We start from the raw sequence: 42,644 nt of genomic DNA, 5'->3' as shown, positions 1-42,644 counted from the left end.
CGGCTCACCCACCCATCGCCGAGCTCGGCGCGGACGGCACCGCGACGATCACGACGGACGCCGACGCCCGCCTGCGCCTGCCCCCGGGCTGGACGGCCGACCGCGTCACCGAGACCGGCTGGGCCGTCCGTCCCGGACCGGCGCTGCCGCCCGGACGGCTCGGCGTCGTCACGGTCGAGCGGGACGGCGACGGCGTGGTCCCCGTCGTGGCGCACGTCCGCGTCGTACGTCCCCTGGCACCGGGGGAGTACGCGCTCTCGGAGCTGCCGATGACCGCGTTCGTCAACGAGGACGGCCCCGTCGAGCGCGACCGGTCCAACGGCGGGGGCAACCCCGGCGACGGCGGCCCCCTGCGCGTGGCCGGGCAGGAGTTCGAGCGCGGTCTCGGCACGGCGCCGTACTCCGAGGCCCGCTTCCACCTGGGCGGGCGCGCCGGCAGGCTGACGGGCGCCGTCGGCGTCGACGACGAGTCGGCCGGGCGGGCCAGGGTCAGCGTGCTCGCGGACGACCGCGAGGTCTTCGCCGCGGTCGTCGAGGCGGGCAAGCCCGTCATCACCTTCGACGTGGGGATCGAGGGCGCCCGGACGCTGTGCCTGCGCGGCGAGGCCGCGGGCCCTGAAGACGCCGGCGTGCACGTCGACTGGGTCGACAGCAGCGTCCACGTCACATCCGTCAACCGCCAACCCTGCCGGCCGGCGACGACCGGAGCACCCGAGCGCGAGGAAACATCATGAAACACACCTGGACGGCCGCCCTCGCCCTGACCGTGGCGGCGACGCTGCTCACCGCCTGCGGCGGGACCGGCGGCGGCTCGAACGAGAAGGTCACCCTCACCTACGCCAACTGGAGTGAGGACCAGACGCCGGCGATGGAGCAGATCGCCGCCGAGTTCGAGAAGCAGAACCCGAACGTCACCGTCAGGATCCAGACGCTGCCGTGGACCGAATACTGGTCGACGCTGCAGGTCGGCGTCGCCGGCGGCACCGCCCCCGACGCGTTCTGGATGCTCGCCGACCACTTCCGCGAGTACGCCAAGGGCGGCGCGCTGGTCGACCTGTCCGACACGGTGAAGTCCGCGGGCATCGACATGAGCGTCTACCCCAAGGCCGTCTCGGACTCCTACACCTACGAGGGCAAGATCTTCGCGCTGCCGAAGGACTTCGACACCAACGGCATCTGGTACAACAAGGCGCTCTTCGACGCCGCGGGCGTCCCGTACCCCGACGACACGTGGGGCTGGAAGGACGCGCAGGAGGCGGCCAAGAAGCTCACCGACCCGGACAAGGGCGTGTGGGGCATCGCCGCGCCGATCGACCCGCAGGGCGGCTACTACAACACGATCCTGCAGGCGGGCGGCACCATCCTCAACGCCGACGGCACGGCCGCCGACTTCGCCGGGCCGCAGGCGGTGGCCGGGCTGAAGTTCTGGACCGACCTGCAGGCCGCCGGCTCCTCGCCGACGCTGAAGCAGCTGTCGGACACCGAGGCGGTCGCGATGTTCGAGAGCCAGAAGGTCGCCATGTACTTCTCGGGCGCCTACTGGGCGCTGCGGTTCAGCAAGAACCCCGACCTGAAGGGCAAGGTCGACGTCGCCCCGCTGCCCCAGGGCGTCAAGCGCGCGACCGTCACCAGCGGCATCGGCAACGCCGGGTACGCCGGCAGCGAGCACCCCGAGGAGCTCAAGAAGTTCCTCGCCTTCCTCGGCGGCGCCGAGGCGGCCGAGATCCAGGCGGCCACCGGAACGGTGCTCCCCGCCTACAAGGGCACGCAGGAGCCGTGGCTGAAGTCGATGCCGGAGTTCGACCTGCAGGTCTTCATCGACGCCATCGACTACAGCGTGCCGCTGCCGGTCGCGGGCGACACCGCCGAGTGGCAGGGGCTCGCGGCGCAGTATCTCGCTCCGGCCTGGGAGGGCGCCAAGCCCGTCGAGACCGCGGCGAAGGAGTACCAGGACGCCGTCAACCAGGTGCTCGCCAAGCAATGACGAACGTGACAGCGAAGCCCGCGCGGCGGCCGGCCGGCCGCCGCGCCGGCGGCACCCAGCCCAGCGGGTGGTGGGCGGTGGCGTTCGTCGCCCCGGCCACGGCCGGCCTGATCGCCCTGTACGTGTGGCCCTTCCTGTCCACGCTGGTCAAGAGCTTCCAGGACGTCCCGGCGTTCGGGCCCGCCACCTTCGTGGGCGCCGGCAACTACGCGAACCTGCTCGGCGACGCCGAGGTCTGGAAGGCGTTCGGGAACTCCGCGCTCTACACCGTCATCGTCCTGCTCGGCATCCCCCTGGCGGTCGCGCTGGCCGCGCTGATCGAGCAGGCCGGGCGGGGGCGCACGATCTACCGGGTGCTGTTCTTCCTGCCGGTCGTCACCCTGCCCGTCGCGATCGGCATGGTGTGGCGGTTCATCTACAACGGCGACTTCGGCCTGCTCAACTACGTGCTGTCGTGGTTCGGCGTCGACGGCCAGTACTGGGTGGCCGACCCCCGGTTCACCATCTACGCGTTCGGCGTGGTGGGGATCTGGATGGGCCTCGGCATCAACCTGATCATCCTCGGCGCCGGTCTGCAGGCGATCCCCAAGGCCGTCTACGAGGCCTCCGCCCTCGACGGCGCCGGGCGAATCCGGCAGTTCTTCCGCATCACCGTGCCGCTGCTCAGCCCGAGCATCTTCTTCGTCACGATCCTCACCGTGATCGCCGCCCTGCAGATGTTCGACCTGATCTTCATCATGCTGCGCAGCGTGAACAACACCGCGCTCGCCGACTCCAAGACGATCGTCTACCTGTTCTACGAGAAGGCGTTCGTCCAGTTCGAGCAGGGCTACGGCGCCGCGATCGCGATCGTGCTGCTCATCGTGATCATGATCGCCACCGCTCTGCAGTTCCGTCTTCAGAAATCGTGGGTCTTCTATGGCTGAGCCCGCCGTCCGCCGCGCGCAGCGGCGTCGCACACCGACGTCCACCTGGCCGATCCACCTCGTGCTGGGCGTCGCGGCCGTCGTCATGGTGGTGCCGTTCGTGTGGCAGCTCCTCACCGTCTTCAAGACGACCTCCGAAGTGAGCCGGGTCCCGCCGACGATCTGGCCGAACGAGTTCAGCGCGCACGCGTTCGAGACGTTCTTCTCGACCGTGCCGTTCTGGTCGATGTTCGCGGTGTCCGTCGGCGCGCTGGTGCTGCGGGTCGCCGGGCAGGTCGCGGTCGCCGCGCTGGCCGGCTACGCCTTCGCGCGCATGTCCTTCCCCGGCCGTGACGCGCTGTTCGGCCTGTTCATCGCCATGCTCATGGTGCCCAGCCAGCTCTTCCTGATCGGCCAGTACCAGCTGATCCGCGACCTCGGCATGCTGGACACCCTGCCCGCCCTGGCGATCCCCGGCCTGTTCTCGGCGTTCGGCACCTTCCTGATGCGGCAGGCGTTCCTCAACCTGCCGAAGGACTTCGAGGAGGCCGCCCGGCTCGACGGCGCGAACCCGTTCCAGATCTTCTGGTACGTCATGCTGCCCATGGTCAAGCCGATGCTCGCCGCGCTGACCGTGCTGACCGGGCTCTACTCGTGGAACGACCTGCTCTGGCCGCTCATCGTCTCGCCCTCGGGGGAGAACCGCCCGCTGCCGGTGGGCCTGGCCGGTCTGCAGGGGCAGTTCGGCACCGACTACCCCACCCTCATGGCCGGGGCGCTGGTGTGCTCGATCCCTCTGGTGATCGTCTTCCTGGTCCTGCAGCGCCAGTTCTTCCGGGGCATCGCGAACAGCGGGCTCAAAGGATGACGACACCTCCCCGCACCGACGCGACCGCGGAGAACCACGCACAATGAACGACACCCAGCCCGCGCCGATCCACCTGCGCGCCGGCGGCACCAGCCTGGTCGTCGCCGTCGACGGCGGACGGCTGCCGCGCATCCTGCACTGGGGGCCCGACCTCGGTGACCTCGACGACGCCGCCCTGGCCGGGCTCCAGCGGGCCGCGCTGCCCGCCATCGGCGACAGCGCCGTCACCTATCCCCAGCCCGTCCCCGTGCTTCCCCAGCTCGCCGAGGGCTGGCTCGGCCGTCCGGGCCTGGCCGGCGACGGCGACGGCCGCCGCTGGGCGCCGTACTTCCGGCAGGCGACGCACGAGACCGCGCAGACCGCCGACGGGGGCGTGCTGCGCAGCCACGCGCGCGACCCCGAGTTCGGGCTCGCGGTCGACGTCGAGATCCAGGTGCTCGCCGGCAGCGGGCTCGTCCGCCAGCGGGCCACCCTCAGGAACGACGCGGCGGAGCCGTACCGCCTGACCTCGCTCGAACGGCGCTGCCCGTGCCGTCGGACGCCACGGAGATCCTCGACCTGACCGGCCGCTGGTCGCTCGAACGCGTGCCGCAGCGGCGGCCGTTCCGCGTGGGCGAGTGGGTGCGGGCCTCGCGCGGCGGCAAACCGGGGCTGGAGCACACACTGCTGCTGGTCGCCGGCGAGCAGGGGTTCGGGTTCGGGGACGGGCTGGTCTGGGCCACCCACCTGGCGTGGAGCGGCAATCAGGTGCTCGCGGCCGAGCTGACCCCGGCGGGCACCCGGCACCTCGCGGCCGGGGAACTGCTGCTGCCCGGTGAGGTGGTGCTCGCCCAGGGCGAGGAGTTCCGCGGCCGCTGGCAGTACGGGTCATGGGGCTCGGGGCTGGACGAGCTCGCCGCCCGCTTCCACCGGCACCTGAGGTCCCGGCCGCGGCACCCCCGCACGCCCCGGCCCGTGGTGCTGAACACCTGGGAGGCCGTCTACTTCCAGCACGATCTCGACACCCTGCTCAGGCTCGCCGAACGCGGAGCCGAGCTGGGCGCCGAGCGGTTCGTGCTGGACGACGGATGGTTCCTCGGCCGCCGCGACGACACCAGCTCGCTCGGCGACTGGACGGTCGATCCCGCCGTCTGGCCGAAGGGCCTCCAACCGCTCGCCGAGCGCGTCCGCGTACTCGGCATGGACTTCGGCCTCTGGTTCGAGCCCGAGATGGTCAGCCTCGACTCCGACCTCGCCCGCCGCCACCCTGAGTGGATCTTCGACGCCGGGCACGGCCCCGGGCTGCCCTCCCGGTACCAGCACGTGCTCGACCTCGGCCACCCCGGCGCGTACGACCACGTGTTCGAGCGGATGAGCGAGCTGATCGGCTCGCTCGGCATCGCCTACATCAAGTGGGACCACAACCGGTACCTGCTCGACGCCGGCCACGCGCCCGGCGGCCGGCCGGGGGTGCGCACCCAGGTGGAGCAGGTGTATCGGCTGATGGAGCGGCTCAAGGCCGCCCACCCCGGCCTGGAGATCGAGTCGTGCGCCAGCGGAGGCGGACGTATCGACCTCGGCGTCCTGGAGTACGCCGACCGGGTGTGGCCGAGCGACTGCAACGACCCGCACGAGCGGCTGGAGATCCAGCGCTGGACGGGGCTGCTGGTCCCGCCGGAGATGCAGGGCACGCACATCGGCGCCGCGGAGTCGCACACCACCCACCGCGCCCATCCGCTGGACTACCGCGCGGAGAAGGCGCTGTGGGGGCACCTCGGCATCGAGACGAACCTGCTCACCGCCGACGACGAGACCCTGGCCGCGCTGGCGCGCTGGGTGGCGTTCCACAAGGAGCACCGGGCGCTGCTGCACACGGGCCGGGTGGTGCACGCCGACCTGCCCGACGCGGCGTACCGGCTGGAGGGGGTCGTGTCGGGCGACCGGTCACAGGCGCTGTACGCGTTCAGCGTGGTCGAGCGGCCGGCGACCTGGCCGCCGGGACGCATCCGGCTCCCGGGGCTGGACGACACCCGCGACTACACGGTCGAGGCCGTCCACCCGGGATCCGCTCCCGCGGCGGGCGCGGTGCTGCCGCCGTGGCAGCGCGCCGGCGTCACCCTGCCCGGACGGGTGCTGCGCCTGGCCGGCGTCGAAGCGCCGTCGCTGGACGTCGACAGGTCCGTGGTGCTGCGGGTGGTGAGCACGGCGCCGTGACGCCTCAGCCCTTGGCCCGGTTGCGGTACTCGCTGGGACTGGCCTCGTGCATCCGCCGGAAATGGCGGGAGAAGTAGAACGGGTCGGAGTAACCCACCTCGCGCGCGACGTCGGCGATGGTCGCGTCCGTCGTGTCGAGGAGGTTGCGCGCGTGCGCCATCCGGAGCGCCGTGTGGTGCGCGAGCACCCCGCCTCCGGTGGCGCGGCGGAACAGCGCGCTCAGGTGCGAGGGGGAGACGCCGACCAGCGCGGCCAGGTCGGGGACGCGCACGGGGCTGTCCAGCCGCTCGGCCAGGTACGCCATCGCGCGTTGCAACGGATCGCCCGGCGCCGGCATGGCGCGGTCGACCACGAGCTGGGTGAGGAGCTTCCACGCGGCGCCCGCCGCGCCCATCAGGCTGGCCGGTGAGTGATCGCGCTCCAGGGTGGTGACGATCTCGTCCAGCAGGGCCACGGCCCGATCGACGTGCCGGACGCACAGCACCGGCCTGGACACGCTCGCGCCGATCTGCTCGATCAGCTCCGGCAGGTCGCTGCCGCGCAGATGACACCACCAGATCGTCCAGGGACTCTCCGCGGACGCGCCGTACGCGTGCGGCACGCCGCGCGGGATCACCAGGGCCGCGCTGGACCCGACGCGGTGCTGGACGCCGCCGATGTTCGCCCATCCCAGGCCGGCCGTGCACACGATGAGGACGGCCTCCTCGGTGCCACCGGGCCGTGTCATCAGGTGATCCGCGGCGACGGGATAGTAACCGGTGTCGGTGACCATGAGCCGGCGGGTGACCGGGCGGGACTGCGCCGCGGCGACCACCCGGCGCGGCACCACGGTCAGCCGCTGGTTGCGGAACCCTTCCTGGATCGGCATCGGGCCAGTATGCCACGAGCGTCGGATCATCCAGGTGGACGCATCCGCCGGACACCGGCCCGCCACCGGCCGGCGCCGGGGTCCTGAAGGCGTTGTGACCTCCGTGCGGGGAAAGCGTGGTGAACGATCTTCTGGGCGGCTGTTGCCTTGGTCGTGAGGCAGCCGGTTACGTGGGTTCTGATCAGCGCGTCGATGGTGAGGAGCCCGCCATGAGCAGGCACGTTCTGGAACCGGCCGCCCAGGAGATCGCGGACGCGACCTCGAAACCGCCCTTCCTCTACGAGCTCGGGCCCGAACGCGCCCGCCAGGTGCTGGACGACATCCAGTCCGCACCGATCGACATGCCCGACGTGGACGACAAGTGGATCACCGTCCCTGCCGACGTCGGCGAGGTGCGGGTGCGGATCGTCAAACCGGCCGGCGCGTCGGGTGAGCTGCCGGTCATCCTGTACGTCCACGGGGGCGGCTGGATCCTGGGCAACGCCGGCACGCACGACCGGCTCGTCCGCGAGCTGGCCACCGGGGTGAACGCCGCGGTCGTGTTCGTCGAGTACGACCGCTCGCCGGAGGCCCGCTACCCGGTCGCGATCGAGCAGGCGTACGCGACCGCGCGGTGGGTGACCACGAGCGGGGCGGAGGAGGGGCTGGACGCGCGGCGGATGGCGGTGGCCGGCGACTCGGTCGGCGGCAACATGGCGGCCGCGCTGGCCATCATCGCCAAGCGGCGGGGCGACGTGACGTTCGTGCAGCAGTCGCTCTACTACCCCGTCACCGACGCCGCCCAGGACACCGAGAGCTACCGGGAGTTCGCCGGCGGGCCGTTCCTGACGGCCAAGGCGATGGCGTGGTTCTGGGACGCGTACACCACCGACCCCCGCGAACGGGCCGAGATCACCGCGTCGCCGCTGCGCGCGAGCCTGGAGGACCTGGCCGGGCTGCCGCCCGCGCTGGTGATCGTGGACGAGAACGACGTGCTGCGCGACGAGGGCGAGGCGTACGCGCGGCGGCTGACCGAGGCGGGCGTGCCGACGACGAGCGTGCGCTACAACGGCATCCTGCACGACTTCATGATGCTCAACCCCGTCCGCGGCACCCGCGCGGCCTCCGCCGCCATCGCCCAGGCCATCGGCGTGCTCGAGGCGGCCCTGCGTCCATGAAGATCGTGGTGATCGGCGGCACCGGGCTCATCGGGTCCAGGCTCGTGGCGGAGCTGCGCGGGAGGGGGCATGACGCGGTCCCGGCCTCGCCCTCCACCGGGGTGGACGCGGTCACCGGCAAGGGTCTGGCCGCGGCGGTGGCGGGCGCCGACGTCGTGGCCGACGTGTCGAAGGGGCGGTCCTCGGAGGCCGGGGCGGCGATGGAGTTCTTCACCACCGCGACCCGCAACGTCCTCGCCGCCGAGCGGAACGCGGGGGTCTGGCACCACGTCGTGCTGTCGATCGTGGGGGTCGACCGGGTGCCCGGCTCCGGGCACTACCGCGCCAAGGTTGCGCAGGAGCGGCTGATCGAGGAGTCCGGGATCCCGTACTCGATCGTGCGGGCGACGCAGTTCTTCGAGTTCGTCCGGGCCATCGCGGACTCGGCCGCCGAGGGCGGCACGGTGCTGCTGCCGCCCGCGCTCGTCCAGCCCGTCGCCGCGGCGGACGTCGTCGCCGTGCTCGCCGAGATCGTCACCGGGCCGCCGCTGCGGGACATCGTGGAGGTGGCGGGGCCCGAGGTGTTCCGGCTGGACGAGGTGGCGCGGACCGCCCTGGCCGTGTGGGGCGACCGGCGCACGGTGATCACCGACCCGGGCGCGCCGTACTTCGGCGCCGAGCTGGACGAGCGCGCGCTCGTGCCGGACGAGGGCCGCGCCCGCGTCGCCACCACGCCGTTCGCCCGATGGCTGCGCTCTGGATGAGAACGCGCGGCGCGGAGAGGGCGCAGGCGGGATGCGCCGAGGGCGGGTGCGGCTCGTCTCCCGGCGCCGGGTGACGTGCTCGTCCCGCGCGAGCGGGGCGCCGCTGGGGTCCTACCGCGACGCGGCCTGGGCGCGGAGCGCTTCGGCGAACCAGGTGAGCGCCGGTGTCAGGGGCTCCGGCGGCGGCCAGCCGTTGACGATCGCGAGCAGCTCCATGTAGCGGTCCCTGCGGACGTCGCAGGCCGCCTCCAGCGCCGCCCGCAGGTCGGCCCCGCCGTACCGGGAGCGGACCTGCGCGACGACGGCGGCGGCCTCGGGCGCGGACGGATCCACGCCCGCCTCCAGCGCCGGGCGGACCACGTCGCGCACGATCGCCGCGGCGTCCGGACGCGGGAGACCGCCCCCGGCACGCTCGGCCGCGTGCAGCACGGCCATGCGCCGCATCACCGCGCGGAACTCCGGGTCGCGGGACAGCTCGGCCAGCTCCACCCACGCCTCGACCTGCTCCGGCTCGGGATCCTCCGGCAGATACGGGGTCATCGAACTCCTGGCCCCGGCGAAATCGCCCACCGGGTGCGGGGGAGTCGCCCCCTTGACCTCCGCGACATCGTCCGCGGGGTGCGGGGGTGCTGACCCTTTGATCCCCGCGTAACCGTCTGCCTGTGGGGCCGTCGAGCCGCTGGCACCCGGGGGCGGGCCGTCGGTGGGGAAGGTGGCGTCGAGGAAGTCCGTGATCAGGCGGTGGCGTTCGTCCTCGGACAGGCCGGCGAGTTCGTTCATGAGCTCCATCTCCTCAGGGGTGGACCCGCGCCGGGCCACCGCCGTCAGCACCGCCTGCCGCCGCCGCAGCGTGCGGATCTGCGCCCGCAGCGCCTCCACGTGCGCGGCGGCGACCCGGGCGAGGGGGACCTCCCGGTTCACGACCTTGCGGATCGTGGCCAGGTCGAGCCCGAGGTCGCGCAGCGTGCGCACGAGGTCGAGCCGGGCGGCGGCGTCGGGGCCGTAACGGCGGTAGCCGGCCGGGCTGCGGTCGGCGGGCGGCACGATCCCCTCGTCGGAGTAGAACCGGATGGTCTTGACCGTCAGCCCGGTGCGCCGGGCCAGGTCGCCGATCGAGTAGAGCGTGTCCGCGTCCATGGCCCCACCTTCGCGTCTCCCCTTACTGGAGACTCAAGCCAACCAGAGTCAGCCCCGCCACTCGTCCGCCAGGAGCGACCAGATCTCGATGTCGGCGCGCCCGCCGTCGCGCGGGACGGCCTGGCGCAGGACGCCCTCGCGGCTCATGCCGAGACGCCGGGCGACGTTGAGGCTGCGGACGTTGCCCGCGAGCGCCTGCCACTCGACGCGCTGGATGCCGCGCGTCCGCACCGCCCAGTCGACGACCCGGCCGACGGCGTTCGTGATCAGCCCGCGCCCCTCGGCGGCGGGCTCCAGCCAGCAGCCCACCTCGCAGACGCCCAGCGCGGCGTCGAACGACCGGAGCATCACGCCGCCGCGCAGCGTGCCGTCCAGCCAGATGCCCCAGATGGCGCCGGCGTCGCGCGCCCGTCTGTCGGCGTACCCCTGCAGCACCCCGCGGGCTCCGTCGAGGTCGGAGGCGACGAACGAGGGCGACACCCACGGCGAGACGTTCTCGCGCGCCCGGTCGAGATGCGCGAGGAACTCCTCGGCCTGCCACGGCTCCAGCGGCCGCAGCTCGGCGCCGGGGGTGAGGGGGAGAGCGAACATCGAAAGCCTCCGAAGGACGTACATAACAAACGTTCGGTATGTAAGCTAGCATTCCGTGAGCCCAGCCCGCACCGATCACGACGCCCGCCGCCACGACGTCTCCGAGGCCGTGTGGCGGGTCCTCGCCGAGCACGGCTTCGGCGGCCTCACGCTGAGGGCGGTCGCCGAAGCCATGGGAGCCTCCACCGGCCTGGTCACCCACTACTTCGCGGGCAAGCGGGAGCTCGTCGCCCACGCCCTCGACATCCTCGAGACCCGCACGCGCGAGCGCCCGCGCCAGAAGACGCCCGCCCCAGGGCTGCCCGCGCTGCGCGCCCACGTGCTCGACATCCTCCCGCTGACCCCGGACAGCACGGCCATGAACCGCATCTGGGTCGGCTCCTGGGATCTCGCGCTCTCCGACCCCGCGCTCTTCGCCGCGCAGACCGCCCGCTACGAGCGCATCCGCGAGACGCTGCGCGCCGCGATCGGCGACGCGCGGCGCCTCGGCGAGCTGCCCGCCGAGGCCGATCCGGTACGGCTGGCGCAGACCGTGCTGTCGTTCACGCACGGCCTGGTCGTGCAGGCGCTCTTCGACCCCGAACGTTTCCCGCCGGAGCACCAGATCCGCCTGACCGACGACTTCCTGGCCGGGCTTCGTCACCCGGAAAACCAGTAGACGGCGTTGGTAGCGTTCCGGGCATGGACGTTGTCGACATCGATCAGTTCGTCACCGACGGGTTCGCCAAGATCGACGGGGTGGTGCCGCGCGAGGTCGGCGACGCCGCGAGAGCGCTGCTGTGGCAGCGGATCGGCCTGTCGCCCGACGACCCCTCCGGGTGGACGCAGCCGGTGGTGTGGACCGCCGACCTGACCGGCGAGGGGCCGTTCGGGGAATTCATGCGCAGCCCCCGGCTGTACGCGGCGCTCGACGCGATCGCCGGGCCGGACAGGTGGGTCCCGCGCGGCGTGGCCGGCAACATCCCGGTCCGGTTCCCCCGGGTGCCCCCGGCCGACGACCGCGGCTGGCACATCGACGCCAACACCGAGCGGCCCGACGGGAGCTGGGGGGTGAGCGGCCGTCCCGGCACGCTCCTGCTGCTGGTGATCTTCTCCGACGTCGGCCCCGACGACGCGCCGACCCGGGTGCGCGTCGGGTCCCATCGTGACGTGGCCGGGATCCTGGACGAGAAGACGATCGACGCGATGGAGGCCGGGCCGCTCGTGGACGACGCCAGCCGGGGTCGTCCTCTGGCGTTCGCGACCGGACGGCCGGGCGACGCGTACGTGCTGCACCCGTTCACCGTGCACGCCGCGCAGGAGCACCTCGGCACCGAGCCGCGGTTCATGGCGCAGATGCCGATCCCGCTGACCGAGCGGCTGGCGCCGGGAGCCGGCACGCCGCTGGCGCGGGCCGTCGGCTGGTGAAACCCGGGTGACGGCTCAAAAGTCCGTCAACCGCGGCGCCCGGGGCGGCGGCGCGCGCCGGCGGACCGCCTGAACACACGCCCCCGCGCGGTTTTCCCGCGCTTTGCCGTGGGCCGTCACCCCGGCCGGCGGGCCTGAACGCATCCTCCCGGGGCATGGCACCCGCAGGGAGGATCGCGCATGGACACCGACAGGAGTGAGGCACACGCCGATGAGGCCCTGCAGCACGCCCGGGTGCTGAGCCACGCGATCACCGCCATGCACAGCACCCCGTCGGTCACGGAAGGGATGCGGCGGTTGTCCAGCATCCTCACGTGCGCGCTGGCCGACTGGTGCGCGATCGACGCGCTCGGCGACGACGGGCGTCCGTACCACCTGGCCGTGACCCACCGCGACCCCGGGAGAGTGCCGGACAGCGTGTTCACCGAGCCGCTGCCGCGGTTGTCCGACGAGACCCCCGGGCCGGTGGCGCGGGCCATGCGCGGCTCGGACGCGCTGCTGCTGACGGGACCGCTGACGGAGCTGCCGCCCGCGCGGGAGTCGGGCCTGGAGCTGTTCGGGCAGCTGGACGGGAAGACCGCGATGGTCGTCCCGCTGCGCGTGCGGTGGAGGACCCACGGGGCGCTGACCCTGGCCCGTGAGGATCCCGCCCAGGCCTTCACCCCCGCCGAGCAGAGGCTGATCAAGGAGATCGCGCACGGCGTCTCGCTCGCCCTCGACCACGCCCGCCTGTACGACAAGGTGCGGCACATCGCCGAGCGCATGCAGCGCTCGCTCCTGCCCGACCTGCCGCAGGTCGACCCCCTGCGGCTCGCCGCCCGCTACATCCCGGCGTACGAGGCCGCGGAGGTCGGCGGCGACTGGTACGACGCCTTCCTGCTGCCGAAGGGCGAGCTGGCCGTCGTCATCGGCGACGTCGCCGGCCACGACCTGTCGGCCGCGGTCATCATGAGCCAGCTGCGCAACATGATGCGCGCGCTGGCGTACGACCGTCAGGAGCCGCCGGGGGAGATCCTCAGCCGGCTGGACCTCGTCAACGACGCCCTCTACGGCCAGCGGGTGGCGACGTGCCTGTACGGCCTGATCAGGACACCGGTCGGCGGGCCGTGGGCGTTCGACCACTCCAGCGCCGGTCACATGCCGCCGCTGCTGGTCACCCGGGAGGGCGAGGCCCGCTACCTGGAGGACGGCTCCGGCCTGCTGCTCGGCATGGACGTCACCAACCCCCGCCCCGAGGCCCGCGACCCGCTGCCGCCGCACTCGACGCTCCTGCTCTACACCGACGGGCTCGTCGAACGCCCCGGCGAGGACATCGGCCGCGCCATGGACCGCCTCCGCCGCCAGGCCGCGACGCTCGCGAAGGCGCCCGTGGAGCGGTTCTGCGACGAGCTGCTGGCCGCGCGGGGCGAGCCCGACGACGACATCGCCCTGCTCGCCCTGCGCGTACCGGACACCGGCCCCGGTGTTACTGGAACAGCGCGTTGATCTTGTCGTTGGCCGGGTCGAGGGCGTTGATGTCGCTCTTGAACGAGAAGATCGAGTCCATCGTCTCCGTCATGATGGTCGTGATGTCGGCCCAGTGGTCGGAGATGGGCGCCAGGTGCGTGGTGCCGTCCTTCACGTGCATGGTGAACGGCTTGACGTCGATCCCGGTGTCGGCGAACGCCTTCTCGGCCTCCACCGTGGCGCTCTTGATCGCGGGGAAGATGACGGCCTGCTTGGCCACGATGTCCTGCTGGCAGGCCGGCGAGGCGAGGAACTTCACCCACGCCCAGGCCGCGTCAGGGTTGTCCGTCCCGGCCGAGATGTTGTCGGCCAGCCCGTTGAACAGGCTCGCGCGCTTGCCCGTCGGGCCGATCGGCGTCGGGGCGAGGGCCGACTTGACGCCCTTGAGCGCCCAGTAGGTCTTCGTGTTCCAGCTGCCCTCGGTGACCATCGCGTACTTGCCCGCCCCGTAGGTGTCGATCTGGCCGACGCCGGAGGAGATGATGTCCATGCTCGGCACGTAGCCCTTGTCGATGAGCGAGGTGAGCCACTTGATGGTCTCCTTGAACTTGGGGTCGGCGTAGTTGAACCGGCTGGGCCACGGGTTCCGGTCGGCGTACTGCCAGCCGTTGCTCATCGTGTACATGCTCCACTCGGTCTGCCCGAAGCCCGCGCCGCTGGTGTTCAGGCCGAGGCCGTAGGTGGCCACGTGGTTCTTGTCGAAGCCGGGCTCGTCGCCGCGCTTGCCGTTCCGGTCCACGGTCAGGCGGGCGATGACCTTCTCGTACGTGCCGCCGTCCTGCGGGTTCCAGGTCAGCTCGGACATCTCCTCCGGCTTGATGCCGGCTTCCTTGAGCTTGTCGGTGTTGTAGATGACGGCCACGGTGTCGAAGTCCTTCGGCAGGCCGTACCGCTGGCCGTCCCGCGTCACCCACAGGTCGGCCAGGCCGTCCTGGTAGGCCGACAGGTCCACCTTGTCCCGCGTCACCAGGTCGGTGATGGGCAGCAGCTGGCCCTGGGAGGCGAGGTCCGGATACCGCGACAGGTGGCTGGTGAACACGTCGGGCGCGGTCCCGGAGACGAACGCGGTCGTCAGCGTGTTCCAGTAGTCGTCCCAGCCGTACTGGGTGATCTTGACCGTGTACTGCGGGTTCGCCTTGTGGAAGGCGTCGGCGCACTGCTGGTACTGCGGTTGCTGGGCGGCGTCCCAGAGCCAGTAGTCGATCGTGGCGGAGCCCGAGCCGCCTTCCGGATCGGCGCCGCAGCCGCTCAGGAGCAAGGTGGCCACTCCGGCGATGATGAGAGAACGCTTCACGACTTCGAACCTTCCGTGGGTTGGGGGACGGCGTTCACTTGACGCCGGTGTAGCCGATGGAGTCGATGACCCGGCGGCCGAGCAGGGCGAACAGCACGATCATCGGCAACGCGGCGAAGAGCGTCGCGGCCATGAGCCCGGCCCAGTCGGGGGAGCCCTGCGGGGTCTGGGAGCGGAAGACGCCGAGCGCGACCGTCAGCACCCGGACGTTCTCCGCCTTGCCCACCAGCAGGGGCCAGAAGTAGTCGTTCCAGCTCGTGATGTAGACGAGGATGGCGAGCGTGCTGATCGGTCCCTTGCTCATCGGCAGGATGATGCGGAAGAACGTCCGCACGTGCCCGGCGCCGTCCAGGCGGGCGGCCTCCTCCACGCTCGCGTTGATCCCGAGGAAGAACTGCCGCAGGAAGAACACCGCGAACGGCGTCATGAGCAGGTGCGGCAGCACGATGCCGAGGTAGGTGTTGAGCAGCCCCAGATCCTTGATCAGCACGAAGTTGGGCAGCGTGGTGAAGATCGGCGGCACCATCAGGGCGGTGACGAAGATCGTGAAGACGGCCTCGCGGCCGGGCCAGCGCAGCCGGGCGAAGGCGTAGGCGGCCATCGAGCTGAAGAACACCTGCCCGGTCGTGACCGTGGTCGCGACCACGATGGAGTTGCGCAGGTAGAGCCAGAAGTCGACGGTGCCGGTCGACCCGCCCTCCGCCACCGCCTCCGCGGTGCTCGACAGGCCCAGCACCCGGCGGTACGCGCCGAGCGTGAAGTCCACGGGCAACAGGTCGCCCGCGCCCGCGGCCAGCGAGCGGGTGCTGGAGAACGACGTGCGCAACATCCAGTAGAAGGGGAACAACGTGGCCACCATGACCAGCACGAGAACGGCCCAGCCGGCGACCCGGCCCCAGCGGATGGAGGCCATCACGATCCCTTCAGATCCGACTCGCCCGCCCTGGACAGGCGGAGCTGCAGGTAGGCGATGCCGGCCAGCAGCACGAACAGCACGGACGACAGCGCGGCGGCGTAACCGAAGTTGAACCGGTTGAACGCCAGGTCGTAGATGTAGAAGTAGATGACCCGGGTGGCGTTGATCGGACCGCCTCCCGTGGTGACGGCGACGGTGTCGAAGACCTGGAACGACCCGATGACGCTCAGCACCATGACCAGCGCCATGATCGGCCGCAGCAGGGGCAGCGTGACCCGCCAGAACGTCCGCCACTCCGAGGCGCCGTCGATCGCGGCGGCCTCGTAGACGCTCGGCGGGATCATCAGCAGACCGGCGAAGATGAGCAGCGCGGTGTACCCCATGTGCCGCCAGGTGTTGATCATCGCGATGGTGCCGATGCCCAGGTCGGCGCCGAAGAACGCCACCCGGTCGAAGCCCAGCCACTCGATCACCTGGTTGACCACGCCGATCTGGAAGTCGAGCATCCAGAACCACACCAGCGCCACCACCACGTTCGCCACCAGGTAGGGCAGCAGCACGATCCCGCGCACCACCATCGACCTGGTCAGGCGGTGCAGCAGGACGGCCAGCAGCACCGAGATCACGGTCTGCGTGCCGATGTTGAGCACCACGTACTCGGCGGTGACCTTCAGGGCGTTCCAGAACAGATGGTCACCGAACAGTTGCCGGTAGTTCTCCAGCCCGATGAAACGAGGTGGGGTGAGGACGTTGTACTTGGTCAGGCTCAGGTACACGCCCCGGAGGGCGGGCCAGACGTAGAAGACCGCGAAGCCGACCGCCGCCGGCAGGACGAACACGATCGCGATGGGCAGGTCGCCCAGGCGTCGTCGGCGCGGAGGGCTTTTGTCGGGCACTGCCCCGGCCGTGAGGCGGGGTGTGGCGCGGACGGTATCACTGGTCATCTGACCTCCTCGTGCCCGCCGGCGAATGATCAGCGGTGCAGCAGCAGATGCTGGAGAGCGGCGACGGCCGCTCCCCTCGCCCACTCGTTGAAGGCGAAGGGCTTGACGACCACCCGTACGGGAGTGGTCGTCCAGTGGGTGTGGCGGATGAGCGCGGCCTGGAAGGCTTCCGCGCACACGTTGTACATGTGGACGGTCTCGCCGGACAGGACGACCAGCTCGGGGCCGGTGATGTTGGCGACGGTGGCCACCACCTGGCCGAGCGCGGCCCCCGCGTCGTCGAACACCCGGCGGGCGACGGGGTGGCCGCCGGCCGCCATGGCGAGGCAGTCGTCGAAGGTGAGATCGGGCTGGTCGAGCGCCGCCGCGATCGAGCGGCGGATGGCGGGGGAGCTGGCGTAGGCGCGGGCGCAACCCCGGTGCCCCCGTTCGCACAGGGGGCCGCGGTCGTCGATCTGCAGATGGCCGACCAGCCCGGTCGCGCCGGACCGCCCGCTGACCAGCCGGTCGCCGACGACCACCCCGCAGCCGATGCCCGCGCCGACCGTGACCAGGGCGAACGACGAATGGCCGACGCCCTCGCCGAACCACTGCTGCGCCGCGGTCAGCGCCCGTACGTCGTTGTCCAGCACCGTGGGCACGGACACGGCCTCCTCGACCATCTCGGCCAGCGGTAACTGGCTCCAGCCGAGGAACGGCGCGGTGTGCACGACGGGATCGCTCGGCGTGGCGGTCCCGGCGAGGCTGATGCCCACCGCCGACAGCGGCCGGCCGGGCACGGTCAGCTCGCCCACGACGTCGGCGATCTGGCCGCGCACGTCGTCGATCTCGTGGCCGGCGAGCGGCCTGGCGACCTCCTTCTGGATCGTGGCCCGCAGGTCGGTGCGGACGGCGAAGAGCTCGTCCTCGGTGAGCTTGATCCCGACGAACGCCATGCGGGAGGCGTCCACCCGCAGGGGCTGCGAGGGCCGCCCGACGGTGGCCGGGCTCTCACCCGCCGCCTCCAGCAGATAGCCCGCCTCGATCAACGGTTTGGTGACCTTGGTCAGCGCGGACGGCGACAGGGCCAGCCGCCGCGCCACCTCGGCCCTGGACAGCGGCCCGTGCACGAGCAGCTCGACGAACACCGATCGCATGGCGTCCGTGAGCCGCACAGGGACCGATGCGCTCTGTGAGAACACGGGGACCATTGTTCCGCCCGATTTATTCGCCCTGTCAAGTAAAGAAGTGGTCTCAATCACTCCACGCCGGAGATGTCCTGCTTGATCGGGATCGGTTCGTTGACCGGGTGCACTAATCGGGTTTAGTCTCCAGCGGCCTGATCGATCCAGCAGCGCGGGGGACGCCGATGCCTGTAACTCCTCTTGACGATCACCGGTGGGCGATCACCACGCCCGCCTCCACGTACGTCATCGCCGTGGAGATCGACCCGCTCACGGGGGAGGCCACACCACGTCAGAAGTACTGGGGACCCAGGCTGACGGCCGAGGCCGCGCGCCAGGTCGCGGCCTCCGGCGCGCGCCGGCACGTCAGCAGCTTCTCCACGCCCGCCGAGGTCGAGGAGCTGCTGCCGGTCGACGGCGGCACCCGGTGGGGCGTGCCGTCCCTGCAGGTCTCCTTCGGTCATACGCGTTCGGTGGAGCCGTCGTTCGCCGGGGCGAGCGTCCATGACGAGGGCGGCGGGGCGGAGCGGCTGGACCTGCTGCTGACCGACGCGCACCACCCGTTCGAGATCGTGCTGTCCGTGCGCGTCCGCGACGACACCGACGTCATCGAACGCTGGACCACCGTCCGGCACCGCTGCGACGCCGAGGTGACCGTCACCCGGCTGGACTCGGGCAACTGGTTCATCCCCGACGCGGCGTCGTACCGCTACAGCGGCGTCTTCGGCGCGTGGGCGGAGGAGCTGCAGCTCCAGCGGGGGCCGCTGCCGGTCGGCGAGCTGGTCTTCACCAGCCGCCAGGGCGTCACCAGCCACACGGCGAACCCGTGGGTGATGATCGACGACGGCGCGGCCACCGAGGAGCACGGCGAGGTCTGGGGCGTCGCGCTGGCCTGGAGCGGGAGCTGGCGCCTGACCACGACCCACCGGCCGGAAGGCGGCGTCTGCGTCTCGGGCGGCTTCGGTCACGACGGGCCGCGCTGGCGGCTCGCCCCGGGGGAGGAGCTGGTCTCACCGGCCGCGCTCGGCCTCTACAGCGCCGGCGGCTTCGGCGCGGCCAGCAGGTCCTGGCACGAGTACGCCCGCCGGCACGTGCTGCCCACCGCCCAGGAGGAGCGGCCGGTGCTGTACAACTCGTGGGAGGCGACCACGTTCGCCGTCACCGGGGAGCACCAGCTCCAGCTCGCCAAGATCGCCGCCGGTCTCGGCGTCGAGCTGTTCGTGATCGACGACGGCTGGTTCGGCCGCCGCGATGACGACACCACGTCGCTGGGCGACTGGTGGCCGCATCACGAGCGTTTCCCCGACGGGCTGCGCCGCCTGCTCGACGGCATCCGCGACACGGGCATGCGCGTCGGCCTGTGGGTGGAGCCGGAGAGCATCAGCCGCGACAGCGACCTGTACCGCGCGCATCCCGACTGGGCCCTGCACATGACGCACCGGCGCAGGGACGAGAAACGCGGTCAGCTCCTGCTCAACTTCGCCCGCGACGACGTCCGCGACTGGGCGTTCGGCTGGCTGGACCGGCTGGTCGCCGAGCTGGACCTCGACTACCTCAAGTGGGACATGAACCGCCCGTTCACCCAGGCGGGCTGGCCCGAACGGGAGGCGGAGCAGGACCGGGTCTGGATCGAGCACACGCGCAACGTCTACCGCGTGATGGACCTGCTGCGCGAGCGCCACCCGCGGCTGCGGATCGAGTCGTGCTCGGGCGGCGGCGGGCGCATCGACTTCGGGATCATGCGCCGTACGGACGAGGTGTGGCCGTCGGACAACACCGACGCCCGCGACCGGCAGACCGTCCAGCACGGCTTCTCGCAGCTCTACCCGGCCGGCACCATGTCGGCGTGGGTCACCGACTCGCCCAACCCCACGACCGGGCGCGCCATGCCGCTGCGCTACCGCTTCCACGTGGCGATGGCGGGCGTGCTGGGGATCGGCGGCAACCTGCCCGAGTGGACGTCCGCCGAGCTCGCCGAGGCGGCCGAGCTGATCGCCCAGTACAAGGAGATCCGCCCGGTCGTGCAGCACGGCCGCCAGTACCGCCTCGCGGGCACGCCCGGCCAGGAGCGCTCGGCGGTGCAGTACGTCCTGGACCACCGTGTCGTGGTGCTGGTCTACAACCCGCTCGGCAACGCCAAGCGCGGGCCGCGCCACCTGCGGCTCACGGGCCTCGACCCGGACGCGCTGTACGAGCGGACGAGCGACGGCTCCCGCCTGCACGGCTCCGTCCTCATGTCGGCCGGCATCCGGCCCGCCGCCTGGGAGCCGATCGGCGCGGACCACCGCAGCGAGCTGGTGGTGTTCAGGAAGGTGTAGCCGCCGGCGCCGCTCGGGTCACTTGGGCTCGTAGACGAGGACGACGATGCCCGACGCGAACCGCGTCGAGCCCGTCAGCTGCAGGTGGGTCAGGTCGAACCCGTCGAACAGGCGCTGCCCGCTCCCGGCGACGACCGGGAACATCCAGAAGTGGTACTCGTCCACGAGCCGGTGCTCCAGGAGCGTGCGGTCGAGCTCGCCGGTGCCGTACTTCAGGAGGTCGCCGCCCGGCTGCTCCTTGAGCCGGGCGACCTCCGCGGCGACGTCGCCCTGGATGATCGTGGCGTTCCACGTCGCCTCCGTCAGCGTGGTCGAGGCGACGTACTTCGGCAGGGCGTTCATCGCGGCGGCGTCCTTGTCGCCGGCCGCCTCCATCGCGGGCCACGCCTGGGCGAACGCCTCGTACGTCACCCGGCCGAGCAGGAGGGCACCGGAGCGGGCGAACAACGCGTTCCCGTACGCGGTGTGCTCGTCATCCCAGTACGGCGACCCCCACTTGTGCGGCTGGTCGATGACGCCGTCCAAGGTGACGAAGGTGGACTCGATGAGCTTGCGCATGGATGCCTCTCTCGGGGTGTGAGTTCGGGGCTCACACTAAGGTTCGAGAAAGCGTTGTGGGCGGATTTCTCGCCCAGATCCGGCGAATTACTTCTGGCTGGTGCGTAAGCCCAGAAAGGGATGCCAAAACTCGCCCGGGGGCGCCAAGGCGTTCTCTCGTGATGACCAAAGTCCGCTCAGAAATGTCCCGACACGCCGGTCGAAAACGGTCATTGGTCGCTCTTGTGGGCACTTTTCTGCGTAACTCGACATAAGACGCGCGCGTCGGGGTCGGGTCGGCATGGATCTAACCGGGGGAGGAACATGTACCGCCTGCTCGGCGCCGTCGTCGTCACCGCCACCATGGCCTCCTTGGCCGGCCCCGCGTGGGCCGCGCCAGAGGACGTCGAGGTCATCGCACACCGGGGCGGCTCCGCCTACGCCCCCGAGAACACGCTCGCCGCCTGCGCGCTGGCCAGGGCCCAGCAGGCCGACATGTGCGAGTTCGACGTACAGCAGACCAAGGACCGCAGACTGGTCCTCATGCACGACGAGACGCTGGCGCGCACCACCAACGTCGAACAGGTCTTCCCGGACCGTTCTCCGTGGCGGATCTCCGACTTCACGCTCGCCGAGATCCGGCGGCTCGACGCCGGGTCGTGGTTCTCCTCGCGCTACCGGGGCGAGCGCGTGCCCACCCTCAGGGAGGCGATCGACCTGCTCGGCGGCGGCGGCACCGGGCTGCTGCTGGAGATCAAGCACCCGCCGGGCAGCCCGGACATCGACCGCCAGGTCGCCGCCGAGCTGCAGGAGACCCGCGACCAGTGGCGCGGCAAGCCGCTGGCGGTGCACTCGTTCGACTGGCGGGCGATGCGGGTGCTGCACGGCATGGTGCCCGACGTCCCGATCCTGGTGCTCGGCAAGTCGGCCATGGAGCAGCTGCCCAACCTGGCCGGCTACGTCAAGGGCGTCACGCTGCCGCAGCGCGGCGTCAGCGCCGAGTACGTCCGCGAGCTGCACGGCAAGGGCATGCGCGTCTACGTCATCGCCGGCGGCCGCAAGCCGGTCATCCGCCGCCTGATGTCGTACGGCGTCGACGGCATCATGACCAAGAGGCCCGACCGGGTGGCCTCGGTGAAGTGGGGCGGCCACTGAGCGACCCCCTGCTCGTTCGCCGTCCAAGGCAGGATGTCCCCATGAAGTCAAGCGATCTCATGGGGATCGGGGAACTCGCCGGCCAGTTCGGTCTCGCGCCGCACGTGCTGCGCCACTGGGAGGCCATGGGGCTGCTGACGCCCGCGGCCCGGGTGAGCGGCCGCCGCCGCTACACCCGCGACCACGCCGTACGCGTCATGACGATCCTGCGCGCGAAGGCGGCGGGGATGAGCCTGGAGCAGATCAGGGAGATCCTGGACGTCTCCGGCGGCGCCGAACGCCGCGCCCTCCTGCGCCGCCACCACGAGGGCCTGGAACGCCGCCTCCAGGAGCTCACGGCCTCCAAGACGCTGATCGAGCACGTCATGCGGTGCACGGCCGACGACTTCACCCGATGCCCCGGCTACCGCCGCATGGTGGAGTCCGGCGACCTCCGTGAGGGCGGATGCGTGATCTGAGCGCGCCGGCCGTCGCCCGCTTCCGCCGCCCGCGGCCGCCGGGCGTCCTGCGGGTGGTGTCCTTCAACGTGCACCACGGCGTGGGCGCCGACGGCCGGCTCGACCTGGAGCGCATCGCCCGCGTCGTCGAGACCGCGGACGTCGCCTGTCTGCAGGAGGTCGACCGGCACTGGTCCGAGCGCAGCGGCTTCGCCGACCAGGCGTCCTGGCTGGCCGGGCGGCTGCGCGCCCGCCTGGTGTACGGCGCCAACCTCCACCGCGACCCGCCCGCCCCCGGCCGCCCGCGCCGCAGGTACGGCACCGCGATCCTGACCCGCCATCCCGTCCTGGAAGAGGACATCACCTGGCTGCCCCGTCGTCCGGGACACGAGCAGCGCGGCCTGCTGCGCGCGCTGGTGGCCGTGCGCGGGGTGCGCGTCCAGGTCTTCACCACCCACCTGCAGAACGACGACGCGGGCGAGCGCCTCGACCAGGCCCGCGCGATCGGGCCGCTGGTCGCCTCCCGCGCCGGCCCGGTCGTGCTCACCGGCGACCTCAACGCCGGGCCCGGCACGCCCGAGGTCGGGGCGCTCACCGAGGTCCTGGCCGACGTCTGGCCGAGGGCGGGGCAGGGCGACGGGCGTACGTGCCCGGCGGGCGGGCCGGGCGCGCGCATCGACTACGTGTTCACCTCGCCCGGCGTCGCGGTCGCCGCGGCCGCGGTCGTCCCCTGTGACGCCTCCGACCACCTTCCGGTCTTCGCGGACCTGCGGGTGGGCACATGAAGAGCCGCCCCACAGGCCGTGGGGCGGCTCTCCGGCGCGGTACGGGTCAGTCCGCTCTGGCCTCGCGTCCGTGGACGATGATCGCGTACAGCACGAGCACGTCGATCGCGATGACGGCGAGGGACCACCAGGGATTGACGGCGATCCAGGTGAGCTGGGTCAGGGCGTTCAGCATGACGAGGACGGCCCCCACCACCCTGGCCCAGGTCTGGCCGGTCATGACGGCGATGCCGGTGGCCAGGATGAGCACGCCCAGGATGAGGTGGAGCCAGCCCCATGTGCTGATGTCGAAGAGCAGGAGCCGGGAGGGCGTCGCCACGTAGACGCGCTCGGCGAAGATCGCCGCGAGTCCCGTGATGATGTTGAAGAGCCCGGCCAGGATCATCATCATGCCGCCGAACCAGACCCAGCCGACCCAGCCGGTGACCTGTCGGGCGTGGTGGTAGGCCATCGAAGAACCTCCCCGTGAGTTCCGGTCTCCGGCGATGTGCCGTCGCCGGGGTTCGGAGACGACGGGCCCGGTGCCGCGGTGTCAGCGGTGCCGGGCCTCGGTCGAGGTGTCCCTCCGTTGATCCCCCGCCTGCCCTACCGAAAACGACATAAGGGATATATGTCGATATATAGGTACGAATTGCCGGTGGTTTTGCCGGTGTCACTTGGACAGGTAGAGCGTCTTCCAGGTGCCCGCGTACTGGCAGGTGAGAGACGGCCGGGAGGTGGCCTCGGAGCAGACCTTGAGCTCGACCTGGTAGACGTCGCGGTAGGTGAAGGTGTACCGCTTGGCGTCGCGGTGGGAGCAGTCGCGGACGCTGTGCAGCCTGTTGGGCAGGTTCGAGCCGTCGCGGTAGGTGATGCGGAAGACGGCCCAGCCGCAGGCGCTGCGGCGCGTCTGGTCGTACAGCAGGCCGGTGACCTTCACGGTGTCGGCGGTGGGCAGGTCGGCGTGGTCCTCGCCCCGCGCGGTGAGCGTGCCGAGGGTCTTGGCGGCCCGGCCGGGCGCGTAGTAGGGGCCCCAGACCTTGGCGGAGGCGGCCTCCGACACGGCGGGCTCGGTGGTCGCCGCGGTGCTCGTGGCCGCCTGGGCGGCGGGGGCGAGCGTCACGGCGGCGGCGGTGGTGAGGGCGAGGCCGGCGAGGACGCGGCTGGTGTTCATCGGGGGGTCCTTTCCTCGGGTGGAATGCCCACATCATGAAATGGACCGATTTCAGTTGGCTTTCCGTGAATGGCGTTGGCTTTCAATCTTCTTGCGGGCGAATGACGCCATCTATATCGATCTTGGGATCGTTCCAGGGGCGGAGTACCGTTCGTTTGTGCGCATCGAGGTACTCGGCGCGATCCGGGCCTTTCAGCGCGGCGAACCGAGATGACCCACGAGCGCGAGATCACCGAGCCCGTCGACCTGTGCCTGCCCGACGGGCGGCTCGACCCGGCGGCGGTGGGCTGGACCAGGCGCCCCCTGCACCGCGCGAACCTGCGCGGGTGGGGGCGCGCCAAACGCTGGGAGTACTGGGGGATCGTCACCCCTGCTCACATCGTGGGCGTGGTCGCGTCCTCCCTCGACTACGCCGGGCTGCACGGCGTCTACGTGCTCGACCGCGCCACGGGACGGGAGACCGCCGAGGACGTCGTGGTGCCGTTCGCCCGCCACGCCGTGTTCCCGGACAGGAGCGGCACGGGCACCGCGTCGGTCCGCGGCGGCGGCGTGCGCGTCGACATCGACCAGCGCCCCGGCGGCACCTCGATCCGCGCCGTCGCGCCCGGGGTCGAGCTGGACGTGGAGGTGCCGCTGCCCGAGGGGCACGAGTCGCTCGGCGTCGTGGTGCCGTGGGGTCCCCACCTCTTCCAGTACACGGTCAAGGACGTCGGCCGCCCGGTCCGCGGCCGGCTGCGCCTGGGCGCGGAGGAGTTCACGGTGCCCGAGGGTGAGTCGCTCGCCGTGCTCGACCACGGGCGCGGCAAATGGCCGTACGCGGTCACGTGGAACTGGGCGGCCGGCAGCGGGCCCGGCCGCGCGATCCAGCTCGGCGGCACGTGGACCGACGGGACCGGCTCGACCGAGAACGCCCTCTTCGTCGAGGGGCGGCTGCACAAGATCGGTGACGAGCTGGAGTGGCACTACGACCGTACGGACTGGCTGCGGCCCTGGCGGATCCGCGGCCCGCGGGTCGAGGCCGATTTCCAGCCGTTCCACGAGCACGCGTCCCGGACGGAGCTCGGCGTGGTCGGCAGTGAGACGCACCAGTGCTTCGGCCACTTCACCGGCCGCGCCCGCGCCGACGACGGCGCCTGGATCTCCCTGGACGGCCTGACCGGGTGGGCCGAAGAGGCCCGCAACCGCTGGTGACCGCCAGGCACGCGGTGCGGGATGGTTCCGGTGGCGTGCGATGATCATCGCGTGATCGTCATGGACGCCGTCCTGGAGACGTACGACGCGGAGGGTTTCACCGCGTGGCCGATCGCCGAGCCGCCGGACGACCGCATCCTCGCCCTCTCCGGCGGCCTGACCCCGGCCGAGGTGGGCACCGCGATGGCGGTCATCGTCGCGTACGCCGGCTTCCCCGCCGAGCCCGTCGCCGACCTGCACCTCACTCTCGACCGGCACCTGGTCGAGGCGGAGTGCCTCATCGCCCCGGGTGGCGTGCGCGTCACGGACACCGTCACCGGCGCCCGCATCCTCCCCGGCTGCTGCTGCGGCCTGGAGAGCTGGCGCGAGTGGGCCGACGTGCTGCACGGGGAGAGCCCCTGGCTGGGGCACGGTCCCGACACCGACCTGGAGCACACCGGCGAGGCCGTACGACTCCGGCAGGAGCCGTCGCACCAGGTGGAGCTCCCGCTCGCCGACCTGCCGGGCCTGCTGTCGGACGTCCACGCGGGCCTGCGGGGTTTCCTGGAGCTGGTCGGCGCCTGGGCGGGCGAGACCTGCCCGCGCGCCGCCGGCCGTCTCGTCGCCGTTCTCGACGAGAGCTTCCACGTCACCGGCTCGCTCGACCTCGGCTGAGCGCGGGACCGGTCCCGTGACGGTGGCCGCAGACTGCTGCTTGACGTGTGAGGACGTCGTTCGGGGTGTACGGAGAACGGGGAGTTTCCATGGGGGATCAGCCGGTCGTTCGGGCGGGTGTGGTGGCGGTGTGCCTGGTGCTGGCCGGTTGCGGGTCCGGCGCAGAGGATCCGTTCGGGGCGCCGGAGACGCCCTCCGTCTCCTCGACCCCTCTCGAGCTTGAGACGCCGCCGGACCCGGAAACGCCGACCGCTCCCGAGACGCCGCCGGACCCCGAGGACCTGTCCGAGCCTGAGCGTTCCTCCGCCGCGGAGCCGCCGCAGGGCGCGGGCCTGCTGCGGGCGCGGGACGGCGCACGGCTGCGGGCGTGCCGCGACGCCGACTGCGAGGTCGTGGTCGCCGACGGTCAGTCGGTGGAGCTGGCCCCGAGGTGGGGCCTGGGGACGGTCGAGTTCGAGGTGGAGGACGGCGCGGTGACCTTCACCTCCTTCGACGGCGGCATGATGGCGACGTTCGGCCGGCAGACCCCCAACCCGTCAGGCGTCAGCTCCATCAACGGCATCGACCTGCGCGTCCTCGCCGTGCAGGGCAGGAGAGCCGTCGTCCGGATCTCCCACTAGCCAGAAATCTACAATGTAAAGGCGCCCGCGTGGCGGCGCAGGGCGCGCAGCGCCTCGGCGAGGGACGGGCGCAGGTCCAACACCCCGTCGAGCGCCCGGTCGCGAAGGGTCTTGCGCAGCGTGAGCCCGGCGGCGTACGCCACCATCCGGCCGCCGGACGCCCGCGCGTGCCGGTCGGCGGCCAGCAGCACGGTGAGCCCGAACGAGTCGGCGGACGTCACGCCGCCGACCCCGAGGGCGACCAGCGGCGGATCGTGCAGCGACAGCGCCTGTCCCAGCCGCGCCTGCACCTGCGGGCAGGCGTCCATGTCGAGCGCCCCCGCGACCTCCACCACGACGATGCGCCGCGCCTCGTCCCCGAGGGACCCGAGGGACCCGAGGGACGGGAGGTCGTGGTCGAAACCCGGGGGAGGCGGCATGCCGGGTCACCCTGACTGCCGGTGGAGGAGGAGCATGGCGGCGTCGTCGAGCAGAGGGCCGCCGGTGTGGCGGAGGAGGTCGGCGCTCAGCGCGTCCAGGGCGGTCTGCGGGTCGCCGGTCAGGAGGAGGCCGACGCGGTCGGGCAGGGGATAGAAGGCGCCGGCGGCGTCGCGCGCCTCGATCACGCCGTCGGTGAGGAACAGGATGCGGTCGCCCTCGCGGAAGTCCGCCTGGCTGGGTTTCGGCCGTTCGGGGTGGAGGGCGCCGAGCCCGAGCGGCAGCCCCTCGGCGGGCGGCTCCAGCGCGGCGGCCGTGCCGTCGGCGCCGATCAGGTACGGCGGGGGATGGCCGTGGTTGAGCAGGGTGACGCATCCGTCCCGCACCTCGGCGACGATCGCCGTCACGAACGTCTCCCCGCCCAGCTGCCGGGCCAGGCTCGACTCCAGCCGCTCGCCGACGTCGCCCAGGTCGGCCTCGTCGTAGGCGGCCTCCCGGAACGCGCCGAGCACCCACGCGGCCGTCTCGACCGCGTCCAGTCCCTTGCCCTGCACGTCACCGATGAGCAGCCGCACCCCGTGAGGGGTGGTGACGACCTCGTACAGGTCGCCGCCGATCCGGGCGCCGGCCGCGGCCGAGGTGTAGGACAGCGCCACCCGCAGGTCGCCGGCCTTGCGCGGCACCGGGCGCAACAGCACGCGCTGCGCGGTCTCGGCCACCAGGCGGACGTCGGCCAGCTCGCGTTCGCGCCGCAGCCGCAGGTGGCCGGCGAGCATGCTCGCCCCGGTGACGCTGACGATCGTGGCGAGGCTGAGGTCGTGCTGCCAGGTGGACAGCACCCCGTTGTAGGCGCCGAGCAGGACGGCCAGCACGAGCGCGACCAGTCCGGCGAGCGCGGTGCGCCGCACGCTGCCCGTGACCGAGGCGAAGCTCGGCCCGAGCGTGAGCAGCGGGAGGAACCCCAGCGACGGGCCCGCGAGCAGGTCGGTCAGCGCCACCGCCGGCATGACGGCGAACGGCAGCCGGCGCAACGCCTGCTGACCGCTCATCGGCCACCGTCGTTCCAGCACTGCCCTCCCGCGTGAGACCCGATCATCATTGCATGATGCAAAGGAACCGGGGCGAGCCGCCGCCTATTCCCGGGCGGTCCGCGCACGGAGCTGCCGCTGACGTACACCGTGACGCGCATGCGCAGCGGCAGCGTGACCCGGCGCATCAGCGCGGTCAGCAGCAGCAGCGAGCGCAGCACCGCCAGCGGGTGCAGCAGCGGCAGCAGCACGACCAGCAGCGACGGCAGGTGCGTGACGACGAACCGCCGCTCGGCCAGCCACAGCCGGATCGCGTAGTCGGCGGCGAACAACGCCCACGCCACCTGCTGCAGGCTTTCCAGCCACGCGACGGCGTCACCCGGGAGCCGGGGCAGCACGATCGGCAGCGCCCAGCTCACCAGGAAGAGCAGGCCGACGCCGAGCAGGACCGGGTCCGTCCTGCGCTCCCAGGAGCGCAGGCGGGCCTCCCGCGCCGGCGCGGCGGGGGGTGGTGCGGCCATGGGAGCGGTGTCAGGCGTCGGAGGAGGAGCCGAGGAAGCCCTGTTCCTGCAGCCATTCGGCGGAGACCGTCGCCGGCTCCTGGCCTTCGACGTCGACGCGGGCGTTGAGCTTCTGCATGGTGGCGTCGTCCAGCTTGGCGATCACCGGCTTGAGGACCTGCTCCAGGGCCGGGTGCTGGTCGTAGGTCTCCTGCCGCACGGTCACGGCCGCGTTGTAGACCGGGAAGAACTTCTTGTCGTCCTCCAGCACCGTGAGGCCGAGCGCGGCGATGCGGCCGTCGGTGGTGAACACCTCGCCGAAGTTGCAGGTCTGCCCCTTGTCGGTCTCGGTGTAGACGACACCGGTGTCGAGCAGGGCGACGCGGTCCTTCGGAATGGTCATGTCGTACGCCTTAACCAGGCCGGGCAGGCCGTCGTCGCGGGTGGAGAACTCGGTCTCGATGCAGATCGTGACCTCCTCCGGCTTGGTCCTGGCCAGCTCGGCGACGTCGGAGAGCGTCTTGACGCCGAGCTCCGCGGCCTTCTCCGAGCGGATGGCCAGGGCGTAGGTGTTGTTCAGCGGCGTCGGGCCGATCCAGCGGATCTTGTTCTTCTCCAGGTCCTGGGTGGCGGTGGCCTTGAACTGCTCGGCGGAGTCCTGGATGGGCTCGGCGTTCTTCAGGTGCTCGATCCAGCCGGTGCCCGAGTACTCCCAGTACAGATCGATCTCGCCGGCCTCCAGGGCCTTGCGGTTGGTCACGGTGCCGCCCAGGTTGATCTTGTCGACGACCTCGGCGCCGTGCGCCTTCAACACCTGCAGGGCGATGTTGCCGAGCACGATGTTCTCGGTGAAGTCCTTGGATCCGATGACGAGCTCGGCGCCCGCCAGCTCGTCACCCGCGCTTGATACCTCGACGGCGTCACCGGATCCGCAGGCGCTCACTCCCGTCATGGTCAGTGCGGCGGCGGCGAGCAGGGCGAACGTCCGTCGGAGGGGGAAATGCATTACAAAGACACCTCTTGATAGGGGAATCGGGGGGAACGGGGGTCAGATGCCGCGCGGCTTGAGCAGGTCCTCGGCCAGGCCGCCCAGCCAGTCGATGAGGAAGGCGATGCTCGCGGTGAGCACACCGCCGACGATGGTCACGGGCATGCGGTTCAGCTTCAGCCCGTTGATGATCAGCTCGCCGTAGCCGCCCGCGGCGACGAACGCGCCCAGCGTGGCGACGCCGACGGTCAGCACGAGCGCGGTGCGCAGCCCGGCCAGGATCGCGGGCACGGCCAGCTTGAGCTCGACGCGGCGCAGCACCTGCCCGCGCGTCATGCCCATGCCGCGGGCCGCCTCGATGAGCGCCGGGTCGACCTGCTGCACGCCCACCATCGTGTTGCGCAGCACGGGCAGCACGGCGTACGCGACCAGGCCGACGAGCGCGGTCTGGAAGCCCACGCCCATGAGGAACGTGCACAGCACGAGCAGGCCGATGCAGGGCACGGCCTGGCCGAGGTTGCCGGCGGTGAGGATGACCGGCGCGACGAACCGGTTCCTGGACCGGGAGGCCAGCACGCCCAGCGGGATCGCGATGACCACGACGAGGGCGGTCGCGGCGACCGTCATCTGCAGGTGCTCGACGGTCTTGGCCAGGATGACGGTGCTGTTGAGGCTGCGCTGCTCGATGGAGTCGAGCTCGAGCGTGCCGACCCAGGCGTACAGGGCGAGCAGGACGGCGCCGACGGCGACGGGCACGATCAGGTGGCGCGGGCCGAACGGCAGGCGGCCGGGGGCGCGGACCCGTCCGGTGGCGAGGGTCTCAGCGGTCAACGGACCTCTCCCCCTGACATCACTCCTTCCGACACTTCCTTCTCCGGCCGGCTGCCCACGGCGGCGCACAGCGCGGCGTAGGTGAGCACGCCGGACGGCGTGCCGCAGCGGTCGGAGCCGTGGGCGAGCATGACGTCGAGCGCCTCGCGCAGGCTCGCGTCGCCGGTGACCTGCGGCAACGCCGCATCGGGCAGCGGGTCGGCGATCGGCACGTCGGACACCCGCACCAGCGCCAGCCGCTTGAGCGTGGCGTCCTGGCCGATGAAGCCGGCGACGTAGTCGTCGGCCGGGTCGCTCAGGATGGCGGCGGGGGTGTCGTACTGGGCGATGTGGGAGCCCTCGCGCAGGACGGCGATGCGGTCGCCCAGCTTGATGGCCTCCTCGAAGTCGTGGGTGACGAAGATGATGGTCTTGCGCAGCTGCTTCTGCAGCCGGACGAACTCGTTCTGCAGGTGCTCGCGGGTGATCGGGTCGGTGGCGCCGAACGGCTCGTCCATGAGCATCACGGGCGGGTCGGCGGCCAGGGCTCGGGCGACGCCGACGCGCTGCTGCTGCCCGCCCGACAGCTGGCGCGGGTAACGGCCGCGGAAGGTGGAAGGCTCCAGGCTGACCAGCGCGAGCAGTTCTTCGACGCGGGCGTCGATCTTGGCCTGCGGCCAGCCGAGCAGCTTGGGGACCAGGCCGATGTTCTGCGCGACGGTCAGGTGGGGGAAGAGGCCGACCTGCTGGATGGCGTAGCCGATGTGGCGGCGCAGCTCGTCGGGGTCGAGACTGAGCACGTCCTTGCCGCCGATGCGGATCTCGCCGGAGGTGGGCTCGACCAGCCGGTTGATCATCTTCATCGTGGTCGTCTTGCCGCAGCCGGACGGGCCGACGAAGACGACCAGCTCGCCGGCCGGGATGTCCATCGTGATGTTGTCGACCGCGGGGGCCGGTTGGCCCGGGTAGTGCTTGGTCAGCGCGCGCAGCTCGATGCGCACGCCGTCGGTGTCACGGTCGAACACGAAGCCCCCTCGGGGTGGTCAGGTGGCGGACGGCGAAGAAGAACAGGTCGAACAGCACGGCGATCACGACGACGCCGAGCGTCCCGGCGAGTGTGGCGTTCAGCGAGTTGACCGAGCCCAGCCGCGACAGGCCCTCGAAGATCTGGTTGCCCAGTCCCGGCCCGTCGACGAACGCGGCGATGGCGGCGATGCCGATGATCATCTGCGTGGAGATGCGGATGCCGGTCAGGATCAGCGGCCAGGCCAGCGGGAGCTGCACCTGCGCCAGCAGGCGCAGCCGGCTCAGGCCCATGCCGCGCCCCGCCTCGACGGTGGCGGCGTCCAGGCCGCGCAGCCCGGTCACGGTGTTGCGGATGATCGGCAGGAACGCGTACACGGTGAGCGAGATCAGCGTGGAGCCCCAGCCGAGCCCGGTCAGGGGGATCAGCAGGGTCATCAGCGCCAGCGAGGGGACGGTCAGGATGGCCGCCGCGGCGGCGATCGACGTCTCCCGCACCCGGGGCGAGCCGTGACCGAGGATCCCGACGCCGACTCCGATCAACGCGGCCAGGGCGATGGCGATCGCGACGACCAGGGCGTGCTCGGCGGCGGCCAGCGAGAGGGTGTCCCATCGGGAGATCACGTACTCGCCGAAACTCATTAAAGGAACCACCTTCGCTTACGCTTGCAACGGCTCGTAAACGTATGGCACCAGTTGCGTTGAGTGCAAACTTAGGTGCAGCTATCGCAACAAAACAGTGATGGTTTCGGCATGAACGGACAAGGATGAGTGACAAGCCGCCGGCGCCCTCGGCCGGCCTGCGCCGGGACATGGAGATCCTGGAAGTCCTCGCAGGTCACGGCGATGATCGGGACGCGGACGGGTTCGGCGTCAGCTGGATCGCCCAGCGGCTGGACAGGGAGAAGAGCCAGGTCTCCCGGGCGCTTCGAGCGCTCGAACTCGAAGGCATGGTGGAGCGTGACCCGGTCACGCGGCGTTACCGGCTCGGCTGGCGGTTGTTCGCGCTCGCCGCACGCACCCAGCATGCCCGGCTCGTCCGGGTGGCCGCGCCGTTCCTGCGGCGGCTGACGATCGCCTTCGACGAGGAGGCCTACCTGTGCGTGCTGCGCGGCAACCAGGTGCTGACCCTGCTGTCGATGCCGTCGTCACGGGTGTACCACCGGGTGTGGGAGGGCGTCTCCGTACCGGTCATCATGGCGGCGGCCGGGCGCGCGCTGCTCGCCGACTGGCAGGAGGAGCGGGTGCGCGAGCTGCTGCGCACCGTGCTGCCGTCCGGGCTGGACCATGCGGTCGCGGGGGAGGAGGAGTGGCTCGCCGACCTGGCCCACGTCCGCTCGGCCGGGTACGCGGTCTCCGACGTCGAGCTGGACGACAGCGCCGCCGGCGTCTCGGCGCCCGTACGCGACCACCGGGGGCTCATCACGGCGGCGATCAGCGTGGCGGTGGCGCGCACGGCCACGCAGGACCGGCTGCACGAGATGGGCGCGATCGTCGCCGAGACGGCCCGCGAGCTGTCGGCCGCGCTCGGCCTGGAGCCCGCCGCGCCCGACGCCGGCTACTACCGGTCGGGCCAGCCGAGCGGGTAGTGCGGGCTCGCGGCCGGCTCGCCGCCCGCCCGGTTGAAGGCGTTCATGGCGGAGACGAGGGCCTGGCACTCCTCGGGCGTCATGCGGGCCACGATGGCGGCGATCTCCTCGCGCCGCCGCGCGGTCACCTCGTCGACCAGCCCGTGCCCCTCGCCGGTGAGCCGCATGAGGTTCTCCCGGCGGTTGTGCGGGTTGACCTCGCGGACGATCAGCCCGGCGGCGACCAGGCGGTCGGCCATCCGCATGGCGGTGGAGCTGTTGACGCCGAGCAGGTCGGCCATGGTGACGAGCTTGGTCTCGCCGTGCGCGGCCAGCACCACCAGCATGCGGAACTGGGGGAGCGTCACCCGGTCCTGGACGGCGGCCAGCGATCGGGCGGCGATGGCGACCAGCAGCCGTGACCCGGTGAGGACCGCCGAGATGACCGCGCCGAGGTCGTCGGCGCTCACCCGGCCCGAAGGACGCTCCTGCATGGGACTGTTGTACACGCTCACGCCCGCCGGGGCGCAGGCGAGGTGCGCCGGAACGCGCCGGATCCAGGACCGGCGTCAGGGCGCGTCGCGCAGCCGCGCCGCGTGGTGGCCGCGGCAGTGGGCGCAGCAGAAGCCGTACGTCCGCCCCTCGTGCTCGAGCAGGACCGCCTCGGCGACCGGCACGGTCGCGCCGCAGACGGGATCGACCAGCATGCCCTCCGGGGCCGGCACCACCGGGCCAGGCCCGGCGAACGCGCCGCCGGCGAGCCAGACGTCCTCCTCGCGCACCACCGCGTGGCTGAGCGAGTCGAACAGCCGGGCGACGCCCGGGTCGACGCCGTCGCCCCCCACCAGCCGCAGCCCCGTCAGCCGCGCGGCCAGCGCACGGCGTGCGCCCTCGCCGAAGACGCCCTTGGGGACCAGGAGTTCGATGAACAGCATGGCGACAGCCTCCCGCGCCGGCCCCCTCCCGGTCGTCCGCCGTGGGTGCCGTCCTCCGGCTACCGCACCGGGGGTAGCGCGGGGGTCCCGTACGCCGGGCGGAGCACGGCTGGTAGGAATGCGGGCTCAGATCCCGCGAGACCGGTATCCGCCGATCGAGCCGTACGACTCCCGGATGCTCGCCGTCGGCGACGAGATCTTCTGGGAGACCTGCGGAAACCCGGCCGGCGAGCCCGCGCTGTTCCTGCACGGCGGCCCCGGGCGGCGGTTCTTCGACTCGGCCGCGTACCGGATCGTGCTGTTCGACCAGCGCAACTGCGGCCGCAGCACCCCCTTCGCCGGTGACCCGGCCGTGTCACTGGAGCGCAACACCACTCCGCACCTGGTCGCCGACATCGAGCGGTTGCGGCGGTTGTCGTCAACGGCCGCCACGACGTCAAGACGCCCCCCGAACCAGGCCTGGGACCTGCATCGGGCCTGGCCGGAGGCGGAGTTGCACATCGTCGAGGACGCCGGTCACGGCGGCTCGGAGCCCGGCATCCGCCGGCTGCTCGTCGAGGCGACCGACCGCTTCCGCGCGTCCGCCTGACCGGTCACCCGATCAGGTCGGCGGGGAGCAGCGGCTCGGTGAGCAGGCGGCGCACCCGCCGGTCGCGGTCGGGGGCGTCGAGCCAGGGGGCGAGCAGCCGCCAGCCGTGGTGGTAGCAGAAGAGGTACGGGCTCATCGCCGACGGGCGCACCTGGCCGAGCGCGAGGGCCACCTCGTCGTCGTCGTACAGTGCCCACCGCGACAGGTAGGCGGCCAGGTCGGCGTCGGAGCGGCCCTGCGCGGCGAGGAACACCGCGTTGCCCCACACCCCCCACAACACGTTCTTGACCTCGTGGATCGCGGCGAAGTCGCTGCCGTCCGGGGCGATGCCCAGCTCGGGCAGGACGTGGTCGGTCAGCCACCTCTGCGCCTCGTCGCCCGGGAAGATCAGCTGCTCGGCGTGCAGCCCGAGCCCCTCGCTGATCACGAACGGCGGCGAGAGCAACGTCCTGACCTGCCGCTCGACGCGGCCCTGGTCGTGCTCCTCCTTGAACATCGACTCCGCGATGTGCCCCGGATGCCCCTCGTGGGCGACGACGTAGAGCAGGTCGGCGACGTTGAACGGGATGCCGGCGTTGATGTGGATCTGCGAGCGGTGCCCGCCCGCGTAGTGGCCGGCGGCGTGGAACGTGGCCTCGGGCACCATCACGCATTCCACGACCTCGTCGTCCGGCAGCGGGATGATCCTTTCCGCGGTGCGCGCCCGGGTCTCGGCCACGGCCAGGTCCACCAGGTGCGGCAGCCGGTCCATGTCGCGCAGGGTGTGGGCCCGCTGCCAGGCGTGCAGCCGCTCCGCCAGCGATCCGGGGGTGCTCGGCAGCGCCGCGTCCAGCCGGTCGTGCGCCGCCGCCAGCTCCTCCTCCGGCAGCCATCGCGGGCGCAGGCCCAGCACCTGCTCGGCGTAGTCGGCCGGCGGCGGCCGCTCGCCGTCCAGGTAGCGGGCGACGGCGCGGAACGCGCGCAGGTTCGCGGCCGCGTACGGCGACGGTGCCCGCTCCAGTAACCGCTCGGCCTCCGCGGCCAGCCTGCCCGGCGGCGGCGCGCCCTGCTCGGCGGCCCGCGCCCGCCACTCCTGCGGGCCGCGGTAGATGATCGCGCCGCCCGTGGCCAGACCGCTGATGTGCAGCGCGAGGATCGCGTAGTCGCGCTCCCATCCGTGCTCGGTCATGACGACCTCCTTTCCGGCGCCAAGCTAGCCGTACGGTTTTCCGTACAGTGCACGGCCGGACTGGTGATTGTGCCGATATCCCTACGGGTGCGATGCGGCGATCATCGGGGATGGCCGGATCGTCCGGCCGGAAGGAGATCACGCATGGCGTCTCTTCCCCGCCCGTCCCGCCGGATCGCCGCCGCGGCGCTGGTGGCCGCCGGCCTGCTGCTCACCCCCGTGGAAGCCGCCGCCGGCACGGCGCCGGCGCCGATCGACGTGCCCCGCGTCGAGGGTCCGCTGCCGGGCGGCCCGCCGGGAGACCCGGCCTCGCCCGACGTCGCCGACACCTATCCCTGGCTGGCCACGGACGACGACCTGGCCGCCCGCGGTTACGTGGAGCAGGAGTTCCTCCTGTCGGGCGTGGCCGACGCCTACAGCACGACCGGTGAGCTGGTCGCCGCCGACGTGCCGTACCGGACCCGGGTCCTGGTCCGCCGCCCGGCGAGCCCCGCCGCGTTCAACGGGACCGTGCTGACCGAATGGCAGAACGTCACCGCCGGATACGACCTGGACGCGCTCTGGCACACCGACCTGATCACCCGCGCCGGGTACGCCTGGGTGGGCGTGTCCGCCCAGCGCGTGGGCGTGGACCAGCTCCGCGGGTGGAGCCCGGCCCGGTACGGCGGCCTCGACGTCACCGGCGGCGGCCGGTTCACCGCCGACCAGCTCTCCTACGACGTGTTCTCCCAGGCCGCCAAGGCGATCAGGCGGCCCGGTCAGGGGTCGCTGCTGGGACGGCTGCGCGCCGACACGGTCCTCGCGATCGGGGCCTCGCAGTCGGCCGGCCGGCTGACCGTCTACTACGACGCCGTCCTGCCCAAGATCGAGAGCGTCTTCGACGGGTACGGCCAGATCGTCGGCAGCGCCCCTGCCCGCGCCGGCGCCGAGCCGGTCTTCCAGGTGTTGTCGGAGACCGACGTGCGCTCGCCCGAGCGGCCCGCCGACACCGACCGGTTCCGCCGCTGGGAGGTGGCCGGCAGCGCCCACTCCGGGTGGTTCGGCTACGACTACCGCAGGCCGCTGCTGACCCGCGACCTGGGGGCCGCGCCCACGTACCGCTGTGACCGGCCGCCGTACAGCCGCGTGCCGCTGCACCACGTGCTGGCCGCCGCCTACGACCACCTGACCCGCTGGGCCGAACGCGGCGTCGCGCCGCCGGTCGCGCCGCCGCTGGAGTTCGCCCCGGACGGCACGAAGGCGCGCGACGAGCTGGGCCTGGCCCGCGGCGGCATCCGGCTGTCACAGGTCGCGGCGCCCACGGCGCTGAACACCGGCGACAACTCCGGTGAGAGCTTCTGCCGGCTGTTCGGCACGCACGTGCCGTTCGGTGAGGTCACGCTCGACCGGCTCTACCCGTCGCACGGCCGCTACGTCTCGACGGTGGCACGCGCAGACGCCCGCAACGTCAAGGCCGGCTACGTGCTCCCGGCCGACGCCCGCCAGAACCTCCTCGACGCCGCCCGCCGGTGACCCACCGCCTCGCCGGGTGCGGGCCCGCACCCGGCGAGGCGTCAACGCTCAGGGGTCGTGGCTTTGCCCAGGTGGCCGACGCGGCGCAACGACCGGTCGGCCAGGGTGACGACGAGGAACACCGCGGACACGCCGACCAGCAGCCAGGCGAGCTCGTGCAGCCCGGCCGTGGTGGCTCCGTGCCGGTAGAAGGCGGCGTTCGCGGCCGAGGCGGCCAGCGCGCCCAGGTACATGAACGTCCGCAGCAGCCCGGCGGAGGACCCCATGCGGGCGGGGTCGGCCTGCGCGTAGAGGGCGTTCTGGTTCGCCAGGCCGTTGAGTCCCTGCGGGACGCCGATGACCGTGGCGATCAGCACCAGCGCCCAGATCGGCGTCTGCGGCCCGATCAGCAGCATCAGCGCGGTCCCCGCGACCTGCACGAGGCTGCCGGCCAGCAGCTTGCCGCGCACCTCCGCGCGGCGCCCGGTGATGGCCGTGACCAGGATCGCCGCCGCCGACATGGGCAGCAGGACCATGCCCGCCGCCGACGGGCTGAGCGAGCGCCCCTCCTCCAGCCACTGCGTGAACCCGAACATGAAGGCGTAGGAGGTGACGAAGGCCAGGAACTGGCGGACGTACGTGGTCAGCAGCGGCAGGTTCCCGGCCAGCACCCGCAGGTCCAGGAACGGCGAGGCGGTGCGCAGCTCGCGGACGACGAAGGCGGCGCCCACGGCGGTCAGGACCACCAGCAGGGGCAGGCGCGTCACCTCGGGGCCCATCAGGACGAACATGAACGCGGTGAGCGTCCCGGCGAACAGCGCCATGCCCGCGACGTCGATGCGCTCCGACCGCGCGGCGCTCAGATCCGTGCCCACGGCGGACGCGCGCGGCAGGTACAGCGTGCCCAGGACGAGGCAGGCCACCGACAACGGCACGTTGACCGCGAAGATCAGATGCCAGCCCCCCGCGCCGACCAGCAGCCCGCCCAGCGGCGGCCCGAGCACGGAGACCACCTGGTTCGAGATCGACAACGCGGCCAGCACCCCGCTGGGGCTGCGCAGCCCCGTCCGGTCCGATTCGCTGCGCAGCAGGAACATCGACGCCGGATAGGCGGCCGACGTGCCGAACCCGAGCAGCACCCGCGAGACGATCAGCACCCACAACTCGGGCGCCAGCACGCCGATCAGTCCGGCCACGCCGACCAGGGCGGTGCCGGTCAGGTAGAGCAGGCGCGGGCCGAAGGAGTCGACCAGCCGCCCGATGACGGGCTGTCCGACGGCGGTGGCCAGGTAGAGGCCGGTGATGAGCCACGCGGTCTGCGACGGGGACGCGCCGAAGTCCCGGCCGATCGGGATGAGCGCCACCGCGAGCATCGAGGAGTTGATCGGGTTGAGCACGGAGCCGAGGATCATCGGCGTGATCAGCCGGCGGTCGAACCCTCCTCCGGTGGCGGGCCGTCGCCGGGCGCGGAACAGGGCCGAGAGCGTCATGAGTGCGCCACGTCGTCCAGCACGCCCATCACCTCGATGACGGCGCGCAGTTGCTCGTCGGTGCAGTGTTCGCGCAGGGTGCGGGCCAGCCACTGCTCGCGGGCGCGCCGGTCGCCGATGCGGCGTTCGCGTCCGCCTGCGGTCAGGGTGACAAGCTGGCGGCGGCCGTCGCGCGGGTCGGGGTGGCGTTCCACCAGCCCGGCCAGCTCCAGCGTCACGACGATCTTCGCCATGGACTGCGGGCGTACGCGCTCGGCGACGGCCAGGTCGCTGGCCGAGGCCGGCCCCTCCTTGTCGAGCCGGGCCAGCACGGAGGCCTGTGCCGGGGTGAGGTCGCCCTCGACGGTGAGGTCCTTGACCCTGCGCCGCAGGCGGCTGAACACCACCCAGACGTCACCGGCCGCACGGGTCGCGAGGTCTTGATCGCCCATACGTTCAACGCTAGAACTCTTCAGTCCAGACTGCACAGTTTGGACTGCCTAATGTGTGATTTATCACCTTACTGTGGTACTCGTTCCCGAACGCGAAGTTCGTCCTGAGCGGGAGCGGGAGCGGGAGCGGGAGCCGGAACGGAAACGGGAACGACCGGCGGGGGAGCCGGCAGGAGCCGGGGCAGCCCGGCGCCCACCAAGCCCGCCCACGGCGAACACCCCCAGCCTCACCAGGTCCGAACGGCCGAACGTCAGCGTCCCCAGCGTGTTGACCAGGAACCCGGTGGTGAAGCACCAGGCCGTCACCGCCGTCGCCAGACCGGCCGGCAGGCTCCGCGCCCGCGCCGCGAACGCCGTCACCACGGCGGCCATCACCCACACGCGCGCCCGCGTCCCCGGGACGGCCGCCGCGACGACGGCGCACTTGAGGACCGTCACGGCGAACCCGCCCGCGACCAGCAGCCCGGCCGGCGGCCTGCCGTCCCGAAGCCCTGAAGCCATGATGAGCGCCCTTCCACGTCACGAAGCCGTCACCCCCCATCCAAGCTCCAGCGACGTGCGCGAACGCCGATCCCTACGACACTCGTACGCGACCGGGACGTATCCTGACACCCCCTTGACGGGCGGGCCGTCAGGGACGGGAGCTGACCGGCATCGAGACGATCATCGTGAGCCCGCCGCCCGGCGTCTCGTGCGGTACGAGGGTGCCGCCCATCGCCTCGGTCAGCCCGCGGGACAGCGCGAGACCGAGCCCGACACCGGCGTGGGCGTCGCGGTCGCCGAGCCGCTGGAACGGCTGGAAGACCCGCTCGTACGCCTCGCGCGGGATGCCGGGACCCTGGTCGATGACCCTGATCTCGACCAGCCCGTCGCGCCGCCCCGCGGTGACCAGCACGTCGCGCCCGGCCGGGCTGTGCCGGACGGCGTTGCTCATGAGGTTGACCAGCACGCGTTCCAGCAGGGCCGGATCGGCGTCGATCTCGGGCAGGGCGGGGGAGAAGTCGGCCTTCACCCGGCCGGCGGCCGCCCCGAGCTCGTCGATCGCGTGCGGGACGATCTCCGCCACGGAGACGGGCTCCAGCGCCAGGCCCAGCACGCCGGCCTGCAGGCGGCTCATGTCGAGCAGGTTCGCCACCAGCCGGTCGAGTCTGGCCAGCGATTCGCCGGCCGTGGCGAGCAGTTCCTCGCGGTCCTGCGGGCTCCACCGCACCTCGCGGCTGAGCAGGCTTTCGACCGCCGCCTTGGCGGCCGACAGTGGCGTGCGCAGGTCGTGGCTGACCGCGGCCAGCAGCGCGGTGCGCATCCGGTCGGCCTCCGCCAGCGGCTCGGCCCGCGCCGCCTCCTGCCGTAGCCGCTCCTGGCGCAGCGCGACGGCGGCCTCGGCGGCGAACGCCTCCAGCACCCGCCGGTCGCTGGCGTCCAACAGCCGCCCGCGCGCCGCCAGCACGAGGTTCTCGTTGATCTGCACGTCGGTGTCGGCCTGGCCCGGGCAGGTGGACGGCGGCCCGCCGGAGGTGGCGATGATCCGCCAGGCGGACGGCACGGAGGCGTCGTCGGGGGTGGGGGCGCGGCGGCGTTCGAGCAGGGCGACCGAGTCCAGCGCGAACGTCTCGCGCAGCCGGCCGAGCAGCGACGGCAGGGCGGCCTCGCCGCGCAGCACGTGACCGGCCAGCGTGGAGAGCACCTCGGCGTCGGCGCGGGCGCGCACGGCCTCCCTGGTGTGGCGGGCGGCCAGGTCCACGATCGTGCTCACCGCGGCCGCCACGAGGACGAACACCACGAGCGCGAGCACGTTCTCCGGGGCCGCGACCGTCCAGGTGTGGGTGGGCGGGGTGAAGTACCAGTTGAGCAGCAGGAACCCGCCCACCGCCGCGGTGATCGCCGGCCAGGTGCCGCCGGTCAGCGCGACGACGACGACCAGGCTGAGGAAGAGCAGGATGTCGCTGGACAGCGACAGCGTGGCGCGGAACGGCAGCAGCGCCGCGGTCAGCAGCGGCAGGCCCGCCAGCGCGATGATCCACCCGGTGACCCGGCGTCTCCTGGTGAGCGCCGCCCGCGACCGCTCCCGTGCCCTGCGGCCCTTGCGGACCTCGGGGTGCGTGACCATGTGCACGTCGATGGAGCCGGAGCGGGCGGTGGTCTCCATGCCCACGCCCCGCGCCAGGATCTGCGCGAACCGGCCCCGCCGCGACGCGCCGAGCACCAGCTGGGTGGCGTTCACGCCCCGGGCGAAGTCGAGCAGCGCGCGCGGGACGTCGTCGCCGACGACCTGGTGGTAGGTGCCGCCCATGCTCTCGACCAGCGTGCGCTGGCGGGCCAGGTTCGCGGGGTCGGCGCCGGTCAGGCCGTCGGCGCTGGTCACGTGGACGGCCAGCAGGTCGGCGCCCTTGGACCGGGAGGCGATGCGCGCCGCCCTGCGTACCAGCGTGTCGCCCTCGGGGCCGCCGGTCAGCGCCACCACCACCCGCTCGCGGGCCTCCCACGTGGTGGCGATGCCGTGCTCGGCGCGGTAGCGGTCGAGCTGCTCGTCCACCTTGCCCGCCACCCACAGCAGCGCCAGCTCGCGCAGCGCGGTCAGGTTGCCGACGCGGAAGTAGTTGGCCAGGGCCGTGTCCACCTTCTCGGCGGGATAGACGTTGCCGTGCGCCATGCGCCGCCGCAGCGCCTCCGGGGACATGTCGACCAGCTCGATCTGGTCGGCCCGCCGCACCACCTCGTCGGGCACGGTCTCCCGCTGCGGCACGCCGGTGATCTGCCGGACGACGTCGTTGAGCGACTCCAGGTGCTGGATGTTGACGGTGGAGACCACGTCGATCCCGGCGTCGAGGATCTCGTCGATGTCCTGCCAGCGCTTGGCGTTCTTCGAGCCGGGCACGTTGGTGTGGGCCAGCTCGTCGATCAGCGCCACCCCCGGCCGCCGGGCGATGACCGCCTCGACGTCGAGCTCGGTGAAGGCGACCCCGCGGTGCACGAGCGTCCTGCGCGGGATGATCTCCAGGCCCTCCAGGAGGGCCTGCGTGCGGGCGCGGCCGTGCGTCTCGACGTAGCCCACGACCACGTCCCGGCCGCGTTCCAGGCCACGGCGGCCCTCGCCCAGCATGGCGTACGTCTTGCCCACGCCGGGCGCCGCCCCGAGGTAGACCCGCAGCCTGCCGCGCACCTCAGCCCCCGCCCCAGGGGGAGGGACGCTTCCGCACGTCGCTCACTCCCCTTCGTCTTCGGTTCGTCTCCGGCCGGCCGCCAAGGACAGTTTTATCCGTCTTAACGCCATCCATACGCACCGCACCGAATCTTGACGACATCCCGATGACGCCTTCATGGCGTCATCGCGTGGCGCTCCCAGCTTGTGATGACGCCATGATGATGTCATAGTGGCGTCATGGACCTGGCACCCTATGTCGACCAACTCCGCCGTGAGCTCGCGGTCGCCGCGGGCGCGGGCGGTGACGAGGCGCGCGCGCTGGCCGAGCGCCTCGCCGCCGCCCTCGACGCCGCCACCCGGCTCGCCCTGCTGGAGGCGCTGTCCGCCGCCGCCGACGAGATCACCCGCGACCTCGCGCCCGGCTCCGTCGAGGTGCGCCTGCGCGGCCGTGACCCCGACTTCGTCGTGACACAGCCGCCGCCCGCCCGGGCGTACGAGCAGGCCGAGCAGACCGCCGCCCCCGCGCGGGAGCCCGCCC

At 72.1% G+C, this 42,644-nt stretch carries 43 protein-coding genes and 3 pseudogenes; 22 read left to right on the top strand and 24 right to left on the bottom strand.

What is annotated here, in order from left to right:
• The 6 genes and pseudogenes from C1J01_RS14965 to C1J01_RS14945 all read left to right on the top strand — a co-directional run.
• Positions 1–734 (top strand): NPCBM/NEW2 domain-containing protein (locus C1J01_RS14965; RefSeq protein ID WP_181448755.1); only part of this gene is annotated, 734 nt, incomplete at its 5' end.
• Positions 731–1,984: an ABC transporter substrate-binding protein gene (locus tag C1J01_RS14960; RefSeq protein WP_111179566.1), complete on the top strand. Its 1,254-nt coding sequence runs from the start codon at positions 731–733 to the stop codon at positions 1,982–1,984. The genes C1J01_RS14965 and C1J01_RS14960, both read left to right, overlap by 4 nt.
• Entirely contained in the window at positions 1,981–2,910 is a 930-nt protein-coding gene (locus C1J01_RS14955; protein ID WP_111179565.1) for a carbohydrate ABC transporter permease, read from the top strand. The genes C1J01_RS14960 and C1J01_RS14955 overlap by 4 nt, the downstream gene beginning before the upstream one ends.
• Positions 2,903–3,757: a carbohydrate ABC transporter permease gene (locus C1J01_RS14950; RefSeq protein WP_111179564.1), complete on the top strand. Its 855-nt coding sequence runs from the start codon at positions 2,903–2,905 to the stop codon at positions 3,755–3,757. The genes C1J01_RS14955 and C1J01_RS14950 overlap by 8 nt, the downstream gene beginning before the upstream one ends.
• A 43-nt stretch (positions 3,758–3,800) precedes the next feature.
• A pseudogene (locus C1J01_RS53470) lies at positions 3,801–4,525 on the top strand (glycoside hydrolase family 36 N-terminal domain-containing protein); the annotation flags it as partial.
• Entirely contained in the window at positions 4,505–5,950 is a 1,446-nt protein-coding gene (locus C1J01_RS14945) for an alpha-galactosidase (protein WP_328589635.1), read from the top strand. The pseudogene C1J01_RS53470 and the gene C1J01_RS14945, both read left to right, overlap by 21 nt.
• A gap of 4 nt (positions 5,951–5,954) precedes the next feature.
• On the opposite strand, the gene C1J01_RS14940 is transcribed toward C1J01_RS14945, so the two are convergent.
• Positions 5,955–6,818, bottom strand: a complete 864-nt coding sequence (locus C1J01_RS14940; RefSeq protein WP_111179563.1) for an AraC family transcriptional regulator — start codon at positions 6,816–6,818, stop codon at positions 5,955–5,957.
• A gap of 209 nt (positions 6,819–7,027) precedes the next feature.
• Between C1J01_RS14940 and C1J01_RS14935 the strand changes: the two genes are divergently transcribed.
• Together C1J01_RS14935 and C1J01_RS14930 are read left to right on the top strand one after the other, a co-directional pair.
• Entirely contained in the window at positions 7,028–7,975 is a 948-nt protein-coding gene (locus tag C1J01_RS14935; RefSeq protein WP_111179562.1) for an alpha/beta hydrolase, read from the top strand.
• A complete protein-coding gene (locus tag C1J01_RS14930) occupies positions 7,972–8,718 on the top strand; it encodes an SDR family oxidoreductase (RefSeq protein WP_111179561.1) in 747 nt (248 codons plus the stop codon). Before C1J01_RS14935 ends, C1J01_RS14930 begins: the two co-directional genes overlap by 4 nt.
• A gap of 111 nt (positions 8,719–8,829) precedes the next feature.
• Here the strand turns inward: C1J01_RS14930 and C1J01_RS14925 are convergent, their stop codons facing one another.
• Together C1J01_RS14925 and C1J01_RS14920 are read right to left on the bottom strand one after the other, a co-directional pair.
• Positions 8,830–9,855, bottom strand: a complete 1,026-nt coding sequence (locus tag C1J01_RS14925) for a MerR family transcriptional regulator (protein WP_111179560.1) — start codon at positions 9,853–9,855, stop codon at positions 8,830–8,832.
• 48 nt (positions 9,856–9,903) lie between these two features.
• Positions 9,904–10,446 carry a GNAT family N-acetyltransferase gene (locus C1J01_RS14920; protein ID WP_111179559.1) on the bottom strand — a complete coding sequence of 181 codons (543 nt, stop codon included), beginning with the start codon at positions 10,444–10,446 and terminating at the stop codon, positions 9,904–9,906.
• Between the two features lie 55 nt (positions 10,447–10,501).
• On the opposite strand from C1J01_RS14920, the gene C1J01_RS14915 reads away from it, so the two are divergent.
• The 3 genes from C1J01_RS14915 (at position 10,502) to C1J01_RS14905 (ending at position 13,338) form a co-directional block, all read left to right on the top strand.
• Complete coding sequence (locus C1J01_RS14915; RefSeq protein ID WP_111179558.1) at positions 10,502–11,104, top strand: TetR/AcrR family transcriptional regulator; 603 nt, start codon at positions 10,502–10,504, stop codon at positions 11,102–11,104.
• A gap of 23 nt (positions 11,105–11,127) precedes the next feature.
• Positions 11,128–11,853 carry a phytanoyl-CoA dioxygenase family protein gene (locus C1J01_RS14910; RefSeq protein WP_111179557.1) on the top strand — a complete coding sequence of 242 codons (726 nt, stop codon included), beginning with the start codon at positions 11,128–11,130 and terminating at the stop codon, positions 11,851–11,853.
• Between the two features lie 180 nt (positions 11,854–12,033).
• Positions 12,034–13,338, top strand: coding sequence for a PP2C family protein-serine/threonine phosphatase (locus C1J01_RS14905; RefSeq protein ID WP_111179556.1), 1,305 nt, complete (start codon positions 12,034–12,036; stop codon positions 13,336–13,338).
• Here the strand turns inward: C1J01_RS14905 and C1J01_RS14900 are convergent.
• The 4 genes from C1J01_RS14900 to C1J01_RS14885 are packed head-to-tail and all read right to left on the bottom strand — an operon-like array spanning position 13,319 to position 17,649.
• Complete coding sequence (locus tag C1J01_RS14900; RefSeq protein WP_111179555.1) at positions 13,319–14,653, bottom strand: ABC transporter substrate-binding protein; 1,335 nt, start codon at positions 14,651–14,653, stop codon at positions 13,319–13,321. The two genes, C1J01_RS14905 and C1J01_RS14900, sit on opposite strands and share 20 nt — an antisense overlap.
• Before the next feature lie 34 nt (positions 14,654–14,687).
• Positions 14,688–15,566: a carbohydrate ABC transporter permease gene (locus C1J01_RS14895; protein WP_111179554.1), complete on the bottom strand. Its 879-nt coding sequence runs from the start codon at positions 15,564–15,566 to the stop codon at positions 14,688–14,690.
• Positions 15,566–16,513, bottom strand: a complete 948-nt coding sequence (locus C1J01_RS14890; RefSeq protein WP_111179553.1) for a carbohydrate ABC transporter permease — start codon at positions 16,511–16,513, stop codon at positions 15,566–15,568. Before C1J01_RS14890 ends, C1J01_RS14895 begins: the two co-directional genes overlap by 1 nt.
• Positions 16,514–16,542: 29 nt before the next feature.
• Complete coding sequence (locus C1J01_RS14885; RefSeq protein WP_181448754.1) at positions 16,543–17,649, bottom strand: ROK family transcriptional regulator; 1,107 nt, start codon at positions 17,647–17,649, stop codon at positions 16,543–16,545.
• A 212-nt stretch (positions 17,650–17,861) separates the two neighbouring features.
• Between C1J01_RS14885 and C1J01_RS14880 the strand changes: the two genes are divergently transcribed.
• On the top strand, positions 17,862–19,994 hold the full coding sequence (locus tag C1J01_RS14880) for an alpha-galactosidase (RefSeq protein WP_111179551.1): 2,133 nt from the start codon (positions 17,862–17,864) through the stop codon (positions 19,992–19,994).
• A gap of 18 nt (positions 19,995–20,012) precedes the next feature.
• Here C1J01_RS14880 and C1J01_RS14875 read toward each other — a convergent pair whose 3' ends face one another.
• Positions 20,013–20,552, bottom strand: coding sequence for a dihydrofolate reductase family protein (locus C1J01_RS14875; protein ID WP_111179550.1), 540 nt, complete (start codon positions 20,550–20,552; stop codon positions 20,013–20,015).
• 303 nt (positions 20,553–20,855) lie between these two features.
• Between C1J01_RS14875 and C1J01_RS14870 the strand changes: the two genes are divergently transcribed.
• The 3 genes from C1J01_RS14870 to C1J01_RS14860 are packed head-to-tail and all read left to right on the top strand — an operon-like array spanning position 20,856 to position 22,908.
• Positions 20,856–21,686: a glycerophosphodiester phosphodiesterase gene (locus C1J01_RS14870; protein ID WP_111179549.1), complete on the top strand. Its 831-nt coding sequence runs from the start codon at positions 20,856–20,858 to the stop codon at positions 21,684–21,686.
• Between the two features lie 41 nt (positions 21,687–21,727).
• Positions 21,728–22,144 (top strand): helix-turn-helix domain-containing protein, encoded by a 417-nt coding sequence (locus tag C1J01_RS14865; protein ID WP_235854450.1) that lies wholly within the window; start codon positions 21,728–21,730, stop codon positions 22,142–22,144.
• Complete coding sequence (locus C1J01_RS14860) at positions 22,132–22,908, top strand: endonuclease/exonuclease/phosphatase family protein (RefSeq protein WP_111179547.1); 777 nt, start codon at positions 22,132–22,134, stop codon at positions 22,906–22,908. Before C1J01_RS14865 ends, C1J01_RS14860 begins: the two co-directional genes overlap by 13 nt.
• 46 nt (positions 22,909–22,954) lie before the next feature.
• Here the strand turns inward: C1J01_RS14860 and C1J01_RS14855 are convergent, their stop codons facing one another.
• Both C1J01_RS14855 and C1J01_RS49840 read right to left on the bottom strand, forming a co-directional pair.
• Positions 22,955–23,359, bottom strand: a complete 405-nt coding sequence (locus C1J01_RS14855; protein WP_111179546.1) for a DUF7144 family membrane protein — start codon at positions 23,357–23,359, stop codon at positions 22,955–22,957.
• 201 nt (positions 23,360–23,560) lie between these two features.
• On the bottom strand, positions 23,561–24,061 hold the full coding sequence (locus C1J01_RS49840) for a hypothetical protein (protein WP_181448753.1): 501 nt from the start codon (positions 24,059–24,061) through the stop codon (positions 23,561–23,563).
• 210 nt (positions 24,062–24,271) lie between these two features.
• Here C1J01_RS49840 and C1J01_RS14840 point away from each other — a divergent pair, with 210 nt between their 5' ends.
• From C1J01_RS14840 to C1J01_RS14830, 3 genes are all read left to right on the top strand, one after another.
• Positions 24,272–25,252: a DUF2804 domain-containing protein gene (locus C1J01_RS14840; RefSeq protein ID WP_111179544.1), complete on the top strand. Its 981-nt coding sequence runs from the start codon at positions 24,272–24,274 to the stop codon at positions 25,250–25,252.
• A gap of 60 nt (positions 25,253–25,312) precedes the next feature.
• Complete coding sequence (locus C1J01_RS14835) at positions 25,313–25,906, top strand: hypothetical protein (RefSeq protein ID WP_438943118.1); 594 nt, start codon at positions 25,313–25,315, stop codon at positions 25,904–25,906.
• A gap of 89 nt (positions 25,907–25,995) precedes the next feature.
• A complete protein-coding gene (locus C1J01_RS14830) occupies positions 25,996–26,526 on the top strand; it encodes a hypothetical protein (protein WP_146615594.1) in 531 nt (176 codons plus the stop codon).
• A gap of 8 nt (positions 26,527–26,534) precedes the next feature.
• Here the strand turns inward: C1J01_RS14830 and C1J01_RS14825 are convergent, their stop codons facing one another.
• From C1J01_RS14825 to C1J01_RS14795, 7 genes are read right to left on the bottom strand one after another with little or no spacing between them, the layout of a single operon-like run.
• Positions 26,535–26,945, bottom strand: coding sequence for an STAS domain-containing protein (locus C1J01_RS14825; protein ID WP_111179541.1), 411 nt, complete (start codon positions 26,943–26,945; stop codon positions 26,535–26,537).
• A 6-nt stretch (positions 26,946–26,951) separates the two neighbouring features.
• Positions 26,952–27,992, bottom strand: a complete 1,041-nt coding sequence (locus C1J01_RS14820; protein WP_111179540.1) for a PP2C family protein-serine/threonine phosphatase — start codon at positions 27,990–27,992, stop codon at positions 26,952–26,954.
• Positions 27,989–28,492 carry a hypothetical protein gene (locus tag C1J01_RS49835; RefSeq protein ID WP_181448752.1) on the bottom strand — a complete coding sequence of 168 codons (504 nt, stop codon included), beginning with the start codon at positions 28,490–28,492 and terminating at the stop codon, positions 27,989–27,991. The genes C1J01_RS14820 and C1J01_RS49835 overlap by 4 nt, the downstream gene beginning before the upstream one ends.
• 10 nt (positions 28,493–28,502) lie before the next feature.
• On the bottom strand, positions 28,503–29,477 hold the full coding sequence (locus C1J01_RS14810) for a glycine betaine ABC transporter substrate-binding protein (protein WP_111179539.1): 975 nt from the start codon (positions 29,475–29,477) through the stop codon (positions 28,503–28,505).
• Between the two features lie 42 nt (positions 29,478–29,519).
• Positions 29,520–30,290 (bottom strand): ABC transporter permease, encoded by a 771-nt coding sequence (locus C1J01_RS14805; RefSeq protein ID WP_111179538.1) that lies wholly within the window; start codon positions 30,288–30,290, stop codon positions 29,520–29,522.
• A complete protein-coding gene (locus C1J01_RS14800; protein WP_235854449.1) occupies positions 30,287–31,294 on the bottom strand; it encodes an ABC transporter ATP-binding protein in 1,008 nt (335 codons plus the stop codon). The genes C1J01_RS14805 and C1J01_RS14800 overlap by 4 nt, the downstream gene beginning before the upstream one ends.
• The gene (locus C1J01_RS14795; protein WP_111179537.1) at positions 31,281–31,934 is read right to left on the bottom strand and encodes an ABC transporter permease; all 654 of its coding nucleotides are present in this window, start codon (positions 31,932–31,934) and stop codon (positions 31,281–31,283) included. Before C1J01_RS14795 ends, C1J01_RS14800 begins: the two co-directional genes overlap by 14 nt.
• Before the next feature lie 125 nt (positions 31,935–32,059).
• Here C1J01_RS14795 and C1J01_RS14790 point away from each other — a divergent pair, with 125 nt between their 5' ends.
• Entirely contained in the window at positions 32,060–32,881 is an 822-nt protein-coding gene (locus C1J01_RS14790) for an IclR family transcriptional regulator (RefSeq protein ID WP_111179536.1), read from the top strand.
• Here C1J01_RS14790 and C1J01_RS14785 read toward each other — a convergent pair.
• Both C1J01_RS14785 and C1J01_RS14780 read right to left on the bottom strand, forming a co-directional pair.
• On the bottom strand, positions 32,854–33,354 hold the full coding sequence (locus tag C1J01_RS14785; protein ID WP_111179535.1) for a MarR family winged helix-turn-helix transcriptional regulator: 501 nt from the start codon (positions 33,352–33,354) through the stop codon (positions 32,854–32,856). The two genes, C1J01_RS14790 and C1J01_RS14785, sit on opposite strands and share 28 nt — an antisense overlap.
• A gap of 75 nt (positions 33,355–33,429) precedes the next feature.
• A complete protein-coding gene (locus C1J01_RS14780) occupies positions 33,430–33,795 on the bottom strand; it encodes a YHS domain-containing protein (protein WP_111179534.1) in 366 nt (121 codons plus the stop codon).
• 118 nt (positions 33,796–33,913) lie between these two features.
• Between C1J01_RS14780 and C1J01_RS54105 the strand changes: the two are divergent.
• Positions 33,914–34,210: pseudogene (locus C1J01_RS54105) on the top strand (prolyl aminopeptidase); the annotation flags it as partial.
• Between the two features lie 178 nt (positions 34,211–34,388).
• On the opposite strand, the gene C1J01_RS14770 reads toward C1J01_RS54105, so the two are convergent.
• A complete protein-coding gene (locus C1J01_RS14770; RefSeq protein WP_111179532.1) occupies positions 34,389–35,552 on the bottom strand; it encodes a hypothetical protein in 1,164 nt (387 codons plus the stop codon).
• Between the two features lie 144 nt (positions 35,553–35,696).
• Here C1J01_RS14770 and C1J01_RS14765 point away from each other — a divergent pair, with 144 nt between their 5' ends.
• Positions 35,697–37,064: an alpha/beta hydrolase domain-containing protein gene (locus C1J01_RS14765; protein ID WP_146615593.1), complete on the top strand. Its 1,368-nt coding sequence runs from the start codon at positions 35,697–35,699 to the stop codon at positions 37,062–37,064.
• Positions 37,065–37,105: 41 nt separating this feature from the next.
• Here C1J01_RS14765 and C1J01_RS14760 read toward each other — a convergent pair whose 3' ends face one another.
• The 4 genes from C1J01_RS14760 to C1J01_RS14745 all read right to left on the bottom strand — a co-directional run bounded on the left by C1J01_RS14760 (position 37,106) and on the right by C1J01_RS14745 (position 42,064).
• On the bottom strand, positions 37,106–38,533 hold the full coding sequence (locus tag C1J01_RS14760; protein WP_220039918.1) for an MFS transporter: 1,428 nt from the start codon (positions 38,531–38,533) through the stop codon (positions 37,106–37,108).
• Positions 38,530–38,964, bottom strand: a complete 435-nt coding sequence (locus tag C1J01_RS14755; RefSeq protein WP_111179531.1) for a MarR family winged helix-turn-helix transcriptional regulator — start codon at positions 38,962–38,964, stop codon at positions 38,530–38,532. Before C1J01_RS14755 ends, C1J01_RS14760 begins: the two co-directional genes overlap by 4 nt.
• Positions 38,965–39,027: 63 nt before the next feature.
• Entirely contained in the window at positions 39,028–39,465 is a 438-nt protein-coding gene (locus C1J01_RS14750; protein WP_111179530.1) for a hypothetical protein, read from the bottom strand.
• Between the two features lie 130 nt (positions 39,466–39,595).
• Positions 39,596–42,064, bottom strand: coding sequence for a sensor histidine kinase (locus C1J01_RS14745; protein ID WP_235854451.1), 2,469 nt, complete (start codon positions 42,062–42,064; stop codon positions 39,596–39,598).
• A gap of 279 nt (positions 42,065–42,343) precedes the next feature.
• On the opposite strand from C1J01_RS14745, the pseudogene C1J01_RS14740 reads away from it, so the two are divergent.
• A pseudogene (locus C1J01_RS14740) lies at positions 42,344–42,644 on the top strand (hypothetical protein); the annotation flags it as partial.

This window comes from Nonomuraea aridisoli (assembly GCF_003236395.1).
Classification (GTDB): Bacteria; Actinomycetota; Actinomycetes; order Streptosporangiales; family Streptosporangiaceae; genus Nonomuraea; species Nonomuraea aridisoli.
The sequence above is the reverse complement of the archived record's forward strand: the minus strand, read 5'-3'. Positions and strand labels throughout refer to the sequence as shown.

Excerpts from the sequence above, each read along its gene's own strand:
- C1J01_RS14785 (WP_111179535.1), bottom strand. The coding sequence starts at position 33,354 with ATGCAGGAGCGTCCTTCGGGCCGGGTGAGCGCCGACGACCTCGGCGCG.
- C1J01_RS14760 (WP_220039918.1), bottom strand. The coding sequence starts at position 38,533 with ATGACGCTCTCGGCCCTGTTCCGCGCCCGGCGACGGCCCGCCACCGGA.
- C1J01_RS14870 (WP_111179549.1), top strand. The coding sequence starts at position 20,856 with ATGTACCGCCTGCTCGGCGCCGTCGTCGTCACCGCCACCATGGCCTCC.
- C1J01_RS49840 (WP_181448753.1), bottom strand. The coding sequence starts at position 24,061 with ATGAACACCAGCCGCGTCCTCGCCGGCCTCGCCCTCACCACCGCCGCC.
- C1J01_RS14810 (WP_111179539.1), bottom strand. The coding sequence starts at position 29,477 with ATGCATTTCCCCCTCCGACGGACGTTCGCCCTGCTCGCCGCCGCCGCA.
- C1J01_RS14890 (WP_111179553.1), bottom strand. The coding sequence starts at position 16,513 with ATGACCAGTGATACCGTCCGCGCCACACCCCGCCTCACGGCCGGGGCA.
- C1J01_RS14955 (WP_111179565.1), top strand. The coding sequence starts at position 1,981 with ATGACGAACGTGACAGCGAAGCCCGCGCGGCGGCCGGCCGGCCGCCGC.
- C1J01_RS14880 (WP_111179551.1), top strand. The coding sequence starts at position 17,862 with ATGCCTGTAACTCCTCTTGACGATCACCGGTGGGCGATCACCACGCCC.
- C1J01_RS14960 (WP_111179566.1), top strand. The coding sequence starts at position 731 with ATGAAACACACCTGGACGGCCGCCCTCGCCCTGACCGTGGCGGCGACG.
- C1J01_RS14765 (WP_146615593.1), top strand. The coding sequence starts at position 35,697 with ATGGCGTCTCTTCCCCGCCCGTCCCGCCGGATCGCCGCCGCGGCGCTG.
- C1J01_RS49835 (WP_181448752.1), bottom strand. The coding sequence starts at position 28,492 with ATGGCCGCACCACCCCCCGCCGCGCCGGCGCGGGAGGCCCGCCTGCGC.
- C1J01_RS14885 (WP_181448754.1), bottom strand. The coding sequence starts at position 17,649 with ATGCGATCGGTGTTCGTCGAGCTGCTCGTGCACGGGCCGCTGTCCAGG.
- C1J01_RS14950 (WP_111179564.1), top strand. The coding sequence starts at position 2,903 with ATGGCTGAGCCCGCCGTCCGCCGCGCGCAGCGGCGTCGCACACCGACG.
- C1J01_RS14925 (WP_111179560.1), bottom strand. The coding sequence starts at position 9,855 with ATGGACGCGGACACGCTCTACTCGATCGGCGACCTGGCCCGGCGCACC.
- C1J01_RS14895 (WP_111179554.1), bottom strand. The coding sequence starts at position 15,566 with ATGGCCTCCATCCGCTGGGGCCGGGTCGCCGGCTGGGCCGTTCTCGTG.
- C1J01_RS14935 (WP_111179562.1), top strand. The coding sequence starts at position 7,028 with ATGAGCAGGCACGTTCTGGAACCGGCCGCCCAGGAGATCGCGGACGCG.
- C1J01_RS14750 (WP_111179530.1), bottom strand. The coding sequence starts at position 39,465 with ATGGCTTCAGGGCTTCGGGACGGCAGGCCGCCGGCCGGGCTGCTGGTC.
- C1J01_RS14920 (WP_111179559.1), bottom strand. The coding sequence starts at position 10,446 with ATGTTCGCTCTCCCCCTCACCCCCGGCGCCGAGCTGCGGCCGCTGGAG.
- C1J01_RS14835 (WP_438943118.1), top strand. The coding sequence starts at position 25,313 with ATGGACGCCGTCCTGGAGACGTACGACGCGGAGGGTTTCACCGCGTGG.
- C1J01_RS14830 (WP_146615594.1), top strand. The coding sequence starts at position 25,996 with ATGGGGGATCAGCCGGTCGTTCGGGCGGGTGTGGTGGCGGTGTGCCTG.
- C1J01_RS14940 (WP_111179563.1), bottom strand. The coding sequence starts at position 6,818 with ATGCCGATCCAGGAAGGGTTCCGCAACCAGCGGCTGACCGTGGTGCCG.
- C1J01_RS14930 (WP_111179561.1), top strand. The coding sequence starts at position 7,972 with ATGAAGATCGTGGTGATCGGCGGCACCGGGCTCATCGGGTCCAGGCTC.
- C1J01_RS14820 (WP_111179540.1), bottom strand. The coding sequence starts at position 27,992 with ATGAGCGGTCAGCAGGCGTTGCGCCGGCTGCCGTTCGCCGTCATGCCG.
- C1J01_RS14795 (WP_111179537.1), bottom strand. The coding sequence starts at position 31,934 with ATGAGTTTCGGCGAGTACGTGATCTCCCGATGGGACACCCTCTCGCTG.
- C1J01_RS14825 (WP_111179541.1), bottom strand. The coding sequence starts at position 26,945 with ATGCCGCCTCCCCCGGGTTTCGACCACGACCTCCCGTCCCTCGGGTCC.
- C1J01_RS14745 (WP_235854451.1), bottom strand. The coding sequence starts at position 42,064 with ATGCTGGGCGAGGGCCGCCGTGGCCTGGAACGCGGCCGGGACGTGGTC.
- C1J01_RS14755 (WP_111179531.1), bottom strand. The coding sequence starts at position 38,964 with ATGGGCGATCAAGACCTCGCGACCCGTGCGGCCGGTGACGTCTGGGTG.
- C1J01_RS14860 (WP_111179547.1), top strand. The coding sequence starts at position 22,132 with ATGCGTGATCTGAGCGCGCCGGCCGTCGCCCGCTTCCGCCGCCCGCGG.
- C1J01_RS14840 (WP_111179544.1), top strand. The coding sequence starts at position 24,272 with ATGACCCACGAGCGCGAGATCACCGAGCCCGTCGACCTGTGCCTGCCC.
- C1J01_RS14790 (WP_111179536.1), top strand. The coding sequence starts at position 32,060 with ATGAGTGACAAGCCGCCGGCGCCCTCGGCCGGCCTGCGCCGGGACATG.
- C1J01_RS14910 (WP_111179557.1), top strand. The coding sequence starts at position 11,128 with ATGGACGTTGTCGACATCGATCAGTTCGTCACCGACGGGTTCGCCAAG.
- C1J01_RS14865 (WP_235854450.1), top strand. The coding sequence starts at position 21,728 with ATGAAGTCAAGCGATCTCATGGGGATCGGGGAACTCGCCGGCCAGTTC.
- C1J01_RS14855 (WP_111179546.1), bottom strand. The coding sequence starts at position 23,359 with ATGGCCTACCACCACGCCCGACAGGTCACCGGCTGGGTCGGCTGGGTC.
- C1J01_RS14780 (WP_111179534.1), bottom strand. The coding sequence starts at position 33,795 with ATGCTGTTCATCGAACTCCTGGTCCCCAAGGGCGTCTTCGGCGAGGGC.
- C1J01_RS14875 (WP_111179550.1), bottom strand. The coding sequence starts at position 20,552 with ATGCGCAAGCTCATCGAGTCCACCTTCGTCACCTTGGACGGCGTCATC.
- C1J01_RS14770 (WP_111179532.1), bottom strand. The coding sequence starts at position 35,552 with ATGACCGAGCACGGATGGGAGCGCGACTACGCGATCCTCGCGCTGCAC.
- C1J01_RS14905 (WP_111179556.1), top strand. The coding sequence starts at position 12,034 with ATGGACACCGACAGGAGTGAGGCACACGCCGATGAGGCCCTGCAGCAC.